Here is a 57,671-nt window from a genome sequence, read left to right as displayed (position 1 = left end):
CCCGGGTCCACGTCCATCTCGGCGCGCAGGCGTCCGAGTCCGGATGCACCGCCGTCCGGCCAGTAGCCCGTCACCCGGTGCGGCATCGCCAGCATCGGTCCGGTGGGCGGCAGTTCCGCCGTCCGCTCGCACGGCTGTGCCAGTCGGGCGCGCTCGGCGTCGGTGGGGGGCAGGCCCGCCTGGCCGGCGAAGGCCTCCGGTGGGAAGAAGCCGAAGACGGTGGCGGCGTGGAAGACCGGGCGGTCGTCAGCGAGGCAGTCCACCTCGAAGGAGACGATGACCATGTCGCCGTTGCGGGAGATCTCCCGCAGTTCGGCGCGGGTTCGCACGGTGGCCGTGTCCGGGCCGACCTGCCCGCTGACGGTCGCCGTTCCGTCGAGGTTGCGGAAGAGGAGGTCCCGGTCGGAGGCCAGTGCGCAGCCCACGTACGAGGCGAGCCAGCCGCACGGCTGGAGGGCGATCTCCATCAGCACGGCCGTCGGCAGTACGGGGCTGTCGTTCTGCTCGAAGTACCAGCTCCCGGCGTCGACGTCGTACTCAGTGACGACCGCCGCACCGGCCTCCATGGCGCCGGGCGGACCGTCGACCGAGACGACTCGGCTGATGAAGTGGTACGGCGGGCCCGGGAGGCGGGGCACACGGCGGGCGTCCTGCGCGGGGCCGTAGAGCCCCGGGAAGGCCTCCGACGGGCGGCCCCAGGCGCTGGCCAGGAGGGTGGGGTAGCCGTATGCCGCCTCGGTCGACTCCGGCGCGGGTTCGGGTTCGGGTTCGAGCTCGGGTTCGACAAGGCCGAGCATCCGCCGTTGCTCCAGCGGCCAGTCGCGCACCAGGCGCAGGGCCAGCCCGCGGGCGAGGAATGCCTTGACGCCGTCGACGGTGCACAGGACATCGGCCACGAGGGTCGGCTCGTCGGCGTCCGAGAACTCGCGGACGAACACCTCGTACGTCAAGAGGCGGCTGGACGGGGTGACTTGGCCCCGGCACAGCATGCGGTACGCGGCGTCGGGGACCGGTTCGAAGCGCCAGCCGTCACGGTCCGCCGTGCAGCCGAGGGCCGCCAGGTGGAAGGCCATCGCCTGGAAGCAGCCCTCCAGCATCAGGGTGCCCGGCATGCAGGGGTCGTCCTTGAAGTGACCGGCGAAGAACCAGTCCTCGGGGCCGATCGGCGTCTCGGCGCGCAGGTATCCGCGGCCGAACGGGCCGCCCGTGGGGTCGAGTTCGGTCACCTCGCCGAGCAGCAGCATGCGGTCGGCGGCGATGCGCGGGGTGCAGACATGGGCGCGGGTCGCGCGCAGCCGCGGGCCGAAGCAGTCGTACGGGCGGCCCTCGGCGAAGGCCCGTACGGCGTCCGGGCCGAACGTTCCCCGGGGCGCGTGGAGTTGGGTCTGCGGCGGGAGCGGGGTGTTCGGGGCCTCGGCTTCCGGGTCCCACAACACACCACCGGTGCCGGCCAGTTCGGCGTCCGTGAAGAAGCCTGCCTGGCCGTCCCGTACGGTCAGGCGCAGTTCGTCGCCGACGTGGCAGTCGTACTCGAAGAAGAACAGGCGGACGCCGTCGTGTTCACCGTGGCCGACGATGCGGATCTCGAAGCTGAGGGTCTCGCCGGGGGTGGGCGGGCTGCCGTGGAAGGTGAGTTCGCAGCCGAGCAGGCGGTACACGCGGTCTCCGGCACCGTCCTGGAGGTCGGCGCCGAGCCTGCTGATGAGCAGCAGGTCCGCCTGGCCGGCCTCGACCATCAGGCCGGCGGGCATCCGGCCCGCGGGGTCCAGGTACCAGCTGTCCGGCCGTACGTCCGTCTCGGTCCAGATGGTGCCGGTGCCCATGGAGGCGGGCACGGCGTCGATGCCGGTGACGCGGTCGGCGAGCAGCATGGGCGGTTGCGGCATGCGGGTCTGGCGCGGGAGGTCGTCCTGGGGTGTGAAGAGGGGGCCGAAGAGGTCGGAGATCCTGCCGGTTGCGAGGTGTTCCAGCTGGGCGCGGGTGAAGCGGGGGCCGGGGCGGCTTGTGGGGATGGTGGGTCGGGGTGCGGGGGTGAGGGGATGGGGTGCGGGTTCGAGGGCCGGCGCTCCTGCGCGTAGGAGGGGCTCGGCCCGGCGGCGCATGGCCAGGAAGTGGTGGTGGACCTTCGACTGCTGGGTCATGAACTCCTGGAAGGAGGCGGTCAGTTGTTGCTGTTGCGTCGTGGTTGCGGCCTGTATGCGTGACAGGCGCGCGTTGCCGTCCGGCTGCGGGCGCGGTTGCCGGGCGAAGGGGGTCTCGGTCGGGGTGATCGGTGGCAGCCAGGGTGCTCGGGGCATCTGCTGGGGGCCGCTTGCGACGGGCTCGGGACGCGGGGCCGGGAGGGTCGTGGACAGGACCGCGGGCAGTCGGGGCGCGCGCGGCATCTGCTGACCACCCTCGATGGCCGGAGGACGTATCCGTACGGCCGGCGGGTGGGCCGGGAAAGTCAGTGCGGCGGTGTCCTGCGCCTGCGGCGGTGCGATGGTCGCGAGGTGGTCGAAGAGGGCGTCCGCGTTCAACTGCACGCCTGCCGCGGCGAGTTCGGCGACGGTTCGGACGAGTCGGCGGATGCCCTGGCCCTCGCTGGCGTCGAGGGGCACGGCGAGGTGGTCGCGGTCACCGAGGATGCGGTCGATCCAGCCCGTGCACAGGCCGCGGGGGCCGTGCTCGATGAAGACCCGGACTCCGTCGGCGTAGGCCTTCTCCACCATGCGGTCGAAGTTGATGGTGCCGACGGCCTGCGCGGTGACGGCGTCGGCCGCCGAGTCGCGCGTCGGCGTGTACCAGTCGCCGCTCGCGCCGGTGTAGAACCGCACGCCCGGCACCGGGTCGGTCGGCCGGTGGTGCAGCCGTCGCCACTGCTCGCGCACTTCCTCGACTTCCGGCGCGTGTACGGCGATGCCGTAGTCCAGACGAATGGCGGGCAGGGCGGCCAGCAGGCGTGCGCACTCGTTCTCCTCGCCGCCGACCACACACACCTCGGGGGCGTTGACGGCCATCAGGTGCACGGCCCTGCTGCCGTCGATCAGTTTGCGTACGGTGTCGACCGGGGCGTTGACGATGTGGCTCGCCCAACTGTCGCCCTGCACACCGGACTTCGCCCAAGCAGCGCGTACGGCATCGAGGCGGCCGACCACGCCGTCGGTGAAGACCGCCGAGTCGCGGATGTCGGTGACCAGCGAGCGCACGTCTCGCCAGGCGCGCAGGGAGACCAGCGCGGCCGACTCGCCCGAGGAGTAGCCGAGCGCGGCGGCCGGTGCGATGCCGAGCAGGTTGCGGCTGATCTCGGTGTGGAACTGGGCGAGCAGGGCAGCGCCCCAGATCTGGTCGAGCACATGGCCGTGCGCGGGGCCGTCGGGGGTGGTGGGGCGGTACGCCCAGCCGACGGTGTCCGCCAACGGGCCGCAGCGGGAGGCCAGTTCGGCGGTGATCTCGGGGAAGGCCAGCATGAGTTCGCGGCCCATGCCCGGGTAGGCGGCCGAGCCGTTGGTGTAGACGAAGGCGACCTCGCCCTCCAACGGGCGGGCCCGGAACGCCACTCCGTCCGGGCGGATGCTCTCGCCGGCCAGCCAGCGGCGGGCGGCACCCGCGCGGGCGGCGAGCTGTTCGGGGTTCGCGGCGACGATCACGAGACGGGCGGGGCCCGTGTCGGACTCGTGTCCGGCCGCGAGCGCGGCAAGTGTGTCGGGCAGGTCCCGGCCCGAGTAGATGTGCAGCCGCGGGGCGGGTTCGGGCAGCCAGGCGGCGGTGTCGGTGTCGTCGGCGGTGCGGAGACGGGCACGGGCGGGTGGTGCGTCGAGGGGGGTGACGGTCACCTCGGCGGTACGGATGCCGAGGGCCGGGACGGCCGGGTCGCCCACGGCGCCGGGGAGCGCCCGGTGGTGCAGGGCGAGCGCGGCGCAGGCCACGGCGAGGAGGCCGGTGGCGGCGTGGGGCGTGCCGAAGAGGGCGGCGGGGTCGAAGCGTGGCGTGTCCATGTCGCCGTGTGCCTTGTTCCCCGGTTTGCTCTCTGCTCCAACGGTCATGTCGGGGGGCTCCGGGCCCGGTTCGTCGAGGAGCGCGAGCACTCGGTCGCCGTCCCGGCGGGCGTCGGTCAGGCGCTTGAGGACCAGGGCGACGGCCGCGTCCCCCGGCAGTCGCTCGATGCCGAGTTCGGCGAGCGCGGCCAGGTGCACCGGTTCGTGCGAGAGGTCCACGGCGCCGACTACGGCCGCGTCCGCCTCGCCCGTGGTCAGCGCCCGGGCGGCGAGTTCCAGGGCCACCAGACCGGAGGCCTCCTCGGCACTGACGGTGAAACTCGGTCCGCGCAGGTCGAGTTGGGCGTTGAGACGGTTGGCGACGACGTTGGGCATCGTGCCGAGGACGGCGGCGGAGTCGAGGGGCGGGGCGAGGGCATCCGCGGTGTCGGCGTCCTGCGCCCAACTGCCCGCGCGGGCACGGGCGTTGTGCCGGGCGACCTCGGGGTCGCAGCCCATTCCGACGAGGACCGTGGTCCGTTCGCCCGGCAGGGCCGTCCCGCGTACCGCTTCCCGCACCGCTTCCATGACCAGCAACTGCTGTGCGTGGGCGCGGTCCAGGTCGCGGGGCGGGAAGCGCAGGTCGGCCAGTTCGACGTCCACGGTGGTGCGGGGGTCCGTGGCCGGGGTGCCGGTCAGGAGGGCGTGGGTGAGGTCGTGCACGTCGCGTCCGTCGCCGACGCGGGCGCCGATCGCGACTACGGCCACGGGATCGGGGGCAGACGACGGCGCGGCGGCGGGCGAGGGTGCGGCGGCAGACGAAGGTGCGGCGGCGGGCGCAGGCAAGGCGACCGCGCCCTGCCGCCCCTCCCACGCATCGACGATCAGATGCGCGTTGTTGCCGCCGAAGCCGAAGGCGCTGACGGACGCCCGGCGCGGCCCGTCCCAGGGCTCGCTGCGCCGCAGCAGTCGTAGCGGAGTCGGAGTGTCGGTCAGGGCGTCGGTCGGTTCGTCCGCTCCGACGGTCGCGGGCCGGATGCCCGTCTCCATGGCGCCGAGGACCTTGAGGAGGCCGGCGAGTCCGGCCGCCGTGACGGGGTGGCCGAGGTTGGACTTCACCGAGCCGACCGGCAGGTCCTCGCTGCCGTCGAACACCCTGCTCATGGCCCGGATCTCGACCGCGTCGCCGATCTGTGTGCCGGTTGCGTGGCACTCCGCCAGGGTCACGGTGCGCGGGTCGATCCCGGCCGACTCGTACGCCTGCCGCATGGCGCGGACCTGGCCGGCCTCGGCAGGGGTGAGGAGGCTGCCGTCCCGGCCGTCGTTGGACAGGCCGATGCCGCGGATCACGCCGAGGATCTGGCGGTCCTCGGCCACCGCGTCCCGGAGCCGCATCAGCGCCACGCAGGCCGCGCCCTCGGCCGGGACCAGCCCGTCTGCGCCGCGGTGGAAGGGCCGGCTGCGGCCGGAGCGGCTCAGTGCGGACAGGGCGCGGAAGCCGAGGTGGATGAAGAGGTCGTCGGCGCGGTTGACGGCGCCGGCCAGCATCAGGTCGGCGGTGCCGTCGTGCAGCCGGTCGCAGGCGAGCTTGACGGCATAGAGGGAGGAGGCGCAGGCGGCGTCCAGCGCGTGTGCGCCGGCGCCGAGGCCCAGCGCTCGGGCGGCGAGGTGCGCGGGCAGGCCGGAGGAGAAGCGGTTGCGGGGGTCGGGACGCCGGCCGGGACCGGGCGCGGCCTCCCACAACTCCCGTACGGCGGGCTCCTGTTCCTCGCGCCATATGTGCTCGGCGTACCGCGCGAGGCCGGTGCTCGGGAAGGACAGGTTGCCGAGGACGAGGCCCGCCCGGGATGCCGGGCGACCGTCCGCATGTCCGCTGTCGCGCAGCGCCTCGCGTGCACTGTGCAGCGTCCACCGGAACACCGGGTCCAGGACGGTGAGTTGCTCGGGGCCGAGGAGATAGGCGTCGGGCTCGAAGACGGAGTCGAAGTCCCGTACGTAGCCGCCGTATCCACCATGTGGGCCGGGTGCGGCGGACAGGCTCACCCGGCCCGCCGCGATGTTCTCCCGGAAGGCGGCGGGGTCGAGCGCGTCGGGGAGTACGCAGCCCTGTCCGACGACGGCGATCGGCTCGAATGATCGCTTGAGTGGCTCGAGTGGCTTGAGTCGCATGATGCGTGCTGTCTCGCTCTCTCGCTCTCCGATTTCGGCCGGTCAGGACGGGCGCAGGACGAGGGACACACCGAGCAGTTCGGCGCGTACGGAACCGTCCTCGTCGAGGAAGCCGATGTCGCACAGGGCGCCTTCGTCCCGGACGTCCCTGGCCCGGACCACGCAGCGCACCGGGCCGGTCGCCGGGCCGGTGCGGTGCACCCGGTACTCGGCCGCGGACATCGGCAGGGCTGCCCCGCCGAGCGTCGACTCCGCCCAGAGCACGGCGAGTTGGAGACCGCCGTCGGTGACGGCCGGGTCGGTCCACCAGGTCGGCCAGGGCCGGTCCGCGTCCCAGCCCAGCTCGCGCAGCCCGGCCAGGGTGCCGCTCGCTCCGGCGGGTGAGATCCCCTCGATGGAGCGCAGGGCCTGGAACCGGGGGCCGTGGAAGAGGACATGACCGTCGTAGATCTCGGCACGGTCCGAGGGGCGCAGGTCGGTCGGTGCACTCCAGGTCCCGGGAGCGGTCAACTCGGCGGAATCCGCGCCGTAGTGAGCCGTGCCGGTCTCGCCGAGCAGGCGGAGCGAGCCGTCCTCGCGGCGCTGGACTGCGAGGCGGTGTCCGGCGCCGTGCAGGTCGTCGAGGGCCACGCGGCGCAGCACGTTCACGTTGCGCAGAGCGCTTCCGGCCCCGGCTGCACCGGTCAGCCACTCCAGGGCCATCGCCAGCGGCAGCACCGGTGTGCCGGCGATGGCGTGGTCGAGGAGGCAGGGGTGGGAGTCGCCGGTCAGCCGTATCGCGGCGTTCGACGCCCGTCGCGTCGGACCGGCGAAGGCGTCGGCGGCGCCCCGGCCCGCGACGACGACCTGGGTGTCGGGACCCGGGTCCGTGAAGAGCCGTACGAAGGCCTCCGCGCCCGCCTCGACGGGGATCGGCTCGACGCCCTGGCTGCGGAAGCGCTCCTCGAGCTCGGGTCCGACCATCCCGCCCTGCCAGGGTCCCCAGGCGATGGCGCTCACCCGGAAGTCCGGGCGGGCCGCGCGCTCGGCGTAAGTCACCTGGTTCAACACCTCGTTGGCCATGGCGTAGTCGCTCTGGCCGGCGTTGCCGTAGCGCGCGGCCACCGACGAGAAGACGCACAGCGTGTCGAGCGGGTCGTCCGCGGTGGCGGCCAGCAGCGCCCGCAGCCCGCGGGCCTTGGTGTCGAAGACCTGGTCGAACTGGGCGTCGGTCTTGTCGCCGAGCCGCTTGTCCGCGAGCACCCCGGCCCCGTGCACGATCCCGGTGACCGGACCCCACTCCTTCCGCACCTCGTCCAGGGCCGCGGCGACGGCCGCCTCGTCCCGCACGTCCACGGTGAGATGGCGGACCTTGGAACCGGCCGCCTCCAGCGCGGCGATCGTGGCACGTACCTCGCGGGCGGCCAGCACCGCGGCGACGGTCGCGGGCACGTCGGCGGGACTGCCGTTCTCCCGGCGGACCCGCTCCATGACGGCACGCTTGAGGGCCAACTCGTCGGTGGCGGCGCGCAGTTCCGCGGGCTCGTCGTCCAGCGGACTGCGGCCGAGCAGCGCGATCCGCGGTTGGTGGGCGCGCGCGAGGGCCAGCAGGGAGGCCGCGGTGACACCGCGGGCGCCGCCGGTGGCGACGATCACCGAGTCGGGTCCGACGGTCGTGGAGGCGGCGTCGGCCGCGGGTACCTCGACCTCGTGCACCGTCAGCCGGGTGCCGTCGGCGCGCAGGCCGACGTCGAGGGTGTCGCCGCCGGTGAGCAGTTCCCGTACGACGGCTTCGGCGACGGCCTCCGGGGTACGGTCCCCGCGCTCGCAGTCGATGGCCTTGACCGAGGCGCGGGGCCACTCCCGGGCGGCGGTCCGGGTGAGTGCGGCGAGCCCGCCGGACCAGGCGCGGACGCCCGCGCGCCCGCCGGTGCCGAAGTCGCCGCCGGTGTCCTGCACGGTGACGAAGACTCCGGGGCCGTTCTCGAAGCGCGGGGCCAGCGAACGTGCGATGCGGAACGCCTCGCGGTGCAGGTCGAGCGCCTCGTCGGGCGTCGCGGGGTCGCACAGGCCGCCCAGGAACACGACCCCGTACGCATCGCTCGGGACCTCGGCGGCGACCGTGGCCCACAGGCCGTGCGCGTTCAGGCGGGCGGCGACATGGGCTGCGATGCCCTGTCCGTCGTCCGTGACGACGAGCAGGCCACCGTCGAGTCCGGGCGTCTCCAGCCCGGAGGCGGGGACCAGGACGGTTCGTACGGCGTGGTGGACGAGAGGGGTGGTGACGGCGGGTCGGGGCGGGGCGTCCTGCACAGTCGCGGGATCGCCGCCCTCCCTCAGCTTGCCGACGATGTCCCCGACCGTGCGCAGGAAGCCCAGCTCCGACGTCTCCACGGCCGGCAGATCCGGCGCCTCGGCCCGCAGCGCCGACAGGATCTGCACCCGCTTGATCGAGTCGACGCCCAGATCCGCCTCCAGGTCCATGTCGGAGGCCAGCATCTCCACGGGGTAGCCCGTCTTGTCCGCGACGATCGAGAGGAGCAGGTCCTCCAGGTCTACGGTCGGCGGGGTGGCCGGCGGTTCGGGGGCCACGGGCTCCGGTACGGGCGGTGGCGCGACGAGAGCCACCGGAGCAGCAGCCGGAGCGACGGGAACGAACGGCGCTGCGGGCATACTCGGCACCGCCGACAGGGTCGGGGCTGCCGTCACGGTCGGCGGGTCCGGATACGGGCCGCCCCCGTACGAGTCCTCGAAGGCCCGCAGAAACGCCAAGTGGCTCTCCGCCATGAGCCGTTGATATGTCGCATGGGCCTCGGCCGCCTGTTCCTGGTACCGGGCGTGCGCCTCGGCCGTCTGCTGCTGCGCCGCCACGACGGGGTGCGCCGCGGGAGCCACGGCCGCCACGGCCGGAGTCGGTGCGGGCGTCGGCGTCGGAACCGGGTTCGGCGGCGGCAGTTCGGCCGCGCCGCCCGCCGGCGGGTAGGGGCGCCCGTGGTTGCTGCCCTGGATGGGGGTGGTCATCTGCGGCCTCCGGCCCGTCTCTGCTCGGGTGTTGTCGTCGATTGCGTACGGCGCCCACAGCGCGGCGAAGTCCACCTCGACGCCCTGGAGCGCGAGGCGGCCGAGGGCGTCGTGCAGGCTGGTCATGCCGTGGCGGCCCTTGGCGTCGAGGCTCACGGCGAGGTGCGGCCGGCCGTCGAGGATCTCGCCGACCAGCCGGGTCAGTACGGCGCCCGCGCCGACCTCGACGAAGGTGCGCACGCCCGCGCGGTACATGGCCTCGATCTGCTCGGCGAAGCGCACCGGCCGGGCGAGGTGGTCGGCGATCCGATGGCGTATCTCGTCCGGGTCGGACGGGTAGGGCTGCGCGTCGGAGTTGCCGTAGACCTCCAACTCGGGCTCTGTCAAAGGAACTTCACTCAGGAAGTCCAGGAAGGGCTCGCTCGCGGGCGCGACAAGCGGGCTGTGGAAGCCGGTGGCGGCGCTGAGCCGTTTGGCCGTGAGCCCGGCGGCGGCCAGCTTCCGGGCCGCCCCCTCGATCGCCTCCTCGTTACCCGAAATGACGGTCTGCCGGGGGCTGTTGTGGTTGGCCGGCCACAGGCCCGCCGAGTCCATGTCGCCCGCGAGCGCCGCCTCGATGTCCTCCCGCGATGCGGCCACCGCGAGCATCGCGCCGGGCACCGCCGCCGCGTCCCGCATCAACTCGCCGCGCCTGCGGGCCATGCGGACCAGGGTGTCCGCGTCGAAGACGCCCGCGGCGTGCAGGGCGGTCAGTTCGCCGAAGCTGTGCCCGGCGAGGCAGTCCGGGCGTACGCCGACCGCGTCCAGTACCGACAGCAGGGCCAGGCTCTGTACGGCGAGGGCGGGTTGGGCCCACTCGGTCTCGGTCAGCAGGGCCTGCTGGGCGGCGCGGTCGGCGTCGTCGAAGGCCGGGGGCGGGAAGACGACCCGGTGCAGCGGACGGTCCCCGACCTCGAGGTCCGCCGCCCGGTCCCAGACCGCCTGCGCCTGCGGGATGTGCACGGTGACGTCGGCGCCCATCCCGACGTACTGGCTGCCCTGTCCGGAGAAGAGGAAGGCGACGCGGCCGGGTTCGGCGGGACCGGTGGCGTAGTGGATGCCGGTGGGAGTGGAGAAGGCGACGCGCGGCTCCTTGGCGAGCAGGGCCGCCGCTTGGCGGAGCCGGGACGCGAGGTCGGCGGTGCTCTCGGCGGTGACGGCGAGCCGGTGGGCCCGAGCCGGGTCGAAGGCGAGCTGCGAACCGAATGCGGTCGTCGCCAAGTCGCTTTCGTCGGTGGCGAGTTGTTCCGCCTCCTCAAGCAACGCCTCCTGCGAGTCGGCGGCGAGCAGCACCAGCTCCGAGGGCACCGTACGCATCAGTGGGGGCCGTCGGGCCCCGGTCCCCTCCCCCGGGACGTACTCCTCCAGCGTGAGGTGGAAGTTGCTGCCGCCGAAGCCGAAGCTGGAGACGGCGGCGCGGCGGGGATGGGCCGAGTCGCGGATCCAGGGGCGGGTCTCGGTGTTGAGGTAGAGCGGACCGCTGCCCAGGTCGAGCTTCGGATTGGGGCGGTCGACCTTGATGGTGGGCGGCAGCACCCGGTGGTGCAGCGCCAGGGCGGCCTTGAGCAGCCCGGCCGCACCGGCTGCCGATTTGGTGTGCCCGATCTGCGACTTGACGGAGCCGAGCGCGCACCAGGGTCCGTCCTGCCGTCCGGTGTCGGCGAGGACGGCGCGCAGGCCCGTGTACTCGGCGAGGTCGCCGGCCTTGGTGCCGGTGCCGTGCGCTTCGACGAGCTCGACGGTGTCGGGGCCGTAGCCGGCGGACTCGTACGCGCGCCGGACGGCTCGGGCCTGGCCCTCCGGGAGCGGGGCGTAGACGGCGGTGGCGCGTCCGTCGGAGGCGCTGCCGATGCCACGCAGCACGGCGTAGATCCGGTCGCCGTCGCGCTCGGCGTCGGCCAGCCGCTTCAGGGCGACCATGACCAGGCCCTCGCCGAGGATGGTGCCGTCGGCCTCGTCGGAGAACGGACGGCAGTCGCCGGTCGGGGACAGCGCCGGCGTCTTCGAGAAGCACATGTACATGACGATGTCGTTGAGCGTGTCGACGCCGCCCGCGATCGCCATGTCGGCCTTGCCGAGGGCGAGTTCGTTGACGGCGGAGGACAGTGCGGCCAGTGAGCTGGCGCAGGCCGCGTCCGCGGTGTGGTTGGTGCCGTGCAGGTCGAACTTGTTGGCGATGCGCCCGGCCACGACATTGCTGAGCAGCCCGGGGAAGGTCGCCTCCTGCCACGGCACGTAGTGGTCGGCGATCCGCTCGCAGATGGCCTGGGCGTCCGGCTCGGGCACCCCGTGTTCGCGCAACGCCTTGAGCCATACGGGGCGTTGGAGCCGGTTGGACATGCTGTACAGCAGTTCCAGCGCGCCGGTGCCGAGCATCACGCCGACCCGGTCGCGATCGAGGCCGGCCAGATCGCCGCCGGTCGCGTCGGTCAGTACCTGGTCGGCGACCATGAGGGCGAGCAGCTGTGAAGTGTCGGTCGCCTCAAGGGTGTTGGGGGGCACGCCGTACGTGAGGGCGGGGAAGTCGACGGGCGAGAGGAAGGCACCGCGGCGGCCGTAGGTGCGGTCCGGGGCGGAGGGGTCCGGGTCGTGGTAGTCCTCCACGAGCCAGTGCGTGGGCGGTACGTCCGTGATCAGGTCCCGGCCGTGCACGACGGTGCGCCAGAAGCCGGCGACGTCGGAGGAGCCGGGCATCAGGGCACCGGCGCCGACGATCGCGATGGGCACCTGTCGGGGGCGATGGGGTTCGGGCATCGTTTCCACCTCGGTGTTTGAGGCATGGCAGAACATGGGATGTCAGGGCATGGCAAGGCAGCGCGAACGGCGCTGAAGAGTCGGGGCTGTGACGAAGATTCAGGAAAGCGGGCGCGGCGCGAAGGTGAACGCCTCGGCAGGCACCGGTACCCCGTAGGTCCGCAGCTGGTGGGCCCGCGTGAGCACAGCGGCACCCTCCAGCAGGTTGCGAGCGATCTGGACGGCCGGTCGTCCGCCTCTCCCCGCCGCGAGGAAGCTGCCCGCGGCCCAGCGGTTGAAGGCGCCCATGGCGGGTCCGCACCAGATCTGGTAGTCGGCCCGGCGGGCGGGATCGCCGTCGATCGCCCAGCGGCTGGAGAGACCGAGGTACCAGCGGAAGACCAGGGCCATACGGTGCTTGGGGTCCCGCTCGGCCCGGGCGATCTCGGCGGGGTCGCGGCGCCGCCAGAAGCGCTGCACCTCGGCCCAGACCTCGTCGACGGAGGCCCCGAGCACCTGGCGTTCCAGCCGCGCTCGCTCCTCCGGCGGCAGGGCCTCGAGCGACGGATACGTACGGTAGATCTCGTACAGTCGGCTGCCGCGGTTGGCGAACATCGTTCCCCGGTGCAGGACCTGGACCTTGGCGCCGAGCTCGAACATGTCGGCGGCCGGGGCCATGGTCACATCGGCGAGGTCGGCACCGGCGAGCAACTCCTTTGCGTCCTCCGATATCCCGGCCTCGTCTGCGATCTGGTTGACCGTGCCGGTGACGACGTAGGCCGCGCCCAGGGCGTAGGCGGCGGCGACGCTCGCCGGGCTGCCGAGGCCGCCGGCCGCGCCGACCCGGACGGTCCGGTCGTAGCCGTGCCGGGCGGTGATCTCGTCGCGCAGACCGAGCAGGGCGGGCAGCAGGGACACCAGCGGCCGGTTGTCGGTGTGACCGCCGCTGTCCCCCTCGGCCGTGATGTCCTCGGCGACCGGCACCCGAGCGGCGAGCCGCGCCTCGTCCTCTGTCAACTGCCCTTTGTCCACGAGCGAGTTGAGGAGCTCGACGGGAGCGGGAGACATGAACTTCGCGGCCACCTCCGGCCGGGACACCTTGGCGAGGACACGCGTACGCCGGTGGACCCGGCCCGTTGCGTCGGCGCACAGCCCGGTGGCCGAGCAGCGGACGACCGCCGGGGTGAGGTCCATGAAGGCCGACGCGGAGACGATGGGCACCCCGCGCTGCAGCAGCAGCTCGGCCACGCGGTCCTCGACGGCCGGCTCGTTCGGTGAATGGATCAGGTTCACACCCCAGTTGGGGCGGTCGCCGAGCGCGGTGGCGAGTTCGTCGACGGCGGCCTCGACCCGCTCGGGGGCGAGTCCCCCGGCGCCGAAGAAGCCGAGCATCTCCGCGCGGGCCATGGCGGTGACCAGCCGGGTGGTGGCGATGCCGTTGGCCATCTCGCCCGCGATGTAGGCGAATCGGGTGCCGTGCGTCTCGCCGAAGGAGCGGTCACCGAGCCACTCCGGGTACAGCGGCGGCAGGGTGCCGATCACCTCGCCGGGGCCGCCGCCGACTGCCAACCGGCCGCTCTCCGGGTCCCGTACGACATCGACGGGCTGCCGGATCGAGCGGACGGTCGTGGGCAGGGTCGCGGACAGGGTTGTGGGCAGGGAGTTCATGTCATGCCTTTCTCGGTGGCCGGGGCCTTCAGACCCGCACCCTCAGTTCGCTCAGGCCGCGCAGTCCCGTCCGCTCCCGCCACCGGGGCTCCGCGGCCAGTTCCGGGTGCGGGTGTCGCCGCAGCAGGGCCGTGAAGGCGATGACCGCCTCCATCCGGGCCAGCGGTGCTCCGACGCAGAAGTGCGCACCGCCGCTCAGCGCCAGGTGCCGATTGTCGGCGCGGGTGATGTCGAGCCGGTCCGGGTCGGGGAACCGGGCGGGGTCGCGGTTGGCCGCCCCCAGGCTCAGCACCAGTCGCGCGCCTCGCGGGATGCGTACGCCGTGCAGTTCGATGTCCTCCAGCGCGCGCCGTCCCACCGCCTGGGCGGGTCCGTCGTACCGCAGCGTCTCCTCGACGGCCGCCGGTACCAGGCCGGGTCCCGAGGACCGCAGCAGCTCCAGCTGGCCGGGGTGGCGCAGCAGCGCCAGCAGTCCGTTGGCGATCATGTTGGCCGTGGTCTCATGGCCCGCGACCACCAACAGGGCCGCGGTGGACAGCAGTTCCTCCGAGCTCAGCCGGTCGCCCTCGGCCTCGGCCCGGATCAGCCCGCTGAGCATGTCCTCGCCCGGGGCGCGCCGCCGCTCGGCGACCAGCGTCCGGAAGTACTCGACGATCTTCCGCCGGCCGCGCAGGCCCCGCCTCACCGTGTCGGGGGTGACGACCGGGTCCACCAGATGGGCCATGTCCTCGGACCAGTCGCGGACGTCGTCCCGGTCCGCGTCGGGCACGCCGAGCATCTCGCAGATGACCTCCAGGGGCAGCGGGTAGGCGAAGGCCTCGACGAAGTCCCGCTCCCCCGTGCCCCACTCGTCCAGCAGGCGTTCGACGATCCGCTCGATCCGCTCGTGCAGGTAGGCGATGGAGCGAGGGGTCAGCGCCTTGTTGACCAGCGCGCGCAGGCGGGTGTGGCCGGGAGGGTCCATCAGGATCATGGACGGTGTGTCACCGCCGGCCATCCGCTCGGTGTGTCCCTCGCCGCCGCCCGCGCTCCCGGTGTTGCCGCCGTTGTCCGCGCCGAGCCGCGGGTCGCGCAGCAGGGTGCGTACGTCCTCGTAACGGGTGAGGAACCAGAAGCCCGGCGGGTTCCAGTGCAGCGGATCGGCCTCGCGCAGGGCGTGGTACAGCGGGTACGGGTCGGTCTGGACGGCCGGATCGGCCGGGTCGTAGTGCGGGACGGTCGACGGCCGCGGGGCGGCCACCGCTTCGGAGCGTGGCACCGGCTGCGGAGCCGTCATCGCGCACCCCGAAGGCTCGTGCGCGTCGCCTCGGCGACGGCCGCCAGATGCGGGCGGGTGAACATGGTGAAGTGGTTGCCGGTCACGGTGACCACGCTCAACTCCCCCAGTTCGACGGTGTCCCAGCCGTTGGGCGACGCGAAGTGCATCGGCACACGGTGGTCGTCCTCGGCCAGCGGTGCGAATCCGGCCTCCGGTTTGACCAGGACCACCGACAGGTCCGAGGGGCCGGGCTCGTAGAGCGCGAAGGCCCGCAGGCCCGCCTGGTAGGTGCCGACCACCTTGACGAGATGGGATTCGTACGCCTCCGGGTCGCTCGCGCCGAGGGCCAGCGCGATCTCCGGGCCCTGCTCGTCGAGGGGCTTGGCACGGTCGACACCGCAGCTGCAGCTGTCCGCGGCGATGCACGGCATGTGGCGGAGCGCGAGGAGCTCCTCGACGGCCCGCAGTTCGTCGTCGGCGGGCGCGCCACGGCCCGGCAGCGGTACGTAGGTGTCGTACAGGACGACCCGGTGGACCGGTTCGCCGCGTTCCCGCAGTTGCCGTGCCGCCTCGTAGGCGATCATCCCTCCGAAGGAGTGGCCGCCGAGGAGGTACGGGCCGTGCGGCTGTATCCGCCGGATCTCGTCGACGAAGAGGGCCGCGAGGTCCTCCGTGTCGTCGAGGGGCTCCTCCTTGCCGTCGAGGCCGGGCACCTCGAAGGCGTAGCAGGACCGCCCGTCGCCGAGCGCCCGGGCCAGCGAGGTCAGATAGAGCGCGGAGCCGCCGATACCGCCGGCGCAGAAGAAGGGGCGGGACGTGTTGAGGGGAACCAGGTGGGTCGGTGCCGGAGTCTCCTCGCACACGCCCTCGGCGGTGTGCTCGGGTTCCACGAGGTATCGGGCCGCCTCGTCGATGGTGGGCACCTCCATGAACAGGGTGTGCGGGATCCGGTAGCCGAGCCAGTCGGACAGCCGGGCCTGCAGCGCCGCCACCGACAGCGACTCCAGCCCGTACTCCTCCAGCGGCCGGGCGGTGTCGATCCCGGCTGTGGGCAGGCGCAGTTCGGCCGCGATGTTCGTGACCAGCCACTCGCGTACGGCGGTCTCGGTGAGCCCGGCGCCGAGTGCGGGGGCCGTCAGCGTCGGGTCGGGGGTGGTGGTGCGCGGCGGTGCGGCGAAGTGCCGGCGGGCCAGCTCCTGGGCCTGGGCGACCACGCACTCGACGAGTTCGAAGCCGGGCAGGCTGCCCGCGTAGTAGGTGCGCTGCCGGCCCTGCATGGCCTCCAGCCGGTCCAGGACGCCGTCGCGCAGATCGTCGGCGCCGAAGTGCGGCATGAACGCCCACTCGCGGTGCAGACGCACCTCGTCGAGGCGTCCACCGAGTGCCGCAACGTCCTCGCCGAGCAAGGACGTCACGTCTTCCGGGCTGCCGTACGAGTAGAACGTGTGGACGTCGCTGCCCTCGTAGCGGTGGTGGTAGGCGACGCAGTGGCCCGTGGCCGTACGGCTGTCGTTGTGCTGCTTCAGGAAGTGGAAGGCCGAGTCGGGCAGGCCGGAGGCCCGGGCGACGGTGGTGTGGTAGGCGTTGTCCCGGATGCGGGCGGCGAGTTCGCGCTCGTCCTCGGTGGCGTCCAGGACCGGCAGCAGCCGGTCCGGGGAGACGGTGAGGACCAGGTCGTCGGCCTCGATCAACTCCGTGTCCGTACGCACCCGCACGCCGTCCGCGTGCCGCTCGACCGATTCGACGCGCACCCCGAGCCGCAGGTCGCCGAGCTCGTCCGCGATCCGGCTCCAGAGTGTGTCGAAGCCGCCGGAGATCGTGAACGCCCCCAGGTGGCCGAGGAGTTGGGGCTTGTTGCTCAACAGGCCCGTCATCTCGGCGTACTTGACGAAGTACAGCGCGGGGACGTCGTCGTCGAGGTAGCCGTATCCGGCGGCCGTGTAGCCGGTGCCGAAGGAGGCGGCCATCGACTCGAGGCCGTGCTCGGCGAGCCACTGGTTCACCGGGGCGGCGAGAGCCTTCGCGGAGTGCGCGAGGCCGGGTTCCGCGATGTGCGGGAACGCGCGGTCGCGGAGCTCCTGATACCGGCGGAACGCCTCCCCGCGGAAGAACGACGTGTCCTGAGGCGTCGCCTCGCGCTGCTCGACATCGAGGATCCGGTACGGCGTGGTGGGCTCGGTCGGCACGCCCAGCTCGGTGGCGAGCTCGGCGACCCGCTCGTACTGGCTGGTGCAGATGTGGCCGCCGAGGTCGTAGGCGCGACCGTCGATCTCCACGCTCTCGCACTTTCCGGCCACCGACTGCCTTGCCTCCAGGACGGTCACCCGGTGTCCGGCGCGCTCGAGTTCACGGGCGACGGTCAGTCCCGCGGGACCGGCGCCGAGGACGACCACGCGGCGGGCCGCAGTCTCGGTGACGGTCGTGGTGGCGATGGTTCTGCTGGGCCTCAACAGCGCGGCCAGCTCCGGTGGTTGACGCTCGCCGAGACGCGCGTACGACGTCGCCTGGTAGATCAGCGCCCGCAGATGGTTCAGGGACGCGGTGGAGTGCGGGGAGCGGGCGAGGGCGATGCCGAGGTCGGGCGGTGCCAGGCCGGGGTCGAAGGCGATCCGGTTGACCGTCTCGTCGTCGGCGGGGGTGTCCAGGCGCAGGTCGGCCAGGTCGAACCAGGGATGACGGTCCTCGGGCCAGGCGCGCGCCGGGTCGAGGGCGGCCTCGGTGGTGCCGGGAGTGCCGTCCAGGGGGTGGAGCTGGGCCTGGAGGACGTTGCGGACGCCGGTGGTGCGGAGGCGGTTGCGCAACTCCTCGCGGAGGAAGGCGGGTTCACGGGTGTCGCCGGGCGGGCGGGGAATCTCGTTCGGGGCGTCCGGCGGCCACCACAGGTTGCCGTGGTCGAAGTCGCCGCGCTCCAGCGGTTCGTCGACCGGGTACACCCGGAAGCGGATCAGCCACTGCCGGCCGTCCTCGGCGACGAAGCCCTGCGGGACCTGGGAGTAGAAGTCGTATGTGACATAGCACCCGGCGGTCCGGATGTTGTTCCAGATGATGGCCCGGACCTCGGGCTTCTCGCCGATGTTGCGGGCGCGTTCCTCGGGCGTGCCGAAGCTGCGGCGGAAGATCTCGGCGGTGGAGGCGAAGAAGGTCGGGCCGGTGTTGAAGGTGAGGTCGAGCAGACCGTTCTCGCCTTCCAGCAGCCTGAGGGTGAGGCCACGGACCGTCGGCTTCACGTCGTCGGTGCCGACGGAGTTGCTGTAGCGGGCGAGCACGGGGAAGCTGCGGCCGGGGCGGAGGAAGCCGTGGGCGGGCAGCTGGGGGCTGTCGAGCACGGTGAGCGTGCCGCGGGCCGCCGTCGACGTCGCGTGGAAGAAGCGGTCGCGCCGGGTCGCGGAGGCCACCGTCAGCGCGGACATGTCGATCAGGACGCGCCGGAAGTCGTCGTCGACGTCGTACATGCGGGGGTCGCGGGGTCCGGTGGCGAGGATCAGGCCGTTGCCGTCGGCGTTGCTGGGGTTCATGAGGCCTCCTCGGTGAACTGGCCGGTGTGCTCTGCTCCGTGCACCGACACCAGGAGCGTGCCGGGCTCGCGGTCGATCTCGCCGCTGCGCAGGGCCGCCTTGCACACCCGGCGCCGCACCTTGCCGCTGGTGGTCTTGCGGACCAGGCCGGGGCGGCCCAACACGACGGTGTGGCAGGAGAGTTGGTGGTCGGCGTAGACGAACTTGCGGACGGTGGCGCAGATCTCGGCGGCGAGGTCGGCGTCGATCTTCTTGCGGGCGGTCTCGGCGAAGACGACCAGCCGTTCGGTGGTGTCGCCGTCGTCCGCGAGGTCGCCGGGGAACGTCTCGTCGGGGCCGAGGGCGAAGGCCACGATGCCGCCGGGGCGGATGTCGGGATGGCACTCGCGGACGCTGTCCTCGATGTCGGAGGGGTAGACGTTGCGTCCCCGGACGATGATCAGGTCCTTGATCCGGCCGGTCATGAACAGCTGGCCCTCGTGCAGGAATCCGAGGTCGCCGGTGCGCAGGTACTCGGTCGGGTCGTCGTCGCCGGTGACGGTCGCGTGGAAGATCTCGCGGGTCGTCTCCGGGCGTCCCCAGTAGCCCGCGGCGGTGGTCGAGGACCGTACCCAGATCTCGCCGACCCGCGCGGGCGGGCACGGGACGCGGGTCTCCGGGTCGACGATGCGGACACGGTCGCCGGGCTTGCTGGAGAAGCCGCAGCCGTAGTACTCGACGTGCCGGCCGAGGTCGTACGACGTCCCTTCGACGGGTACGACCTCGCCCTCCGCCAGCGCCTGCTTGTCCAGCCGCAGGACACCCCGGCCGCGGTTGGTGACGCTCGCGGTGTTCTCCGCGAGACCGTAGGCGCCGTAGAACACGTCGGGCCCGATGCCGGTGACGGCGAACGCGTCGAGGAAGGCGCGGATGGTGCGGGTGCGGATGGGTTCGGCGGCGGTGACGGCCATCTCCAGGGAGGAGAGGTCCCAGCCGGCGCGCATCTCGGGGGTGGTCTTGCGGAGGGCCAGTTCGTACGCGAAGTTCGGCGCCGAGGTGATGGTGGCGCGGACGCGGGACATGACGTCGAGCCAGATCCAGGGCCGCTGGAGGAAGGTGAGCGGCGACAGGATGTGGGTCGTCGAGTTGCCGATGGCGGTGCTGAGGAAGACGTTGATCAGGCCCATGTCGTGGTACTGCGGGAGCCAGAACACGCCTTTGGTCTCGTCATTGAGGCGCAGGTCGACGACGTTGGCGGCGATCTCGTGGACGAGGTTGCCGTGGGTGACCATGACGCCCTTGGGGGTGCCGGTGGATCCCGAGGTGTACTGCAGGAACGCGGTCTCGCCGGGGTCGGCGGGTGCGTTCCAGGCGTCGGGATCGCAGCCGGGCCCGCCCCTTCTGCCGGGGCGGCGGTCGGTCCGATACCAGGGGATGCGGGGCCAGTTGTGCTCGGAGCGGCCGAGGAGGCGGCTGACCGAGGAGGCCTTGCGGGAGCGGTCGAAGAGGGAGTTGGTGAGAGCGGCCGTGGCGCCGGAACTCTCCACGACGGCGTTGAAGCCGGCGAGGTCGCGGCTGAGCCGGAAGGGGTTCGGGGGGTACACGGGCACGGGCAGGACCCCGGCCGCGAGGCAGCCCATGAAGGCCTTCAGGAAGTCGAGGGAGGGCGGGTAGACGAGGACCGCGCGGTCGCCGGGGGCGAGTCCCCAGGACCGCAGGGAGCGGGCGATGTCGTCGACGGCCTCGGCGAGTTCCCCGGCGCGGAGCGTTTCGGCGTCCTCGCCGTGGTCGTCGACAAAGGTGAAGAGAAGCCGGTCGGGCTCCTTTTCATAGAGATCCCTCAGAGCGGATAAAAGGGAATTTCGCTGTGCGATGACGAACGTCATTGGGCCGTCCTGTAAAAGGGAACACCAAAAGACCGATCACGCCGGCGAAAGACCAGCCAGGCGTTGTTGCACGCTCAAGAAGTTACGTGTGGTCCAGTCCAATGTCAACGGCGACCGGAGTGATCGACTCCACTCTTCTCGGCCTTCCGTATGAGTTTCCCTGTGAGTTTCCCAAGCGAATTTTCGGAGCATTTCGGCGCCATTCCCGCGGGACAGGTAAACACCGGATGACAAAACGCAGGGGCGTGTTTATTCGGCGGATCGCCGAGCCGGGCCCCGACGCCGGGCAGCGGGCTTCGGTTCCCGCCGATCGGTGTGGTTCGCCCCACTGCGCAGCGGTCGAACCGCCCCGGCCCGCACCTCGTGTTGCCGTCGCGTTCACCGGTACGGGGGCGCAGACCCAAGCAGGCATGGAAGGTGGCTACGAGATGAAGGCTCTGCGTATCGTCCTGATGACCCATGGCACCCGCGGCGACGTCCAGCCGCTCGTCGCCCTGGGCCGGGAGCTCGCCCGGCGCGGGCACACGCCCGTGCTGGCGGCCCCGGCCGGATCCGCCGACATGGTGCGGGCGGCCGGGCTGCCGCTGGAGCAACTGCCGGTGGACTGGCGGGAGTTCCTGGCCTCGCCCGCGCCGGAGCACGACTGGGTCACCTCCAGCGACAGTGCGGAGTTCCTCGCCGGGCTGCGTACGGTGATGGCGGCCCACACGGCGGACATCGCGCGGACGCTGTTCGGGGTGTGCGAGGGCGCCGACCTCATCGTCTCCGGTTCGCTGACGGAGGACCTGGCGGTGCTGATCGCCGAGGCCCGGAGGATCCCGCTGGCGCTGCTGCACCTCTTCCCGGTGCGGCCCAACCACGTGGCACCGAACCCGTTCGTGACCAGCAAGGCGTCCACGGTGCCCGGCGCCAACTGGCAGACCCACATCGCGTACGAGCGCGCCTCGTGGGAGATGCGCCGTGACGGCATCAACCGGCTGCGCGCCGCCTTCGGGCTGGCCCCGACCGAGCTCTCCACCCCACTGCGCGCCCAGGAGCTCGGGGCGCTGGAGATCCAGGGCTACAGCTCGCTGCTGATGCCTGGCGTCGAGTGGCCGGAACAGCGTCCGTTCGCCGGTTGGCTCGAACTCACCGGTGAGGACCGGGCGTTGGCCGCGGAGCATGGTCTGGACGCCGAGTTGGAGAGCTGGCTGAACGCGGGGGAGGCGCCCGCGTACTTCGGGTTCGGCAGTACGCCGCTCGCCGATCCGGCGGGGATGCTGGCGACGATCGAGCGGGCCACCGGGGAGCTGGGGCTGCGGGCCGTGGTGACCGCCGGGTGGGCCGGACTGCCGGCGGCCGCGGTCCAGGACCCGTCCCGGGTACGGGTGTTGGAGAGCGCGGACCTCACCGCGCTGCTGCCCCGGTGTCGGCTTGCGGTGCATCACGGTGGCTCCGGCACGACGGGCTCCGCCGTACGGGCGGGTGTGCCGGCGCTGGTGGCCTCCGGGATGCTGGACCAGCCGATGTGGGGGGAGTTGGTGCGGCGGCGGGGGGTCGGGGTGCATGTGCCGCTGCATGGGCTTGATGCGGAGGGGCTGCGGTCCGCGCTGTGGCAGTTGCATGATCCTCGGGTTGTCCGGAATGCGCGTGAGCTGGGGCGGGCTGTTCGGGCGGAGGGGGACGGGGTGGTTCGGGCTGCGGATCTTGCGCTCGCGTTGGTCCAGCGGCCGTACGTCAAGGCGTGTGCCTAGGCGCGTTGCTTCCGTGAGCCGTCTTCTCCCACTTGTACGGGGCCTGGATCAGCTGCCAGAGGCCCCGCCAGCCGGCGAACGCGTGCAGCAGCCAGTAGAAGGGCACAAGAGCCGCCGTCCACCAGGACATCCGGCGTCTGCGCGCAGCGATCAGCATCGATACGGCCATGACGGCGGCGCTGATCCACATGGTGGCCGCCTGGACACCACCCAGGCCGGCCGGCGGCAGCACGAACGCGCACGGCCAGAACATGAAGACCACGGGGGTGCCGAAGACAATGCCCAGCAGGGAGACCAGGCCGCTCCAGCCGAAGCGTCGGACCGTGTCGGCCGGGCGCCTCGTGTACACGAGGCCGGTCAGCAGATAGCCCTTGAGCCAGCGGGTGCGTTGCATGATCCAGGCCCAGGAGCGTGCGGGGCACTCCTCCCAGGTCGTGGAGTCCGCGACGTCGACGCGATGGCCCGTCGAGGCCAGCCGGAGGCCGAGGTCGGCGTCCTCGGTGACGTTCCAGGCGTCCCAGCCGCCGACGCGGCGCAGCACGTCGGTGCGCAGGTGGTTGCTCGTGCCGCCCAGTGGGATCGGCAGGCCGAGCCGGGCCAGGCCCGGTAGCATCAGGTCGAACCAGAACGCGTACTCCAGGCTGAAGAGCCGGGTCAGGAGATTGCGACGCTCGTTGTAGTAGTTCAACTTGGCCTGTACGCAGGCAAGTTCGTCTCCGCCGACCGCGAACTGCCCGGCCACCTTGCGCAGCTGGTCGCGCTCCGGGCGGTCCTCCGCGTCGAAGATCACGAGTAGTTCGCCGCGGGCCAGCATCAGGCCGAGGTTGCAGGACCGCGGTTTGGTCTGCGGCGGGCCCGGCGCCAGCGGGACGACACGGACGAAGTCGGGGGGCTCGGCCTCGCGCACGGCACGGGCGGTCGCCTCGTCACGGCGCTCCACCAGGACCAGGATCTCCAGTTTGCCGGCGGGGTAGTCGAGGTCCGCGAGCCAGCGCACCGTGTCCCCGATGACGGCCTCCTCCTGGTACGCCGGCACCAGCACGGTGTAGGTGGGGAGTTCGGCGTCGGGCAGCTCGGGGGACGGGTCCGCCAGCCGCTGCGCGGAGACCGCCGCGAGGAACACCTTGAACAGCAGCCCGAGGCTGAAGAGCACGGAGACTGCGGTCACGACGACGTCCAGGCCGCCGGACGCCAGGGTGACGGCCACCGCGAGGGCGAGGGCGTACGACGCCGCCTTCTGCCAGGGTCTGACGCCGGTCCGGGCCGCGTGCTCCGGGAAGTTCCGGGTGAAGGCGTTGGCCATGTCGTCGGCGACCTCGTCGAGGCGGGTGTCCACGACGAGTTCCTGTATCTCGCGCCGGCCTGCCTCCCGGAACACCAGCTCCTCACCGGGAAACCAGCGGCTGAGCGAGGACCGGTCCGGTAACGGGCCGCCGGTGGCGATCAGGACTCCGGCGGCGGTCCGGCGGAGCGGGATCCAGTCGCCGGCGAGCATGTCGGCGGCGGGGATGTGGGCGGAGCAGGCGGGATCGACGTCTGCTGACAGCGCAGGCGTGGGCCGGCCGGCCGTGACGGGGTGCATCAGGGCATGCCTCTTCATCGCAGAAGACAGGGGGAAGGGGGAAGGGGGAAATGTGCGGGGCCGGGGGGCGACGTGCGGTCAGACAGATCTCTGGTAGGCGCGGAAGCCTCGCAGCGAGACGGCCACCAACAGCGCGGCGAGAGCGGCGAGTCCGCCGCACCGCGTGAGGACGGTCGTCCAGTCGGGGTCGGAGGCCAGGGCCGAACGCCCGGCGTCCAGCGCCCAGTTGACGGGGTTGAAGCCCGCGATGTCGCGCATCCAGCGCGGCATCAGCTGCGCCGACATGAACGCCGACGACAGGAAGGTGAGGGGAAGGAGCAGGAGGGTGTTGAGCGCGATGATGGTCTCGCGCCGCCTGACCATCAGTCCGATCGTGTGGGACAGGGCGCTGAAGACCATGCCGAGCAGCACGGCCGCGGTGATCAGGACGAGCAGGCCGAGGAGGCCGCCCGGGTAGTGCGCGCCGCCCGCCCCGCCGAGCAGGACGATGACCAGCGACTGGACGACCGTACTGAGCCCGTGTTCCACGACGACACAGCTCACCATGGCGCTGCGGCGGACCGGAGTGATCAGGAAGCGGTTGAGGGTGCCGCGCTGGATCTCCTCCAAGGTGCCCATTCCCGCCCAGGAGTTGAAGGACAGGGCGTTCATCACCACGATGCCCGGCACGAGGTAGTCCAGGTACGAGGTGACACCGAAGCCCGGCAGTTCGACGATCCGTCTGAACAGGCTGCCGAACAGGAAGAGCCAGATCACCGGTTGGACCATCGTGATGACCAGGTATCCGGGCTGCCGGACGACCACGCTCAGGCGGCGGTGCGTCAGCCAGAGGGTGTCCACGAGCGTGCCGTTCACACCGGGGCTCCGATCGGTTCGACGGTGACGGGGGAACGGCGGCCGACATGGCGCAGGTACACGTCGTCCATCGAGGGCCGGGCGACGGTGACGGCGGCGACGGGCAGACCCGCCTGATCGAGGGCGGCAAGGGCCATGGGTACGGCGGCCGCACCCGCGTCGGCGCGGGCGCCGAGCCTGCGGCCCTCGACGGTGACCTCCCGGAGGCCGGGCAGGGTGGCGAGCACCTCGCGGGCGAGCCGCTCCCCGCGGGCGTCGGGGGCGGAGCTCAGTTCGATGCGCAGAGCGTCGCCGCGCAGCTCGCCCTTCAGCTCCTCCGGCGTGCCCGCGACGACGATCCGCCCGTGGTCGACGATGGCCAGCCGGTGGGCGAGCCGGTCGACCTCCTCCAGGTGGTGCGTGGTCAGCAGGATGGTCAGGGCGTTGTCGGTGACCATCCGCTCGATCTCGTCCCACATCGCCGTACGGGACTCGGGGTCGAGGCCGGTGGTCGGCTCGTCGAGGAAGAGCACGCGGGGCATGTGCACCATGCCGAGGGCCACGTCCAGCCGGCGCTGCATGCCTCCCGAGTACGTCCGCACCTCGCGTCGGGCGGCGTGGCCGAGGTCGAACCGGTCGAGCAACTCCTCCACCCTGCTCGAGAGTTCGGCGCCGCGCAGGCCGTACAGCCGCCCCTGCAGGACGAGGTTCTCGCGTCCGGACGTCATCGGGTCCGCGCCCGAGCGCTGGGCGACGACGCCGATCGCGCGCCGCACCAGGTCGGGGCGGCGCAGCGCGTCATGTCCGGCGACCCGCACGGAACCGGAGTCCGGGCGGGCCAGGGTGGTGAGGATCTTCATGGTGGTCGACTTGCCGGCCCCGTTCGGGCCGAGGAGCCCGAAGACCTGGCCGGGCTGGACGGCGAAGGAGAGGCCGTCGAGGGCGCGCACGCCTCCGGGGTAGGTCTTGACGACGTCGGCCACCTCGATCGCGTAGGGCGTGGGTGAGGGGACAGTCTGCGGGGGGACTGACATGGACCGCCTCATGTCTGGTCGAACGTGGTGTGCAGGACGGTGTGGGCCGCTCCCTCCGCGGAGGAGACGGCCAGGGTGATCTCCAGAACGTGCAGTGCGTGCCGGGCGGTGAGGCGTGGGCTCCCGCCGCCGCGTATCGCCTCCGCCATGTCGGCGATGCCGCGGGCGAAGTCCATGTCGTGCCCGTGGTGGCGCTCGTAGCGGAAGGGACGGTCCGTCGGGCGGACCGGCGGTATCCGCTGTGGCTCGGCCAGGTAGTGGGGCGTCGACTCCGACATCTCGACGCGCCTGCGGAGGGTGACCGGGGCGCCGTAGTCCCAGCACTCGGCGACGGACAGGACCCCCTCGTCGCCGACGATCCGCAGCGAGTGGTCCTCGGGGGCGACGGTGCTGCAGGTCAGCCGGGCGACGACGCCGGAGTGGAAGCGGACGAGGGCGCAGGTGAAGTCGGGGGCGAGCGCGGTGGGGTCCACGTCCGGGGCCTTGTCGGGCTGGAGGAGGCCGCCGTACGAGGTGACTTCCGACGCCGGGCCGAAGAAGGCCGTGAGCCAGGTGAGGTAGTAGGCGGCGTGCTCGAGGGTGGGGCCGACCCGGAACTCGTCGGCGTAGGGCCAGGGCGCTCCTGAAGGGCCCGCCCAGCTGCGGAAGTTCATCTGGTGCACCGCTCCGTCGTCCAACTCCGCGTAGACCAGGCGGGGTTGTCCGACGAGTCCCTGCGCGAGGGCCTGCTGGAGGGTCCGGGCCGTCTCGCCGAGCAGGGAGCAGGGGGCGGAGGACAGGGTCAGGCCGAGCTGCTCGGCGTACTCGACCAGGTCCGTGGCCTGCCACAGCTCCTCGGCGAAAGGTTTCTCCGAATAGACGTGCTTTCCCGCCTCGAGACAGCGGCGGGAGACCTCGTAATGGCTGTGGGGGTTGGTGAGGTTGACCGCGATGGCGACGGAGTCGTCCGCCAGGAGTTCGTCGAGGGATGCGTAGGGACGTACTTCGTGGTGTTCGGAGAATTTCTTGGCCCGCTCGGCGTCCAGGTCGTATACGCCGCGCAGGGAGAGGTGGGGGTGGTTGGGAAGGGTGGCGATGTAGAAATCGGCGACATAGCCGCAGCCGATGAACGCGATTCCCGTCGCTTTCGAATTGGAGCCGTCCACGTGTGGCCGTACCTGTCCTCGGGGCAGGGCGGACCGGCCGCGCAGGGTTTCTGTGCGGCCGGAACCACTCGGTTTCAGACTTTCAGGGAGACGTATTCCTTGCCCTGTTCGTTCTCCACCAGGACCTTGGCGACGTCGTCGATCGGAATGGCCGCCGAACCGTCGAGGTTGGCGCCCTTGTCCTCGTCCGCGACGACCCAGCTGCCGGCGATCTCGCGTTTCCCGTCCTTGGTCTCCACGATGAGGCGGCAGTGCTCGCCCACCGGGATGCCGGCCACCGAGGCGTTCACCCGGACCCAGGACGCGGCCGGGGTCACCCGTACCGTCATCCGGCTGCCCGTCGAGGCGCTGGTGCCGGAGGCGAGCCGGGTGCCGACGGGCGGGGTGGCGGTCGCCGTGATCGAGGGTGTCGGGGGGTCCGCGACCTGGCTGGTGTCGCCGCCCATCTGCCGGCCGAGCAGCACACCGCCGCCCAGTACGGCAGCCGCAGCGACCGCGGCGACCGCGGCCAGGACCGTCCGTCGTCGGCGCTCCACTCCGTCGCGTTCGTTGCGCACCTGCCGGATCGTGCGCTGCAGCAGCAGATCGCCGCCCTCCGGCGGACCGTCGAGGAACGCCTCCGGCGGCACCTCACCGAGTGCCGCTTCCATCTCCCGCAATCCGTCCAGTTCTTCACGGCACCGGTCGCACGAGGCCACGTGTTCGTCCACGGCCTGCACTTCCCGCTCGTCGAGCGTGCCGAGGACGTAGGCGCCGAGCAGTGCGCTGTCGTGCTCCTTGATGCTCATGCCGCCACCTCCTTCAACGCGACGAGCTTCGCGGTCTTCGGTTTGTCTCTGTACAGGTCCCTCAACTGTTTCAACGCATAGTGTGATCGGGATTTCACGGTCCCGGGAGGTATTCCCAGAGTCTCGGCCGCCTCGGCGACGCTGCGGCCCTGGAAGTAGATCTCGTTGAGCACGTCCCGGTGGTCCGGGGAGAGCCGGTCGAGGGCCTCCATGACGAGCATCGAGTCCACCACGCCCTCCGCGTGGTCCTTCTCCACCGGAGTGGTACTCACGGACTCGGCGACCTCCTGCGGACGCGCCGCCTTGGCCCGGAACCGGTCCGTGATGATGTTGCGGGCCACGGTGAGCAGCCAACCGCGCACCGAGCCCTTGCCGTTGACCAGGGCCTCCTGGTTCTTCCAGGCCCGGATCAGGGTCTCCTGGACCACGTCCTCCGCGGCGGCGTGGTCACCCGTGAGCCGCTGGGCGTAAGCGAGCAGGGCCCTGCCGTGCTCCTCGTACAAGGACCGGATCAGTACCTCGTCGCTTGTTCTCTGCTTGTCCCGAGCGCGGGACCACAGCGCCGCCATCCACTTTCTCCCGTCCTCTCCTGAGCTGACGCGCTGTACACGGGTGGCAGCCGGAGTCGGTTCGATCGAGTTCGGAACTTTTTTCACGCCAGGCTCCGGCGTCACGCCGACCGGCAGTGCCGACCCTCGTTGAGGCAGCCGATCAGCGCCGACATCTGGCGGTCCGTCATGACGTTGATGAACATGCCGTGGTCCGTCTTGGGGTCGCGCTTCTCCTCCGGGAAGGAGTCCACCGCGTACGGGGTGCCCTGCGGCAGGGCGTACGTGAGGGTGATGCGCAGTTGCGGTACGGCGAAGGTGGCGTGCGGGCAGACTCCGTCGGCCGCCGGGAACACCACATGCGTACGGTGGTCGGGGCTGTCCGTGGACAGGCCGTCCCAGCAGCTGGGGAAGTCCAGGGTGCGGGTCGGTCCGCTGCCCCTCGGGCACAGGGTGTACCGGGTCGTGAAGCGGTCCGTGAAGCCCGAACAGCCCCACTGGGCGCGCACGTTGGCGTCGCCCACGATCACCGCGACCGGGTCACCGGTGACCAGCCGCAGGAACCGGGGCATGGCGACCACCTTACTCACCGGGTTGCCGCGGAACTCGATCACGACCGAGGACGGCGTCAGGATCTCACCGGTGTTGCCGTCCGTCCCGCCGCCCATGAGATGGGCGTCCGCCCCCGCCCGGTCCAGCCGCCGCAGCACCGGCCAGTAGTACGTGGAGCGGTCGCCGCCGACGCAGGTGGTGCGGGCGGCGGCCAGGCTCTCGTTGCTCGACAGGGCGGTGGTCGACACATTGCCCACGTAGTCGTGGACATGGTGGGCCGAGCCCGAGACACCGGGTGAGACCACCAGGTTGTCCGAGTTGCGGTGGGCGTTCTCGTTGCGACCGCAGTCCTCGGTGAAGGTTCCGGTGGAAGCGTCCGGCAGGACGACGGGCAGAGGGGTCCGGGCGACCGCGGCGATGCCGACGTAGCGGTCGGCGGCCGGCGCGGCCTGGGCCACGGCCGGACGGCCTGCAACGATGAGACCGGCCCCCAGGACGGCCGACACACCGACGGCCGCGGGCAGAACTATCCGGAGTAGACGGGCTCTTGAACGGAAGAGTCGAATCCACACGCGAGCAGCGTTGCAGTAACGTCTAGACCAATCAAGTCTCACTTTCAAGCATGACTGATTCTTGAAGGTCGCCTGCCCGGAAGCCGTCTGTTACTGAACGGTCGTTCACCTGTTGTTGAACGGACATTCAGCGGAAGAGCTGTCCGCGGACCGCTCCGTCGGGGAACTCCGCGGTGTGCAGGTTGGCGTAGAAGCCGGTCGGGGCCTTCTTGATCTGTGCGAGGACCGAGGGGTCCTGGACGCTCACGGTGCCGGAGATCGCGAAGATGTTCTGCGGGACCGGGGTGACGAACAGCGGGATCTTCACGTCGCCGTTGCGGCCGAGCGTGCCCTGGTGGACGTGACCGGCGAGCGGTTCACCGATGTTCACCCAGGCCACGGAGTAGCCGACCCTGCTGCCTCCGGGGTAGAGGAACGTGACCGCGTGGCCGTCCGGGTCGCCGACCCGCTTCGGGTCGCCGGTCGGCACCTCCTGGCCACCGTCGGCGAGCGCACGCAGCTTGCCGCCGCGGATGATGCTGAGCGGGTTGACGGGCTTGGCCAGCGGCCGCAGCTGGCCGCGCACGGCGCCGCCGGGGAACTCCTTGGTGTGCAGGTTGACGTAGAAGTCGGCCGGGTCGGTGCGCAGTTGGCGGGCGAGCGCGGCATCGGTCACCGAGGTCTGGCCGGCCGCGGACTGCACGGTGGACGGCATCGGCGTGGTGAACAGGCCGACCTTCACATCGCCGTTGGTGCCCGTGGCGCCCTGGTGGATGTGGCCGAGCGTCGGGCGGTCGATGCCGTTCCAGGACAGGGCGAAGGTGATGCGGTTGCCCTTGACCTTGACCAGCGCGACGGCCTTGCCGTCCGGGTCGCCGACGGCGGGGCCGTCCTTGACCGGCACCTCCTGGTCGCCGGAGAGCTGGGCGATGAGGGAGACGGCGGGCTCGTTCGGGGAGACGGCGGGCGGCGGTGAGGCCGTGGCCGACTCCGATGTGCCCGAGGCGGTGTGCGAGCCGTGGCCGTCATGGGCAAGTGCCGGGGAAGTGGCGAGCAGTCCGGTGGCGAACACGGCGGCGGACACCGCGAGAGAGAGCTTGCGCATTGTTTTCTCCGTCGTTTCGGGTTTCGGTCCGGTGCAGTGCCGGAAACACGAGCGGACCCAGCCACCGGTTCAATTCCATTTCCGTGGAAGAAAACTGAACCCGAAACCGGCTCGGCACGTGTGGGTCGCGGGGATGCGACCCCCTCCAATTCACGGCTGAGAGAGGTCACCACAATGCGCGCACGGACGGCTCTGATCGCGATACCGCTGGCTCTGGGGCTGGTCGCCTGCGGCGGGGGCAAGGACGACGACGGTGCCGGCAAGGGGTCCGGCGGCAGGAGCGAGGCCATCGCCGTCAAGGACTCCGGGCTCGGCTCCATCCTGGTCGACGGCGAGGGCCGGACCCTGTACGCCTTCACCAAGGACAAGGGCGGTGCGAGCAACTGCGACGCCAAGTGCATCGCCGTGTGGCCCGCGTTGACCGGCGGCGCGAAGGCCTCCGCCGGCAAGGGCGTCCAGTCGTCGCTGATCCAGGAGGCCAAGAAGTCGGGCGGTGCCGTGCAGACGACGTACGGCGGCTGGCCGCTCTACTACTACGTCGGTGACGCGGCGCCCGGTGACGTCAACGGGCAGGGCCTGGACGGGCAGTGGTTCGCGGTGGGGGCGGACGGCAAGCTCGTGCGGAGCGGCACCTGAGGGCACCCCTCGTTCCCGTACGCGGAGGGCACGCGAGCGCCGGTCGACGGCCCGCGTGCCCTCCGCGTTTTCGTGCCTGCTCATTGAAATGCCCGGGCTTTGAACCGCCCCGCCCCGGGTCCCGTTCCTGGTGCGAGGCAGGACAGGCCCGCCGAACCACGCACCCAGGGAGGAGCCCATGGCCGAGATCAACATGCCCGGAGACGAGGTGGAGCGCCTCGGCACGCTGCTGCGCCAGGTGATGGACCTGATCGAGACCAAGTCGAGCGGCTTCGACGCCGACGCCGTGGGCCGGCCCCTGGTCGACGCGGGCAGCAACTTCGACAAGAAGTGGAACGACGGGCGCACCCAGCTCAAGCGGAACAGCAAGGACCTCAGGGACGCCTGCGAGGCCATCGTGAAGGCGTTCGCGGACGCCGACACCCAGCAGGCGTCGGCGCTCGACGGCAATGACGGAAGCAAGTCCTAAGGAGCACGGTCCCCATGACCAACGGTTCGCAGACCTTCGGGATCGCCATCCCGGACAACTGGACGGAGTACGACCTCAGCGGTGACACGCTGGCCGAGCGTCGGGCCGAACTGCTGCGGCAGACCCCGGACAAGCCGACGCGGGACGTCGTCAACCAGGCCTTCCGCAATGCTCGGCGGATCATGGACGGCGCACGCCGGCGCGGCGCCGTCTACGCCGCGGGCACCACGACCATGTACGAGGACGGCCTGCTGATGGCCGGTCTGCTGGTGTTCAGCATCACCCCGCCGCCCGGAGAGGACTTCTCCGCGCACGGTCTCGCCAAGCAGTTCTCCGCCACCGGGGACCGCCGGGGCGAGGGCACGACACGGACGTTCACGACGGAGACGCTCCCGGGTCCCGGGCAGGTCGGCCGACTCGTCGGCATCGAGGAGAGCGAGGTGGCCGCCGGCGTCTCGTACAAGCTGGTGGTGATGCACACGGTGGTGCCGGTGCCCGACAGCCGTCGGGTGCTGATCATCACCTGCTTCAGCCCGAACATCCCGCTGGCCGACCAGCTGTACGACCTCTTCGACGCCATCACGTCGACGTTCGCGTTCGGGGAGGAGGCGCCGGTCGGCGCCGCGCGCTAGGCACGGAACACGAGAAGGGCCCTGCCGTCCGACGGACGGCAGGGCCCTTTCGTATGGGCCGAGTGGTCAGTCCACCGTCGTCTCCGGCACCCGCACCGTCAGGAACCGGCCGTCGCCGAGCTGGAGATGGGCGCGGCCCGGTTCGCTGTCCTCGCCGAGGATGCCGCGCGGGACGCGGGCGCCGACGAGTTCGCCGTCGCTGGCCGAGCGGGGTGCGAGCAGGGCGCCGCAGCGGTTGCGGCGGACGATGGCCTGCCAGCCGGACAGACCGCCGAGCAGGACCTCGTTGTTGCCGGCCACGACCAGGCCCCAGCCGTCACCCGCGCTGCCGCGGGCGAGGGCGGCCAGGTCGTTGTCCAGCTCCGAGTTGATCATCAGCTCCGCGTCGTCGACCAGGATCGCGCCGGCCGGTGAGTCCACCCTGCCGAGCGCCGCGCGGAAGGCGGCCACCTCGACGTCGGAGTCCGTGAAGACCTCGACCACGCCAGGGTGTCCGGAGAGCCCCCGCAGCGGCGAGGTGCGGGGCGTGATCACCACGAGCTTCGTGCCCAGGTCGAGCAGCGAGCGCGCCATGGTGAGCAGCACAGTGCTGCGGCCCGAACGCGGCGGGCCGCCGATCACGAAGGACGGGACCTGGGACATGTCGGTGCCCTGCGCGGAGAGTTCGTCGCCGCCGACGCCGACCATCGCCCACAGCGGGGAGACGTTGCGGGGCCTGCGCTCCAGGGCCTCCTCGAAGCCGAGCCGGTCGGGCAGCACGTCGACCCTGAACGGCCGTCGCTCGTCCGCGACTTGGGCGTCCCGCTCCGTCGTCCGCTCGGCGAGTGCGACCAGGGCGCGGGCCTGGGCGGCGCCGCTCGGGTCGGTGCCGTCGACGAGGGCGATCTGGGCGTTGGTGGTGTCCTTGGGCTGGATGGCGCGGCCCGCGGGGAGGTCCTCCGGGACGGAGCGGGCGGTCAGGCCCACCATCGAGTAGTCGTTGCGGTCGTTGAGCCGCAGCACCAGCTTGTCCTCGGTGGTGGAGGAGAACCGGCTCTGGCTCAGCACCCGGTCACCGGCGAGCACCAGGTGCACGCCGACGCTCGCGCCCTCGCGCATCAGCAGCGTCATCGCGTCCATCACACTGCCCTGGTCGTACGCGGAGAAGTCCCGCTCGAACGCCTCGAACCGGTCGACCAACAGCAGTACGTGCGGCGGCCGTTGCTCCTCGGGCAGGATCCGGCGCAGCTCGGTGAGGTCCGCGACGCCCTGCCGGCCGAGCAGCGCGCGGCGCCGGCCGACCTCGCCGGTGAGCCGGGACAGCAGCCGCACGACCCGCTCGGTCTCGCCCCGGTCCACCACCGCGCCGCAGTGCGGCAGCCCGGTCAGGGCCTGCAGGGCGCCGTTGCCGCAGTCGAGGCCGTAGAGATGGACGTCGGCGGTGCCGTGCGCCCCGGCCAGGGCGGCGGCCACGGTGCGCAGCGTCTGGGAACGGCCGCTGCGGGGCGAGCCGATGATGTGCAGATGGCCCATCCGGTCCAGGTCGAAGGCGAGTTCGCGCTGCGCCTGCTCGGCGGGGACGTCGACCATGCCGTACGCGACGGGGGCGAGCTGTCCGGGTTCGGCGGCAGAACCGGAGGCCAGGTCGGCCAGCGCCAGCGTGTCCGGCAGCGGCGGCAGCCACGGGCGGCGCGCGGGCGGTACGGCGAGCTGCTCCGCCGCCCCACGCACCGCCTCCACCAGCACCGACAGGTCGGTGACCGGCTGCACGGCGAGCTCGGCGACGGCCGCGCGCGGCAGCGGGTCGCCCAGTTCCTCCCAGTGGAGTTCGGTGAGGACCGGGGCCGCGTGCTCCTCGTCGAGGGCCGTCGGGTCGAGGCGCCGGCCGCCGATCCGCCCGGTCTGGAAGGGCAGCAGTGCCGCGTGTCCGAGCCGGGCGTAGGCGCGGCCGGGGGTACGCGGCGAGAGCTGGCCGGAGTCGGGGGCGTCGATGATGTCGCGGCTCTCGCCCGTGTCGGTGGTGCGCAGGGCTATACGGAGGTTGGTGTTGGCGCGGATGTCGGCGGTGACCGCGCCGGAGGGGCGCTGCGTGGCCAGCATCAGGTGGATGCCGAGGGAACGTCCCCGCTGGGCTATGTTGACCAACCCCGAGACGAAGTCGGGCAGTTCGCGGATCATCGAGGCGAACTCGTCGATGACCAGCACCAGTCGGGGCAGCGGCGCGAGTTCGGGGCGCCGGGTGCGCTTGTCGGTGTAGTCGTCGATGTCCTTGGCGGCCGCCTCGGCCAGGATGTGCTCGCGGCGCTTGAGCTCGGCGCCGAGCGAGACCAACGCCCGTTCCACCAGGTGGGTGTCTAGGTCGGTGACCATGCCGACGGTGTGCGGCAGGTCCTCGCACTCGGCGAACGCGCTGCCGCCCTTGTAGTCGACGAGGACGAAGTTCAGCTCGTCGGGCCGGTTGGCGACGGCGAGGCTCGCCACCAGGGTCTGCAGCAGCTCGGACTTGCCGGAGCCGGTGGTGCCGGCGATCAGTCCGTGCGGTCCGTCCGCGGCGAGGTCGACGGAGAACGGCCCGTCGACTCCCTCGCCCAGAATCGCCCTGGTGCTACGGCCGTTGAGCACCCAGCCGGCGGCGACCCCGTCCGGCACCGGCGGCTCCAGACCGAGCACGTCGAGCAGTCGTACGGAACCGGGCAGCAGGTTCTCCTCGGCGTCGTCGCCGACGTCCCGCAGCGGGGCGAGGGCGCGGGCGACGCCGACGGACCAGGCACGGCCCGGCGCATCCATCAGCACTCCGACCACCGGATCGGCCCCGGTCTGCTCCACGCGCAGCCGCCCGTCGGACGCGGCCACCGCCACGGCCTGGCACTCCTCGGGCAGCAGCCGTGCCTCGTCGTCCACGCACACCGCGTACACGCCGACCGACGGTCCCTCCCGCAGGATCTGGATGACGCCGGGCAGCGCGCGCAGTCTGCGGGCTCCGTCGAGGACGACCAGGACGTCGGGCTCGCCGGCCGCTCCCCCGCGCGGTCCGCGGTTCCCGGCGGACTGCCGGGCGGCGATCAGCGCGCAGATCTCGGCGATACGGCGGCCCACCGACTCGGTGGTCGCGCCGACCAGGCTGCGGGTGTCCTCGCCGAGCGGGGCGGTGTGCGGCAACCAGTGCACCCAGGACCAGCGGTCCTCGCCCCTGCTGCCCGCGAGCACGCAGATCCGCAGGTCGGAGGGGCTGTGCAGGGTCGCGGCCTGGGCGGCGAGCCAGCGTACGAGCGGCTCGGCGGCCTCACCGCCCGCGACGCCCAGCACACCAGCGTCGCGCAGCGGAACGGTGACGGGCACGGCCCGGGTGATACGGGTGATCCGGCGGCGGTGCTCCGCCTCGGCCGGGTCGTCGAGTTCGACATAGGCCGGCCGGTCGGCGACACCGAGGCGCAGCAGCAGGAAGTCGTCGTCGCGCCAGCGCCGCTCCCACAGCCGCAGCCGCGGACCGGCGGCGATGAGCAGGGTGCTCGCCGGGTCGGGGCTCGCGGCCCGCCGGGCCCGCTGCTCGGCGAGCACCGCCGCGTCCACCTCCCCCTCCAGCTCGGCCTTCTTCTTCTCGTACTCGGCGACCTGCTCCTGGTGGTTCTCCTTGCCGCGCTTCTTGTTGGAGAGCTGGCTGACCAGGGCGATGACCGGGGAGAGCAGACCGAAGATGAGGAAGCGGAGGTTGCCGAGCAGCAGCACGGAGACCCCGGCCATCACCAACGGGGCGAAGATCAGGGGCAGTTGGAGCTTGTTGCGGGCCGGCTTGCCGGGCGGCACCGGCAGCTTGAACCGGTTCTGCACGGGCGGCGGCAGCAGCCGCGGCGGACGGTTGTAGTCGAGGCCGACGCCGTCCTCGGAGGGGACGAGGGCGGCGTCGGGGAACGAGGGGGCGGCCAGCTCCAGCAGGGCCGGGCCCACTTCGAGGACACCGCCGGACGGCCACTCCGTCCAGTCGGGTACGGCGGTGTCGTCCAGCAGCACCTGCTCCCCCGGCGCGGAGCGCACGGTCGCGGTGCCGTCGGCCAGGACCTTCAGATGGGCGGCCGTCTTGGCGAGGCCGTCCGCGGTCAGTCGGATCCGGCAGGCGTCGGCGGCGCCGATCTCGTAGTCGCCCGGCGGCAGCCGGAACACGGCCCCGGCGTCGGCACCGCCGACCGCCCGCACCTCGGCGACCCCGTCCGGCTCCCGGCCGGGCACGGCCACCGGCACGTCCAGCGACAGCAGGCTGCCGGCCCTGAGGCCGGTGGCGCCCACGGGTTGGTCGTGCGGCAGCGGGGTGCCGCTGTGGAAGAGGACCGGCTGCGCGTCGGGGTCACCGCCGCGCAGCCGCCGGCGGAGCTCCTCGGCGAGCTCGCCGACCGGAACCGATGGATCGGCCTCGATCACGATGTCCGCGGTCTGGCCCTGCTGCGGGTCGACGGCGGTGACGGTCAGACGCATGGTCGGTGCTCCTCGGTGCACGCGGAGGTATGCGGGGGGGGTGCGGAGGTACGCGGTGGACGGCGACGGCCGGCCGGGCCGGACCGCGGTGGCCCGGCCCGGCCGGCGAGGGTGAACGGGCCTACTTGGAGAGGCTGTTGCCCATGTCGGAGTCGAGCTGGTTGAAGCCCTTGCCCACGCCGTCGACGTACTTGGAGATGCCCGTCAGGCCTTCGACGACCGAGCGGTAGCCCTTGGAGAAGTCCTCGACGAAGGGCTTGAACTTGGTCTTGGCGGCGGGGGTGTTGTAACCGTCCTCGGTCAGCGCGTCCAGGTCCCGCTTGATCTTCTCCAGCTGGGCCACGGCCGTGTCGTACTCGTTCATCGTGCTGGAGGCGGTCGCGGAGGTCTTCTCGTCGTTGACGATGTAGTCGGCCATTGGAATTCTCCCGTTTCTGTATCGGTAATTCGCCGCTGTGCGGGCTTCTTCGGTGGCTTTTCTCTGGGCTTCTTGGTCCGGCGCCATACACACGTGGGGCGCGCGGAAGTGGTTCAGAGAGTCACGGGCTTTTCGTCGTTCGAATGCGCGAAGTCGACGTCGGCGTTGTTGTTCAGGCCGCCGAGCACCTTTGTGGGCAGGCTGGAGACGGCCGTCTCGGGGCCCTTGGTCTTGAAGATGTAGGAGTTCTCCAGCTTCGTGCCGGCGAGCGAGTTGCCCACGCCGTTGCCGAGCCGGATGCCCGCGTTCTCCAGGGTGGTCATCGGGTCGGCTCCGTTGGCGCCGATCTGGTAGGCGGCGCTGATGCCCGAGTTGAAGACGCCCTTGAGGACGCCGGTGACGGCCTCGTAGCCGTAGTCGCGCAGCTCGGTCACCGCGGTGGGGCCGCTGGTGTACGAGTAGTACTCGTGGACCGGCGAGTGCTGCTCGTTGACGGAGCCCGCCGCGTCCACGTCGGTGACGGTGTTGCCGGTGCCGTCCTTGACCTTGGCGGCGCCGCTGTTGCCCACGTCGACGCCGAAGTTGGTCTGGTTGCCGCCCTGGTCGGTCTTGGTTACGGTGCCGTCGACTCCGTTGCCGCTGACGTTGAGGGTGGTGTTCTCGCCGCCGGCGTTGCTGTTGAACGTGGCCTTGCCGTCCGGGTGTTGGGTGATGGTCACGCCGTTGCCGGGGTCGGTCGTGGTCGCCGTACCGTTGTTGAAGGTGCTGGTCGGGCCGCCGTCCGGGGTGGTGACGGTGGTCCCGCCGGGCCCTTCGCTGATCGTGGTGCCGTTGCCGAGCGGCGCGTGCGAGGGTCCGACCGGGCCGAACTGGCCGTCGGGGAGCGTCGGATGGACCACTCCGGGACCGGACAGGCTGCCGTCCTTGCCGACGGTGACGGTGGCGCCGCCACCGCCGGGCGCGGACACCTCGAAGGTGCCCTTTCCGGTCGACTTCACGTCGAATCCGCCGCCGTGCACGGTGGACTTGCCGCCGCCGACCGGGACGTCCACGCTCGGGCCGCCGTTGTTGCCGCCGACCTTGAAGGTCTCGGGGCCCGGGGCATCCTGGGGGTTGACGGGGTTGTGCGGGCCGTCGACCACACCGGACTTCTGGCCGGCGGTGCCCGCGTTCTCCTGGCCGCCGGGGGTCTTGGTGACGGTGACGTTCCCGGTGTCGACGGTGGTCTTGCCGCCGAAGAAGCCCTCGTGGTGCACGGTCGGGCCGTTGCCCGGCGTGGTCACGGTGATGCCGCTCGCGCCGTCGCCGTGGATCGTGCTGATCGGGGTCTGCCCGGGTCCGTTGCCGATCGGGTTGCCCGCGGTGTCGATGGGCTGGTTGGTGGTCGGGTCCACATGGGTTCCGGAGGGGCCGAGTTCGTGGACGCCGCCGGGGCCGAAGGTGCCCTGCGCCGGTCCGTAAGTGGTGGTGAACTCGCCCTCGTGGCCCACATTGGGGTTGTGGGTGACCGTGCTGCCGGGCTCGTGGATCGGGTCGGCGCCGTGAGTGGTGATGGTGGGACCGTTCGGGCCGTTGCTCAACGTGTTCTGACCACCCGTCATCTCGGGGTGTCCGAACAGGCCCCAGCCCTCCTGCTGCGGGGTGGTGACGTTGACCTGTGTGTTGGTACCGCTGATGTCGGCGCCGCTCGGCGAGTTGTGGACGGTGGCCCGGCCGTTGCCGTCGACGCTGTGCCCGATGCCGGACTTGTCGTGGACCGTGCTGGTCGTCGGGCCGTTCGGGCCGTCGGTGATGGTGGTGGTGAAGCCGCCCTCGTTGTGGGTACTGGTCTGCCCGTTCGAGGTGATGGTGTTGCCGTGCGTGTTGATGACCGTCGTGTCGGCCCCGTCGCCCGGCACGTTGGCGATGGAGCCGTCCGGTCCCTGGGAGGTGAGCGAGCCGTCGGGGCCCACGGTGGCGGTGGTGGGTCGTGCGCCGCCGTCCGGCTGGTGGGTGAAGACGACGTCTCCGTTGCCGTTCACCGTGGTGGACACGCCCTGGCTGTCGATGCCGTTCGGGCCGAGCGTCGCCTGGGCGCCGCCGTCCCCGGTGTTGGCGATGGTGGCGACGGGGGTGGTGCCGTCGGTGCCCGGGTGGACGGTGATCGGGCCGTCGGTGACGGTGCCGTTGTTGTCGACGGCGAAGGTTCCGCCGTTGTCCGTGGCGACCGTGCCGTTCGGGCCGTGGTTGACGGTGGTGTTGGGGCCGGCCGGGGCGTTCGTGGTGACGGAGCCGTCGTTGTGGACGGTGCCGTTGGCGACATTGCTGCCGCCCACGTCGGTCTGGGCGCCGTTGTTCGTCAGGGTGGAGGTGCTGCCGTCGGTGGTGACCTGGGTCGGAGTGCCGCCCTTCGACGGGGTGACGGTGACCGCGGGCGGCTGGCCGGTGCCGTGGTTGCCGACGGTGGTCGGGGCATTGGCTCCGGTGCTCACGGTGGTGCCGCCGTGCGAGACCGTGGAGACGCCGTCGGTGCCGTGACTGACCTGGATCGGGTTGGCGCCGGTGGTGCCCCCGTTGATGCCGTTCGGGCCGTGACTGACCTGGAACGGCCCGTGGTTGACAGTCGTGGTGCCGTTCGTCACGGAGGCCGTTGTGCCGTTGTTGCCGGTGACCGTGACGGTGTGGTGCCCTGCGCCGTCGACACTGATGGTGGTGTTGCCGAGGGTGACCGGGTTGCCGGGGGTGGGCTGCGGGGCGCCCTGGACGCCGGTGTTGCCGGGGCCCGGGGTGACGGTGATCTGCCCGTCCGGGCTGACGTGGAACTCCTGGCCGTTGTGCGCGAGGGCCGCGGAGCCGTCCTTGTGCAGCGTGGTCGAGCCGGACGTGATGACCCCGTCCGGCGACTGGTGGATACCGCCCACGTCGAAGCGACCGTTGGGGTTGACGGTGAACCCCTGACCGTCTGGTCCCTTGAACGTGACGTGGTTCGGTGAGAAGTCCACCGAGTGGGTGCCGTCCGTGACCGAACCGCCGCCCTTGTGGTCCGTGTTGAGCCCGCCGACGGACACGTCGCCGTTCGGGGTCACCGTCACCGGCTGGTGTCCGCCGTTCGGGGTCACGTCGAGCGTGCCGTTGTTCCCGTGGAACTGCACGGTGTCCGGGTTCGGGCCGCCGGTGTTCACGGTGAACCCGTTGTCGCCGAGGGTCGTGGTGTGCCCGCCCGGCGTGTTGATGGTCGCGCCGCCGTTGCCGGGAAGGGTCGTGGTGGTGCCGCCGTCGGTGACGGTGACCGGGTTGTTGGTGTGCGTGGGTGGCACCGTGACGCCCTGCCCGCCCGGGCCGCCGTTGTCGACGTGGATGGTGCCGCCGTTGTCGATCGAGGCCTGGGTGCCGCCGGGCAGTGTCACACCGTGGTCGAGGTGGCCCGCGTCCGCGTTGATCGTCGTGTTGTTGCCGAGGTCGACGCCGATGTTGCCGTTGCCCGGGTTGTGGGTGACGACCGGTGCGGCTCCGTCGCCGGGGTGCGCGGTGTTGAACACCGAGTGGACGCCGTTCTGGTTGTCGACGGAGAGGCCGGGACCGTGCACCCCGGAGAATCCCGGGCCGTTGGTCGCGCCCACACCGCCGGGCGTGGAGATCTCGTGGCCGTTCACATGGAACTGCGGCCTCAGACCGGCGCCGTCCACGGCGGGCGTGCTGATGGTGGTGACACCACCCTGGTGGTTGACGTTGCCGAAGGAACCGGACGTCTTGAAGTCCCCGTTCGGCGTCAACTCGGTGCTGATCGTTGGCTTGTCGGCGCCGATCCCGAAGTGCTCGTTGATGCCCGGGCCGAACTCGCCGCCGACCGTGTTGATGCCGTTCTCGAGCTTGCCGGGGCCGCTCAGCGGCGTCTCGATCTTGGTCGTCGTACCGTTCGAGGAGATCTTGTCCCCGGCCGGTGACTTGATGGTGTTCGCGCCGTCCTTGGTCTCCGAGGTGAAGCCGTCCGGGGTGGTGGTCTTGGCGGCGGGCGGATTGTCGTTGGCGAACGGCAGATCGGTGCCGGCCACCGGGTCCGCCTTGGGCCCGCCCGGGTCGATCTTCCCCTCGGTCTTGGTCCCGTCCGGCGTGGTCACCTTGGTCTTGAGCACACCGTCGGCCGGGTCCGAGCTGGTCGAGCTGTTGATGCCGTGGAAGCCCGTCTTCTGCGGCTGCCCCTTGCCGTCCACGTGCAGGATGCCGCTCGGCTTGAACTTGCCGTCGACGATGCCGAGGCTCCCCTTGGAGAACGCCTTGTCGATGTTGCTCTTGAACTTGCCCTTGGTGGTGAAGGCGTCCTTGATGCTGTTGGCGAACTTCGTACCGCCGAACGCCGAGAGCACACCGCCCGACGCGGCACCGATCAGCGAGCCGATCGCGGCGGGCCCGAGGTCGAACTTCTTGCCGTCGGCCGCCGCCGTGATACCGGCCGCCGCGAAACCGAGCGTGAACTCGGTGCCCACGTCCAGCGCGACCTTGCCGGCCAGGGCGAGCCCCGGGTTCGCGCTGAGCTCCACCAGGCCCTTGCCCAGCGGGTTGATGACCTTGCGGACCAGCGTCGAGCCCTTGACGATCTTCGTCAGGGCGGCCGAGATGGTCCCGGCGCCCTTGCCCAACTTGGCCAGCGCCGGGGCGAGTTTGGCCAGTTTGGCCACCGAGGCACCGACCTTGCCCAGCGCGCCGAGCAGCACTCCGCCGGGCACCAGCGTCAGGATGCCGATGACCAGATCGCCTACGTCGATCTTGCCCTGTGAGACCATCCGGATCACCGACAGGGCGAGCAGGGCCGCGCCCAGCAGCACGCCCACGATCGGCAGGAACACCGCGACGATGCCGACGATGATGCCCGCGATGATCTCGATGATGGGGTTGTCCGCGAGGAAGTCGCCGACCTTCTTGAAGAAGCCCCGCTCCGGGATCGCCTCCTTCGCCGCGTCGTCCAGGATCACCGACGCCCGGCGTGAGCCGTCCTCCCGCAGCCGCTCGGCGTCCCGGCCGAGCGCCTCGGCGGCCGACAGCCGGTTCTTGGCGTCGTCCACCTGGTTCTGCCGGCTGTTGTGCGCGTCGACCTGGTCCGGGGTGGCGTCGGCGGCCAGTGCCGGTACGTCGGTCTTCGCGGTGTCCGCGACCTCCTGGCCCTCGTCGATCGCCCGGTCCAGCATCTCCTGGGCGTTCGTCAGGGTGTCGGCGTACGTGGTGTAGGCCTCGGCGGCGTCCCGGAAGGAGTCCCGGGTCTTCACCAGCATCCCCGGCAGGTCCTTGTTGATCCGCTCCCGGAGGGCGTCCATCGCCTTGCCCTCGCCCTGCCGGATCGCCCCGCCGTCGCTGAGCAGGTCGACGGCCTCGCCCGCCCCGTCACCGAGTTCCTGGTAGGTCTTCGCCAGCGTCCGGATCGCCTCCGGATCGCCGGGGGTGGGGTCGCTCGTGAACCCCAGGACCTCCCAGCCCGTGGTGTGCCGTCGTGCCATCTCAACGCCTCCCCGCTTCTCGTTCGTTGGGCGCCCTGTGCACGCGTGCCGCCGCGGAACGGTTCAGAGCGTTTGAACCAGCCGCCCGCTCCGCCCGTGTGACGGCCGACGCGCTCCCAGCCGACGCGTCGACGGCCCTGACGGAGGAGGACGAGAAAGATGCGAGACGCACCAGCGACGGGCGCACGGACGGCCACGGCCCGGGTACGGCGCACGGATGTGCAGCGCAGGACGGCACAGGTCATGGCGGTGTGCGGGCTCGCGCTCGTCACCTGGATGGCGCTGCCCGCGCCCGCCCACGCGGCGGTCCCGCAGCGGCCGGGGCAGGTGCTGCTGGCCGAGGAAGTGACGAAGTTCTACGTCGTCAAGGAGCCGAAGGACAACGGCGGCAAGCCCGACACGCTCTTCGACATCGCGCAGCGCACCCTCGGCGACGGCAACCGGTTCGAGGAGATCCTGGTGCTGAACAGCGGCCGGGTGCTGCCGGACGGCTCGGTGTTCGTCAGCCCCGACCAGCTGGAGCCCGGCTTCCCGCTGATCCTGCCCGAGGACGCCTCCGGCTCCGGCGTCCAGGTGGGCGTGCTCCCCCAGTCCAAGTCCACGTCCTCCGGGCAGAGTTCGCCCGCGGTCTCACCCGGTGCGTCCGCTACGACGCCTGCGACCGCCGCCAAGTCGAGCGGACCGTTCGCCGCGGTCGGCGACCGCGTCCCGCTGCCCGCGCTGGTCGGCGGCATCGCCGGCGTCACCGCGCTGACCGTGGTGATCGTCGCCCGCCGCCCGCTCGGCCGGGCCGCCCGGGCCACCGGTTCCGGGGCCGCCCGGGCGGGCCGCGTCCTGCGCCCCCGGCTGCCGCGCGGTCTGGCGCTGGCCCTGCGCCGCCGTCGCCGGGGCGCCCTGGCCAGGCGGCTCGCGGCGGACACCCGTACGCCGGTGGTGGTCCGCCAGGCGCTGCGCGAGATCGTCCCCGAGCACGACACGGAGAACTCGGAGACAACCCGCCCGGTCCGCGTCTACAGCGTGCTGGCCGAACCGACCAAGCTACTCGCCTCGGTCTCGGGCGCGGGCCAGGCCCCGGCGCCATGGACCGCGGTCGCCCCAACTCGCTGGGAGCGCAAGGGACTTCCCTCGGTCATCGAGGGCGTCCCCTCGGCCGACCTCGGTCTCGCCCTGCCGCACCTCGCCCGGGTCGGCGTGGGCGAGCGCGACGCACAGGTCATGGTCGACCTCGGCCAGATCAACGGCGCGCTGAGCGTCACCGGTGATCTCACGGTCGCCCAGGACACCGTGGCCGCGCTCGTCCGCGGTCTGCTCGAACTCCCCAGGCAGCGCACCGTGGTTGTCTCGGTCGACCCGACCGCGAACGCCCTGCCCGGGCTCAACGGCCTGGTCCGGCTGCGCTCCGTGTCCGACGTGAAGGGCCGGGCCCCGGAGGAAGTCCTCAACTCCGCCGAGGAGTTGGGCGTCGGCCTGGTGCGCGGCGCGGCCCGGACGGGCGAGGTCACCGGATTCGTCGTACTCCTGGATCCGCCGACCGCCGACGAGGCCCGGACACTGGCGGACCTCGCAGCACCCGACGGAGGCGGCTGGATCGTCCTCACCGTCGGCGACGTCCCCGGAGCGCACTGGCGGTGGTATGCCGAGTCCGACGGCACCGTCGACCTGGGCGTGCTGGGCCTGCAGGTGATCGTGCCCACCCAGACCCTCGCGGGTGCGGGCACCGGGCGCGTCTGACCTGCCGCAACGGCCGAAACACCCCTGACTCCGCCCCGGCAGCCGGTCGACCTCCTCCCCGGCGGCCGGGGCGGTCCCTCACCCGGACCAACCCTTTTCGAGCAGAGACGAGGTACAGCCATGCGCGCAATCACCTGCATCCCGGTCGCGCTGACGGTCGCGGCGGTCATGTCCACGGCCGCGTGCGGGAGTGCACAGACACCCGCCGCTCCGGCGAACGCCGCGGTCGCGACACCGGCGGCCTCGGCCGCGACCACCGTCCAGGACGCCGGCGCCCAGCCGACGGAGGCAGGCAGGCTCAGCGTCTGGCAGAGCGCCGAGCTGGGCCCGGTCGTGACCGACGGTGCCGGATTCACCCTGTACCGGTTCGACGACGACACGGCCTCACCGCCCGCCTCCACCTGTACGGGCGACTGCGCCGCCGTCTGGCCACCGGTCCCCGCGGCCGGCGCCTCGGCGGGCCAGGGCATCGACCCCGCGCTGCTCGGCTCGGTCACCCGCCCCGACGGCACCAGGCAGCTCACCGTGGCCGGCCGGCCGATGTACCGCTACACCCGGGACACCGAGCCCCGCCAGGCGAACGGGCACAGGGTCGGCGGAACCTGGTTCGCCACCGCGCCCGACGGAAAGCGGGCCGACCGCACCGAGAAGCTGCCCGCGCTGTCGACCGTGTCCGACCCGAAGCTCGGCGAGATCGTCCGGGACGGCCGGGGTCGCACCCTCTACCGCTTCACCAAGGACTCCGCCTGGCCCATGAAGTCCAACTGCCTCGGCGACTGTCTGAAGCTCTGGAAGCCCGCCACGCCCGTGGACGTCAAGAACATCAAGGGCGTCGAACCCAAGCTGATCAGCACCTACACCCGCCCGGACGGCACCAAGCAGCTCTCCCTGAACTGCTGGCCGCTCTACTGGTACACCGGCGACCGGAACCCCGGCGACACCCTCGGCCAGGGCGTCGGCGGCACCTGGTTCGCGGTGCGGGCCAACGGCGGACTGGTCAAGTGACACCCGGCGCTTTTTATTCTACAGAACCTTGACGTTCTGACGCCACACTGTAGAGGATTCTCGTAACGGTACTCGCACCGGCACGAGGAGGCGCTCGGCATGGTGGTGGTGTCCTTCGACCGGAGTCCGGACACGTACCGGCACTGGAAGCTGCGTACCGACGGCCCGGTCGCCTGGCTGGAGCTGGACGTCGACGAGCAGGGCGGGCTGGTTCCCGGGTACGAGCTGAAGCTGAACTCCTACGACCTGGGCGTCGACATCGAGCTGTACGACGCTCTGCAGCGGCTGCGCTTCGAGCACCCGGAAGTGCGGTCCGTGGTGGTGACCAGCGCCAAGGAGAAGGTCTTCTGCGCCGGGGCGAACATCCGGATGCTCGCGGCCTCCGCGCACGAGTGGAAGGTCAACTTCTGCAAGTTCACCAACGAGACCCGCAACAGCATGGAGGACGCCTCCGAGCACTCGGGCCTCACCTTCATCGCGGCCGTCAACGGATCCTGCGCGGGCGGCGGCTACGAGCTCGCGCTCGCCTGCGACCGCATCCTGCTGATCGACGACAACTCCTCGTCGGTCGCGCTGCCCGAGGTGCCGCTGCTGGGCGTGCTGCCCGGCACCGGCGGCCTGACCCGGCTGACGGACAAGCGCCGGGTGCGCAAGGACCTGGCAGACGTCTTCGCCACCCGCCCCGACGGCGTACGGGGCAAGACGGCCGTGGACTGGCGGCTGGTGGACGAGGTGGTGCCGCGGCGGGACTTCCGTGCGGTCGTCGAGCAGCGGGCGAGGGAGGCGGCGGCGCTCGATCCACGTCCGGCGGACGTCCAAGGCATCCGACTCGCCCCGCTGGAGCGGGAGATCAACGAGCGGGGGCTCTCCTACCGGTATGTGCGCGCCGAGTTCGACCGTCCTGGCGGGCTGGTCCGCATCACCGTACGAGGACCCGAGGACGACGGCGGGGACGGCTGGCTGCTCGCCCTCACCCGCGAACTCGACGACCTGATCCTGCTCCTGAGGACGAACGAACCCGAGCTCGGGACCTGGGTGCTGCGCACCGAGGGCGACCCCGCGCTCGTACTCGCCCATGAACAGCGGCTGTTGAGCACGAAGGACGACTGGCTGGCGAACGAGATCCTGCACTACTACAAGCGCACCCTGAAACGTCTCGACGTCACCAGTCGCAGCCTGGTCGCACTGATCGAACCGGGCAGCTGCTTCGCCGGACTGCTCCTGGAGCTGGCCCTGGCCTGCGATCTTCAGTACATGCTGGACGGACCCCCGATCGAGGACCCGGACAGCGAGGAGCGTGCCCGAGTCAGCCTGACCGAGGCGAACTTCGGCGTCTTTCCCATGGGCAACGGCCTCTCCCGTCTCCAGTCCCGCTTCTTCCGGCAGGACGACCACCTCGACTGGCTGCACCGGGAGGCCGGACGGCCCCTGAGCGCCGCCCAGGCCCGCGAACTCGGCCTCGTCACCGACGCGCCCGACGACATCGACTGGGAGGACGAGATCCGTCTCGTCCTGGAGAACCGGGCCGCGCTGAGCCCGGACGCACTGACCGGGATGGAGGCCAACCACCGGTTCGTCGGCCCGGAGACCATGGAGACCAAGATCTTCGGCCGCCTCAGCGCCTGGCAGAACTGGATCTTCGTACGGCCCAACGCATCAGGTCCGGAAGGCGCGTTGAGCCGCTACGGCACCGGGCAGCGGGCCGTCTACGACCGGAAGCGAGTGTGAACCGATGCCCACGGCCATCGACTACGACGCCAAGATCCCCAACAACGTCGGCCTCGCCGACGACCGCCGGCTGCAGCGCGCGCTGGAGGGCTGGCAGCCCAAGTTCCTCGGCTGGTGGGGCGAGATGGGCCCCTCGCTGGAGAACCACGGCGTGTATCTGCGCACCGCCGTGTCCGTCGGACGGGACGGCTGGGCCCATTTCGACCACGTCAACGTGCCCGACTACCGCTGGGGCATCTTCCTCGCCGAGCCCACCCCCGACCGGCGTGTCGCCTTCGGTGAGCACAAGGGCGAGCCGGTCTGGCAGCAGGTCCCCGGCGAGTACCGTGCCGACCTGCAGCGCCTGATCGTGATCCAGGGCGACACCGAACCGGCCTCCGTCGAGCAGCAGCGGCTGCTGGGGCTGAGCGCGCCGAGCCTCTACGACCTGCGCAACCTCTTCCAGGTCAACGTCGAGGAGGGGCGGCACCTCTGGGCGATGGTGTACCTGCTGCACGCCTACTTCGGCCGGGAGGGCCGCGAGGAGGCCGAGGCGCTGCTGTACCGCAACTCCGGCAGCCCCGACTCGCCGCGCATCCTGGGCGCGTTCAACGAGGAGACCGCCGACTGGCTGGCCTTCTACATGTTCACGTACTTCACCGACCGGGACGGCAAGTACCAGCTCGGCTCGCTGAAGGAGAGCGCCTTCGACCCGCTGTCGCGGACCTGCACCTTCATGCTGAAGGAGGAGGCGCACCACATGATGGTCGGTACGACGGGTGTCGACCGCGTGGTGACGCGCAGTGCCCAACTGATCAGGGACCACGACACGTTGGACATCGCCGCGTGCGGCGGCATCCCGCTCGACATCATCCAGAAGTACATCAACTTCCACTACACGGTCTCCCTGGACCTCTTCGGCAGCGAGACCTCCACCAACGCGGCCAACTACTACACGGCCGGCCTCAAGGGCCGCTGGCAGGAGGAACGCCGCGGCGACGACCACCAACTCACCGAGGACGGCGTCCTGTTGGACAAGCCGGCCGACGACGGCACTTGGGCCGTCGACGAGGTGCCCGCGCTGCTCGCCCTCAACCTGGACCTGCGCGACGAGTACATCGCCGACTGCCGGACCGGCGTCAAGCGCTGGAACCGCATCCTCGACGAGCACGGCATCGACTTCCGCCTCGAGCTCCCCCACCCCGGCTTCAACCGCCAGGTCGGCCTCGCCTCCGGCCACCACGTCACCCCCGACGGCACGATCGTCGACGAGGAGACCTGGCGGGTCTGCCACCACCACTGGCTGCCGACCGCCGAAGACCTGGCGTTCGTACGGTCGTTGATGCAGCCGGTGTACGAGCGCGGGAAGATCGCGAGCTGGGTGGCGCCGCCGGTCAGCGGCATCAACGGCAAACCGTTCGACTACGAGTACGTCCGACTGGTGTGAGGCGGTCCGGATGCCCGAGGTGTTCAACGCTGCGGACTGGCTGGTCGACCGGCATGTGAGAGACGGGAACGGCGGCCGCACGGCCGTCGTCACCCCCGCCCGGACCCTCACCTACCAAGAGCTGTCCGGCGAGGTCCGCCGGGTGGCCGCCGGGCTGCGCGCCCTCGGCGTGCGGCCCCAGGAGCGCGTCCTGTTCTGCATGGCGGACGACGTCGAGCTGTTCACCGGCATCCTCGCCGCCTTCCGCATCGGCGCGGTGGCCGTACCGGCGTCGACCATGCTCACGGGCGGCGAACTGGGCAGGCTGGTGGCGGACTGCCGTACCCGAGTGGTGCTGGGATCCGAGGAGTTCGCGCCCGTGGTGCGGGCGGCCGTGCAGGAGGCTGCGGAGGTCGAGCACCTGCTGCTGGGCGACGACTGGCAGCGCCTGCTCGACGCGGGCCCCGACGAGGAGCCGTATCCCACCTGGCCGGACTCCCCCGCCCTCTGGCTGTACACCTCCGGCACCACGGGCACGCCCAAGGCGGCGATGCACCGGCACACCGACATCAGGTTCGTGGCGGAGACGTACGGGCGGCAGGTGCTCGGCATCGGCCCGGACGACCGCTGTCTTTCGGTCGCCAAGCTCTTCTTCGCGTACGGCCTCGGCAACTCGATGTTCTTCCCGCTGGCCGTCGGCGGGACGGCCCTCCTCGAGCCCGCCCGGCCCTCCCCCGCCCTGTTCGCCAAGCGCGCCGCCGCCGACCGGGCCACCGTGCTGTTCGGGGTGCCCGGGTTCCTCGGTGCGCTGCTCGCGAGCCTCGACATACCCGACGACGCCTTCGCGACCGTACGGGTGGGCGTCTCGGCCGGTGAGGCGCTTCCGGCGCGGATCTACCGGGGGATGCTCGAGCGGTTCGGCGTGGAGGTGCTCGACGGCATCGGGTCGACCGAGCTGCTGCACATCTTCATGTCCAACCGGCAGGGGCGCGTGCATCCGGGCTCCTCCGGCGAGCCTGTTCCGGGGTACGACGTGGAGCTGCGGGACGCCGAGGGCCGCGTGGTGGAGGACGAAGGCACACCCGGCGAGCTCTACGTCCGCGGGGAGTCGGCCGCCACCGGCTACTGGTGCCGGGCCGAGACCAGCCGGCAGGTCTTCCTCGGCGACTGGGTGCGCACCGGCGACACCTACGTCCGCAACGCCGACGGCACCCACACCTGCATGGGCCGCACCAACGACCTGCTCAAGGCGGGCGGCATCTGGGTCTCGCCCGCCGAGGTCGAGGAACGGCTGCTGGCGCATCCGGACGTCGCCGAGGTCGCCGTGGTCGGCGCACGGGACGCGGACGGCCTGGACAAGCCGGTCGCCTGCGTGGTGCCGAGACCCGGGCACAAGGTCGACCCGGAGGCCCTGGTCGCCTGGTGCCGCGAGGGCCTGGCCGCCTTCAAACGGCCGCGCGCGGTCATCGGGCTGCCCGAACTGCCCCGCACGCCCACCGGCAAGATCCGCCGCAATGTGCTGCGCGGCATGGTCCGCGACGACTCCGAGGGGGAGCCGTGATCGGCGGCGAGACCGTGGTGGACGCGCACGTCCACGTACCGAGGCTGTCCACGCTCAAGCCGTCCTGGTTCGAGTGGGCGCAGGCCTTCGGCCGGGGACATCCCTGGCGCGATGCCTACGACGGACACGGCGACCCCGTGCCGGAGCGGCTGGACGCCCTGCTGGAGTCGGAGGGCGTGGACCGCGCCCTGCTGTTCTGCGAGTACAGCCCGCGCGCCACGGGCATCCAGCCGATCGAGGACCTGCTCCCGATCGTGGCGTACAACCCGGTCCGCTTCCGGCTCGTGGCGAACGTCAACCCGCACCTGCACCACCCGGTGGCAACGGAGGCCGAACGCCAGCTGGACCTGGGGGCCGTGGCCGTCAAACTCCACCCGGTGCACGGCGGATTCGACCCGGCCGACAAGGAGTTGTACCCGCTGTACGCCCTGTGCGCCGAGCGCGGGGTCCCGGTCGTCGTGCACTCCGGTACGTCCAGCTTCCCCGGCGCCCGCGCGCGGTACGGCGATCCGCAGCTGATGCTCGACGCCGTGGAGGACTTCCCGGACGTGCAGTTCGTCTTCGCGCACGGCGGGCGGGGCTGGTGGTACGACACCGCGGCCTTCCTCGCCCTCGCCAGACCGAACGTCTGGCTGGACCTCGCCGGGCTGCCACCGCGCAAACTCCCCGAGTACTACGCCCGGTTCGACCTGCCGAGGCTGGCCGGCCGCTGGATCTTCGGAACGGACTGGCCGGGCGTGCCCGGGACGTCCAACAACGTTGCTGCGCTACGGGAGTTGGGCCTGCCCGAGGAGACCTTGCGGGGCGTGCTGTCGGGCAACGCGGCCAAGGTGTTTCCCGGACTGGGAGTGTGAGCGGGCAGGGCAAGAGGGGGGTGGGGCGTCAGTCGGCCGCCAGCTCGTCCCATCGCCGCTGCGCCGCCATCGTCCACTCGGCGTGCCTGCCGTGGAAGAGCTCGGTGGCCCTGGCCCCGCTCCAGCCCGCCGGCAGCAGCTTCGGCGGCAGCCGCGGGTCGAGGAACGGGAAGCGGCGCCACTCGTGCACCAGCAGGGTCAAGGCGTGCAGCACCGGGTCGCCGTCCGCCGGGTGCAGGCCGGTGAACTCGTCGATGAAGGCCTCGTAGCGGTCCTCCACCTCGCTCAGGTCCCAGGCGCGGGCCACCATGGCTGCCTCGCTGCCGACGGCGCCGTAGGTCGCGGTGAAGGACATCGCGTCGTCGGCCAGCCCGAGTTCCTTCAGGACGCCGAGCGCCTCGGTCTCGCGGTCGGCCCGCGGTGTGATCCACACGCCGGGCTCCGGGGAGCCGAAGCCGGCCCAGCTGAGCCGTGTGCGCACCCGGTGCCGCAGGTCCCGCTTGGCCTCCGGCACGGAGACGAGGACCACCAGCCAGTTGCCGTCCCAGACGCGCTGCCCGCTGCCGAAGTCGTAGATGCGCTGTGCGCCCTCGGTCAGCAGCCGCCGCCCGGGCGGGGTGAGGGCCCAGCGCGTCCGGCGGCCCACCCGCTCCGAGGCGAGCCAGCCCTCCGCGGCGGTCCGGGCGAGCGACTGGCGGGCCGACTTCTCCTCGACGCCGAACAGCGCGAGCGCCTCGACCAGGGCCGACGTCCACACCGGGCGGCCGCGGGGCAGGACGTACTCGCCGAGGACGGTCATCAGCAGCGACCGCGCACTGGCGTCACCGACCTCCCGGCGCCGGCTGACCACCGGCCGTGCGGCCGCGTCCTTCGCCATGCCCCGTCACCCCCTCGCCGCCTAACTTACGTACACAATATCTTGTCGCAGCGCGAACTATCAGTAGAGTGTCGCCCCCCTCGGCGACCGGGACCGGGCGGCCGGGACCACGTGTCCAGCACGGCGTCCCGGCCTCCCGACCGCCCGTCAGGCCTTGGTCAGGGTGACGTCGTACACGTCGTAGGCGTGGAAGGCGGGCAGCGGGATCAGGCCCACGCCGCGGAGTTCCGTGACCGAGGCCTCGACGGTGGCCTCGCCCGGCTTGAGGCGCGGGAACGGCTTGGCCGTGTTCTCCCAGCGGTGCTCCGCGCCGTCGCACACGGCGAGGGTGCCGCCGACGCCCTGGTGGAGGTTCGGGTTGTCCTTCATGCTCAGCGAGGAGCTGACGAAGGCCAGGCCCTCGCTGCCGGTGCAGCGGTAGGTGCCGGTCAGGGTGACGGTGCCGTCGTCGGTGACGCGGCCCGTCGGGTCGACGGTCACGGTCTGCTCCAGGGCGCGGGGGTGCGTGGCCGCGGCCGCCGGGACGGCGGGAGCGGCCACCAGGAACAGCGCGGCACCGGCCGCGAGGGCCAGCGCGGGGCGTCTGGACATCGGAAACCTCCTCGAGGGTGGGGCTTCCAGGGGTACCCGCCGCACCCGCCGGCGGCCGTCATCGTCACCCCATCGGTGGCGAGTCCGCACCGACGGTCGTGCTGCATTGTCCCGGGGCCGTGACATCAGCGGCTTCGCCGCGGGCCCCCGGACCCCCGGCAGAAAAGCAGGCCGGCCGGCGTGACCGGCGCGGACATCGCGAGGCAAACTTTCGTGGAACCGTCCGGGTGTTGTCCGCGTGTTGTCACGCTTCACGGCAGGGCGTTCCGATGAGTTCGCGTCGGGAGCATGGTCTATCTATCGGGACCGGACGGACGGTCCCGACCGACGTGGAGGTGCGACATGTGTTCCCACCAGTCTTCGTGCCCTTCCCTGGACGGCAGCGCCGTGCACGTCGTCGCCGCCCACCCCGAGCAGGGCTGGAGCCTGCTGTGCGACGGGGCGATCGTCTTCGACGACACCGGCGAGCTGACGCCCGACGGCCGCGCCGTCGCGCCGCACCGGATGCCGGCCGAGCGCCTCGCCATCGCAGCCTGACCGGCTCTGCGCGGTGGTGCTACGGCAGCACCGCGAAACCGTCGAGTTCCACCATCGCCTGTGTGTCCCACAGGCGTACGACCTCGACGACCGCCATCGCCGGATAGTCCCGCCCGGCCGACTCCCGCCAGATACGGCCGAGTTCGGGGGCATGGACTCGATAGGCGGCGATGTCCGTCGCGTAGACGGTGACCCGGGCCAGGTCCCCGGGAGCACCCCCGGCGGCCCGCAGCGCCGAGAGCAGATTGCCGAGGGCCCTCTCGAACTGCTCGGGGAGGGTGTCGCCGACCACCTTGCCGTCGGCGTCGAGAGCGGTCTGACCGGCCAGGAAGACGACGCGGGTACCGGTGGCCACGACCGCGTGGGAGAAGCCGGTGGCCGGGGAGAGCTCGGGCGGGTTGACGCGCTCGGTACTCACTCGGCGGCCCCCAGGGTCTCGGAAGTCTCCGCGTCACTCTCCATGTCGGCGTACAACTCCTTTGCGATGATGCCCCGTTGGACCTCGCTCGCACCCTCGTAGATGCGCGGGGCGCGCACCTCGCGATACAGATGCTCCAGCAGGTGGCCGCGCTGCAGCGCCCGTGCGCCGTGCAGTTGGACGGCCTTGTCGACGACGTACTGCGCGGTCTCGGTGGCCAGCAGTTTCGCCATCGCCGCGCGCTTCGGGACGTCCGGGGCACCTTCGTCGTACGCCGTCGCCGCCGCGTACACCATGAGGCGGGCCGCGTCGGTACGCAGGGCCAGCTCTGCGACCTGGTGGGCGACGGCCTGCAGATCCTTCAACTTGCCGCCGAACGCGTCGCGTCGGGCGGTGTGCGCGAGGGTCGCGTCCAGCGCTGCCTGCGCCATCCCGACCGCGAAGGCGCCGACGCTCGGGCGGAACAGGTTGAGGGTGCCCATCGCGACCCGGAACCCGCGGTCGACCTCGCCGAGCACGTCGTCGGCCGTGACCGGCACGGCGTCGAAGCCGAGGGTGCCGATGGGGTGCGGCGAGAGCATGTCGAGGGCCCTGCCGCTCAGGCCCGGGCGGTCGGCTGGCACGAGGAAGGCGGTCACGCCCCGGGCACCGGCGCCCGGGGTGGTGCGCGCGAAGACGGTGTAGAAGTCGGCCTCGGGGGCGTTGGAGATCCAGCACTTCTCACCCGTGAGCCGCCAGCGGGAGGGGCCGTCGGCGTGTGCCGTCAGGGAGAGCGCCGCCGCGTCCGACCCCGCCCCGGGCTCGCTCAGCGCGAAGGCGGCGACCGTCGTCCCGTCCGTCACGCCGGGCAGCCGGCGCTCCCGCTGGGCCGGGGTGCCGTACGCGTACACGGGGTGGGCGCCCAGGCCCTGCAGGGCGAGGGCCGTTTCCGCCTCCGTGCACGCGTAGGCCAGCGACTCCCGCATCAGACACAGGTCGAGGGCGCCCGAGGTGAACAGCCGCTCCAGCAGGCCGAGTTGCCCCAGCTCGGCGACGAGCGGGCGGTTGACGTGCCCCGGCTCGCCCTTCTCCGCGAGCGGGCGCAGCCGATCCGCCGCCAGGGTGCGCAACTGGGCACACCAGGCGATCTGTGACGGTTCGAGCGAGAATGCGGGCATTGCCGGTCGCCTCTCTGCCGTGTCTCTCCCGACGATATCGCGCACCGTTGACTGTCGTCACCAACACGATACGCTCGAATCGCGAGCCCACCACGACGCCCACACGGCAAGGGGGCGCACCGCCATGAACGTCTCGGCCCACGTCGACACCTTCGCGCGCGACCACCTCCCGCCGCCCGAAGAACGGCCCGAACTCCGGTTCGACCTGCCGGAGCTCCAGTACCCCGATCGGCTGAACTGCGCCGCCGAGCTCCTCGCCGGCGCCGACCCGGCCCGCCCGGTGTTCCGCACCCCCGCGGGCCCCTCCTGGACGTACGGCGAGCTCCGCGCCCGCGTCGACCGTCTCGCGCACGTCCTCACCCGCGACCTCGGCGTGGTCCCCGGCAACCGCGTCCTGCTGCGCGGCCCGACCACACCCTGGCTCGCGGCCTGCTGGCTGGCGGTGCTGAAGGCGGGCGGGGTCGCGGTCACCGTGCTGGCCCAGCAGCGCCCGCACGAGCTGGCAGTGATATGTGACATGGCACAGGTCCGGCACGCCCTGTGCGACGTGCGGTCCATCGACGACCTCGTCAAAGCCGAGATACCGGGCCTGCGGATCAGCACATACGGCGGCGACGCCCCCGACGACCTCCTGCACCGCCCGGCGCCCGACACCCCGTATCCGGCCGTCGCGACCGCGGCCGACGACGTCGCGCTGATCGCGTTCACCTCGGGCACGACCGGTCGACCGAAAGGGTGCATGCACTTCCACCGGGATGTGCTCGCGATAGCCGACACCTTCTCGAAGCATGTGCTGCAACCAGATGTGGACGATGTCTTCGCGGGCAGTCCACCCCTCGGTTTCACCTTCGGCCTCGGCGGCCTTGTGGTCTTCCCGATGCGGGCCGGTGCCAGTGCGCTCCTGCTCGAACAGGCCCATCCCGAGCAGCTGTTGGCGGCCGTGGCCGAGCACCGGGTCTCGGTGCTGTTCACCGCGCCGACCGCCTACCGCGTGATGCTCGAGGAGATCGACGCGTACGACGTCTCGTCCCTGCGCCGCTGTGTCTCCGCCGGCGAGAACCTGCCCGCCGCCACCTGGCAGGCCTGGCACGAGCGCACCGGTCTGCGCATCATCAACGGCATCGGCGCCACCGAGTTGCTGCACATCTTCATCTCCGCCGCCGACGAGCGCATCAGGCCCGGGGCGACGGGGGTGCCCGTACCGGGGTGGCACGCGCGCGTGCAGGACGAGCACGGGCAGCCCGTGCCCGACGGCGAGCCCGGCCTGCTCGCCGTGCAGGGACCCGTCGGCTGCCGCTACCTCACCGACCCGCGGCAGCGCGTCTATGTGCGCGACGGGTGGAACGTCACCGGCGACACCTACGTCCGCGAGCCCGACGGCTACTTCCGCTACGTCGCCCGCGCCGACGACATGATCATCTCGGCCGGGTACAACATCGCGGGACCGGAGGTCGAGGACGCGTTGCTGCGCCACCCGGACGTGGTCGAGGCGGCCGTGGTGGGGCGGCCCGACGAGGCCCGCGGTCAGGTCGTCGTGGCCTTCGCCGTGCTCAAGGAGGGCGCCGAGCGGGACGCCGAATCCCTGCGCGCCTTCGTCAAGTCCGAGCTGGCGCCGTACAAATGCCCCCGGGAGATCGTCTTCCTGGACGCACTGCCGCGCACCGCGACCGGCAAGCTGCAGCGCTTCCGACTGCGCACCGAACGCAGCGCCGAAGCCACCGTCGAACGTGGCAGCGAAGGTGATACCGATGGTGACCAGCACTGATGCCGAAGACCTAAGATGATCAACGTGTCCGACCAGCATGCACCACGGTCTCTCATCGTCACGCTCTACGGCGCCTACGACCGCTTCGCACCGGGCCCCGTGCCCGTCGCCGAGCTGATCCGGCTGCTGGCCGCGGTCGGCGTGGACGCGCCCTCCGTGCGGTCCTCGGTGTCCCGTCTCAAACGCCGCGGGCTGCTGCTCCCCGCCCGTACGGCACAGGGCGCGGCTGGGTACGAACTCTCGCCGGACGCCCGGCAGTTGCTCGACGACGGCGACCGGCGGATCTACGCCACCACGCCACCCGAGGACGAGGGCTGGGTGCTCGCCGTGTTCTCCGTGCCGGAGTCGGAGCGACAGAAGCGGCACGTGCTGCGCTCGCGCCTGGCCGGACTCGGCTTCGGCACGGCGACCCCGGGGGTGTGGATCGCCCCGGCCCGGCTGTACGAGGAGACCCGGCACACCCTGCGGCGGCTGCACCTCGACCCGTACGTCGACCTGTTCCGCGGCGAGCACCTCGGCTTCGCGGCGACCGAGGAGGCGGTCGCCCGCTGGTGGGACCTGGCCGCGATCGCCAAGGAGCACGAGGAGTTCCTCGACCGCCACGGGCCCGTGCTGCACGAGTGGGAGCAGCGCAGCGACACCCCGCCGGAGGAGGCCTACCGCGACTACCTGCTCGCCCTGGACTCCTGGCGCCACCTCCCCTACACCGACCCCGGCCTGCCCGCCCGCCTGCTGCCCGAGGACTGGCCCGGGGTCCGCTCGGCGGCGGTCTTCCACGGGCTGCACGCGCGGCTCAGGGACACGGGCGCCGAGTTCGTCGGCGTGTGACCTCAGGCACAACACAGGTCACTAACGGAACCCTCAGGTTGTTCTTTCCCTCTTCTCAAGCTTCTTACCTAGCGTTCAACGGGCCGACCGCCGGGTAGAGAAGAGGACTGTTTCGCATGACCACCACGGCCAAGGTTCAGGGAGCCACCGTCTGGCTCACGGGACTGCCGAGCGCGGGCAAGACGACCATCGCCCGACTGCTGGGCGACCGGCTCAAGGCCGAGGGGCACCGTGTGGAGGTTCTCGACGGCGACGAGATACGCCGCTTCCTCTCCGCCGGTCTGGGCTTCTCCAGAGCGGACCGCAACACGAACGTGCAGCGCATCGGCCTCGTCTCCGAGGTCCTCGCGCGCAACGGCGTCCTGTCCGTCGTGCCCGTCATCGCGCCGTACGCCGACAGCCGCGAGGCCGTGCGCAAGCGGCACGAGGCCAGCTCGACGCCGTACATCGAGGTGCATGTGGCCACTCCGGTCGAGGTGTGCAGCGAGCGGGACGTGAAGGGGCTCTACGCTCGGCAGGCCGCGGGACAGTTGACGGGGCTGACCGGCGTCGACGATCCGTACGAGCCGCCGGTCGACCCCTCGCTCGTACTGCCGACGCAGCACCAGACGCCCCAGGAGTCGGCGGACGCGGTGTACGCGGTGCTGGCGGAGCGGGGGCTGGTGTGAGCACGCATGGCTTCGCGCTCTCGCATCTGGACGCTCTGGAGTCCGAGGCGGTGCACATCTTCCGCGAGGTGGCGGGCGAGTTCGAGCGGCCGGTGATCCTCTTCTCCGGCGGCAAGGACTCCATCGTCATGCTGCACCTGGCGTTGAAGGCCTTCGCCCCGGCGGCGGTTCCCTTCTCGCTGCTGCACGTCGACACCGGGCACAACTTCCCCGAGGTCATCGAGTACCGCGACCGCACCGTGGCGCAGCACGGTCTGCGGCTCCATGTGGCCTCCGTGCAGGACTACATCGACCGGGGTGTGCTGCGGGAGCGTCCGGACGGGACGCGCAACCCGCTGCAGACGCTGCCGCTGACGGAGAAGATCCAGGCGGAGAAGTTCGACGCGGTCTTCGGCGGCGGGC

At 71.6% G+C, this 57,671-nt stretch carries 36 protein-coding genes (1 of these 36 running past the window's edge); 15 read left to right on the top strand and 21 right to left on the bottom strand.

Annotated elements, in window-relative coordinates; translation table 11 throughout:
- The 6 genes from ABZ880_RS12580 to ABZ880_RS12555 all read right to left on the bottom strand — a co-directional run.
- Positions 1-6,125 carry the 5' portion of a beta-ketoacyl synthase N-terminal-like domain-containing protein gene (locus ABZ880_RS12580; RefSeq protein WP_361260643.1) on the bottom strand. Its footprint begins 1,519 nt before the window's first position, so only the first 6,125 of its 7,644 coding nucleotides appear in the window; its start codon is at positions 6,123-6,125; the stop codon falls past the left edge of the window.
- A 42-nt stretch (positions 6,126-6,167) separates the two neighbouring features.
- Positions 6,168-11,918 (bottom strand): SDR family oxidoreductase, encoded by a 5,751-nt coding sequence (locus tag ABZ880_RS12575; RefSeq protein ID WP_361260641.1) that lies wholly within the window; start codon positions 11,916-11,918, stop codon positions 6,168-6,170.
- Positions 11,919-12,017: 99 nt separating this feature from the next.
- Entirely contained in the window at positions 12,018-13,565 is a 1,548-nt protein-coding gene (locus ABZ880_RS12570; protein ID WP_361260639.1) for a PfaD family polyunsaturated fatty acid/polyketide biosynthesis protein, read from the bottom strand.
- Positions 13,566-13,593: 28 nt separating this feature from the next.
- Positions 13,594-14,841, bottom strand: a complete 1,248-nt coding sequence (locus ABZ880_RS12565; RefSeq protein WP_361260637.1) for a cytochrome P450 — start codon at positions 14,839-14,841, stop codon at positions 13,594-13,596.
- The gene (locus tag ABZ880_RS12560; RefSeq protein ID WP_361260635.1) at positions 14,838-18,338 is read right to left on the bottom strand and encodes an alpha/beta fold hydrolase; all 3,501 of its coding nucleotides are present in this window, start codon (positions 18,336-18,338) and stop codon (positions 14,838-14,840) included. Before ABZ880_RS12560 ends, ABZ880_RS12565 begins: the two co-directional genes overlap by 4 nt.
- Positions 18,335-20,203, bottom strand: coding sequence for a fatty acyl-AMP ligase (locus ABZ880_RS12555; protein WP_361260633.1), 1,869 nt, complete (start codon positions 20,201-20,203; stop codon positions 18,335-18,337). Before ABZ880_RS12555 ends, ABZ880_RS12560 begins: the two co-directional genes overlap by 4 nt.
- Before the next feature lie 428 nt (positions 20,204-20,631).
- Here ABZ880_RS12555 and ABZ880_RS12550 point away from each other — a divergent pair, with 428 nt between their 5' ends.
- Complete coding sequence (locus ABZ880_RS12550) at positions 20,632-21,936, top strand: nucleotide disphospho-sugar-binding domain-containing protein (protein WP_361260631.1); 1,305 nt, start codon at positions 20,632-20,634, stop codon at positions 21,934-21,936.
- Here the strand turns inward: ABZ880_RS12550 and ABZ880_RS12545 are convergent.
- The 8 genes from ABZ880_RS12545 to ABZ880_RS12510 form a co-directional block, all read right to left on the bottom strand.
- A complete protein-coding gene (locus ABZ880_RS12545; protein ID WP_361260629.1) occupies positions 21,920-23,536 on the bottom strand; it encodes a glycosyltransferase in 1,617 nt (538 codons plus the stop codon). The two genes, ABZ880_RS12550 and ABZ880_RS12545, sit on opposite strands and share 17 nt — an antisense overlap.
- 60 nt (positions 23,537-23,596) lie before the next feature.
- Positions 23,597-24,373 (bottom strand): ABC transporter permease, encoded by a 777-nt coding sequence (locus tag ABZ880_RS12540; protein WP_361260627.1) that lies wholly within the window; start codon positions 24,371-24,373, stop codon positions 23,597-23,599.
- Entirely contained in the window at positions 24,370-25,386 is a 1,017-nt protein-coding gene (locus tag ABZ880_RS12535; protein WP_361260625.1) for an ATP-binding cassette domain-containing protein, read from the bottom strand. Before ABZ880_RS12535 ends, ABZ880_RS12540 begins: the two co-directional genes overlap by 4 nt.
- Positions 25,387-25,394: 8 nt before the next feature.
- Positions 25,395-26,531 carry a Gfo/Idh/MocA family oxidoreductase gene (locus ABZ880_RS12530; RefSeq protein ID WP_361260623.1) on the bottom strand — a complete coding sequence of 379 codons (1,137 nt, stop codon included), beginning with the start codon at positions 26,529-26,531 and terminating at the stop codon, positions 25,395-25,397.
- Positions 26,532-26,605: 74 nt separating this feature from the next.
- Complete coding sequence (locus ABZ880_RS12525; protein WP_361260621.1) at positions 26,606-27,319, bottom strand: zf-HC2 domain-containing protein; 714 nt, start codon at positions 27,317-27,319, stop codon at positions 26,606-26,608.
- Complete coding sequence (locus ABZ880_RS12520) at positions 27,316-27,888, bottom strand: sigma-70 family RNA polymerase sigma factor (protein ID WP_361260619.1); 573 nt, start codon at positions 27,886-27,888, stop codon at positions 27,316-27,318. Before ABZ880_RS12520 ends, ABZ880_RS12525 begins: the two co-directional genes overlap by 4 nt.
- 101 nt (positions 27,889-27,989) lie before the next feature.
- Positions 27,990-28,877: a DUF1996 domain-containing protein gene (locus ABZ880_RS12515; protein ID WP_361260617.1), complete on the bottom strand. Its 888-nt coding sequence runs from the start codon at positions 28,875-28,877 to the stop codon at positions 27,990-27,992.
- 241 nt (positions 28,878-29,118) lie between these two features.
- Positions 29,119-30,075, bottom strand: coding sequence for a CHRD domain-containing protein (locus ABZ880_RS12510; RefSeq protein ID WP_361260615.1), 957 nt, complete (start codon positions 30,073-30,075; stop codon positions 29,119-29,121).
- A gap of 174 nt (positions 30,076-30,249) precedes the next feature.
- Here ABZ880_RS12510 and ABZ880_RS12505 point away from each other — a divergent pair, with 174 nt between their 5' ends.
- From ABZ880_RS12505 to ABZ880_RS12495, 3 genes are all read left to right on the top strand, one after another.
- Entirely contained in the window at positions 30,250-30,711 is a 462-nt protein-coding gene (locus ABZ880_RS12505; RefSeq protein WP_361260613.1) for a hypothetical protein, read from the top strand.
- 178 nt (positions 30,712-30,889) lie between these two features.
- Entirely contained in the window at positions 30,890-31,180 is a 291-nt protein-coding gene (locus tag ABZ880_RS12500) for a hypothetical protein (RefSeq protein WP_361260611.1), read from the top strand.
- Between the two features lie 14 nt (positions 31,181-31,194).
- On the top strand, positions 31,195-31,812 hold the full coding sequence (locus ABZ880_RS12495; protein ID WP_361260609.1) for a hypothetical protein: 618 nt from the start codon (positions 31,195-31,197) through the stop codon (positions 31,810-31,812).
- A 66-nt stretch (positions 31,813-31,878) separates the two neighbouring features.
- Here ABZ880_RS12495 and ABZ880_RS12490 read toward each other — a convergent pair whose 3' ends face one another.
- The 3 genes from ABZ880_RS12490 to ABZ880_RS12480 form a co-directional block, all read right to left on the bottom strand.
- A complete protein-coding gene (locus ABZ880_RS12490; protein ID WP_361260607.1) occupies positions 31,879-36,258 on the bottom strand; it encodes an FtsK/SpoIIIE domain-containing protein in 4,380 nt (1,459 codons plus the stop codon).
- A gap of 121 nt (positions 36,259-36,379) precedes the next feature.
- Positions 36,380-36,676, bottom strand: a complete 297-nt coding sequence (locus tag ABZ880_RS12485) for a WXG100 family type VII secretion target (protein WP_361260604.1) — start codon at positions 36,674-36,676, stop codon at positions 36,380-36,382.
- A gap of 113 nt (positions 36,677-36,789) precedes the next feature.
- Positions 36,790-42,144 carry a putative T7SS-secreted protein gene (locus tag ABZ880_RS12480; protein ID WP_361260602.1) on the bottom strand — a complete coding sequence of 1,785 codons (5,355 nt, stop codon included), beginning with the start codon at positions 42,142-42,144 and terminating at the stop codon, positions 36,790-36,792.
- Positions 42,145-42,303: 159 nt separating this feature from the next.
- Between ABZ880_RS12480 and ABZ880_RS12475 the strand changes: the two genes are divergently transcribed.
- The 6 genes from ABZ880_RS12475 to ABZ880_RS12450 all read left to right on the top strand — a co-directional run bounded on the left by ABZ880_RS12475 (position 42,304) and on the right by ABZ880_RS12450 (position 50,428).
- A complete protein-coding gene (locus ABZ880_RS12475; RefSeq protein WP_361260600.1) occupies positions 42,304-43,875 on the top strand; it encodes a hypothetical protein in 1,572 nt (523 codons plus the stop codon).
- Positions 43,876-43,995: 120 nt separating this feature from the next.
- Positions 43,996-44,880 (top strand): SCO0930 family lipoprotein, encoded by an 885-nt coding sequence (locus ABZ880_RS12470; RefSeq protein ID WP_361260598.1) that lies wholly within the window; start codon positions 43,996-43,998, stop codon positions 44,878-44,880.
- Between the two features lie 99 nt (positions 44,881-44,979).
- The gene (boxC, locus tag ABZ880_RS12465) at positions 44,980-46,608 is read left to right on the top strand and encodes a 2,3-epoxybenzoyl-CoA dihydrolase (RefSeq protein WP_361260597.1); all 1,629 of its coding nucleotides are present in this window, start codon (positions 44,980-44,982) and stop codon (positions 46,606-46,608) included.
- A 4-nt stretch (positions 46,609-46,612) separates the two neighbouring features.
- Positions 46,613-48,034, top strand: coding sequence for a benzoyl-CoA 2,3-epoxidase subunit BoxB (gene boxB / locus ABZ880_RS12460; protein WP_361260595.1), 1,422 nt, complete (start codon positions 46,613-46,615; stop codon positions 48,032-48,034).
- 10 nt (positions 48,035-48,044) lie between these two features.
- Positions 48,045-49,574, top strand: coding sequence for a benzoate-CoA ligase family protein (locus ABZ880_RS12455; RefSeq protein ID WP_361260593.1), 1,530 nt, complete (start codon positions 48,045-48,047; stop codon positions 49,572-49,574).
- On the top strand, positions 49,571-50,428 hold the full coding sequence (locus tag ABZ880_RS12450; protein ID WP_361260591.1) for an amidohydrolase family protein: 858 nt from the start codon (positions 49,571-49,573) through the stop codon (positions 50,426-50,428). Before ABZ880_RS12455 ends, ABZ880_RS12450 begins: the two co-directional genes overlap by 4 nt.
- 28 nt (positions 50,429-50,456) lie before the next feature.
- Here the strand turns inward: ABZ880_RS12450 and ABZ880_RS12445 are convergent, their stop codons facing one another.
- Both ABZ880_RS12445 and ABZ880_RS12440 read right to left on the bottom strand, forming a co-directional pair.
- Positions 50,457-51,305, bottom strand: coding sequence for a PaaX family transcriptional regulator C-terminal domain-containing protein (locus tag ABZ880_RS12445; RefSeq protein WP_361260589.1), 849 nt, complete (start codon positions 51,303-51,305; stop codon positions 50,457-50,459).
- A 147-nt stretch (positions 51,306-51,452) separates the two neighbouring features.
- Positions 51,453-51,896 (bottom strand): DUF6299 family protein, encoded by a 444-nt coding sequence (locus tag ABZ880_RS12440; protein ID WP_361260587.1) that lies wholly within the window; start codon positions 51,894-51,896, stop codon positions 51,453-51,455.
- A gap of 342 nt (positions 51,897-52,238) precedes the next feature.
- Between ABZ880_RS12440 and ABZ880_RS12435 the strand changes: the two genes are divergently transcribed.
- Complete coding sequence (locus ABZ880_RS12435) at positions 52,239-52,433, top strand: DUF5999 family protein (protein WP_361260585.1); 195 nt, start codon at positions 52,239-52,241, stop codon at positions 52,431-52,433.
- Positions 52,434-52,452: 19 nt separating this feature from the next.
- Here the strand turns inward: ABZ880_RS12435 and ABZ880_RS12430 are convergent, their stop codons facing one another.
- Positions 52,453-52,851 carry a RidA family protein gene (locus ABZ880_RS12430; protein WP_361260583.1) on the bottom strand — a complete coding sequence of 133 codons (399 nt, stop codon included), beginning with the start codon at positions 52,849-52,851 and terminating at the stop codon, positions 52,453-52,455.
- Positions 52,848-54,008 carry an acyl-CoA dehydrogenase family protein gene (locus ABZ880_RS12425; RefSeq protein ID WP_361260581.1) on the bottom strand — a complete coding sequence of 387 codons (1,161 nt, stop codon included), beginning with the start codon at positions 54,006-54,008 and terminating at the stop codon, positions 52,848-52,850. The genes ABZ880_RS12430 and ABZ880_RS12425 overlap by 4 nt, the downstream gene beginning before the upstream one ends.
- 124 nt (positions 54,009-54,132) lie before the next feature.
- Between ABZ880_RS12425 and ABZ880_RS12420 the strand changes: the two genes are divergently transcribed.
- The 4 genes from ABZ880_RS12420 to ABZ880_RS12405 form a co-directional block, all read left to right on the top strand.
- Positions 54,133-55,773 carry an AMP-binding protein gene (locus ABZ880_RS12420; protein WP_361260579.1) on the top strand — a complete coding sequence of 547 codons (1,641 nt, stop codon included), beginning with the start codon at positions 54,133-54,135 and terminating at the stop codon, positions 55,771-55,773.
- Positions 55,774-55,788: 15 nt separating this feature from the next.
- Positions 55,789-56,601: a PaaX family transcriptional regulator C-terminal domain-containing protein gene (locus ABZ880_RS12415; RefSeq protein ID WP_361260578.1), complete on the top strand. Its 813-nt coding sequence runs from the start codon at positions 55,789-55,791 to the stop codon at positions 56,599-56,601.
- A 116-nt stretch (positions 56,602-56,717) separates the two neighbouring features.
- A complete protein-coding gene (gene cysC, locus ABZ880_RS12410) occupies positions 56,718-57,269 on the top strand; it encodes an adenylyl-sulfate kinase (RefSeq protein WP_361260576.1) in 552 nt (183 codons plus the stop codon).
- The coding region (locus ABZ880_RS12405; RefSeq protein WP_361260573.1) for a phosphoadenosine phosphosulfate reductase family protein at positions 57,266-57,671 on the top strand (406 nt) is incomplete at its 3' end. The genes cysC and ABZ880_RS12405, both read left to right, overlap by 4 nt.

The sequence above is a fragment of the Streptomyces sp. NPDC047043 genome, assembly GCF_040644055.1.
In the GTDB taxonomy this organism is placed as follows: Bacteria; Actinomycetota; Actinomycetes; order Streptomycetales; family Streptomycetaceae; genus Streptomyces.
The sequence above is the reverse complement of the archived record's forward strand: the minus strand, read 5'-3'. Positions and strand labels throughout refer to the sequence as shown.

Bases quoted from the DNA above. Each gene is read 5' to 3' on its own strand.
- ABZ880_RS12575 (WP_361260641.1), bottom strand. From the start codon at position 11,918: ATGCCCGAACCCCATCGCCCCCGACAGGTGCCCATCGCGATCGTCGGC.
- ABZ880_RS12570 (WP_361260639.1), bottom strand. From the start codon at position 13,565: ATGAACTCCCTGCCCACAACCCTGTCCGCGACCCTGCCCACGACCGTC.
- ABZ880_RS12565 (WP_361260637.1), bottom strand. From the start codon at position 14,841: ATGACGGCTCCGCAGCCGGTGCCACGCTCCGAAGCGGTGGCCGCCCCG.
- ABZ880_RS12560 (WP_361260635.1), bottom strand. From the start codon at position 18,338: ATGAACCCCAGCAACGCCGACGGCAACGGCCTGATCCTCGCCACCGGA.
- ABZ880_RS12555 (WP_361260633.1), bottom strand. From the start codon at position 20,203: ATGACGTTCGTCATCGCACAGCGAAATTCCCTTTTATCCGCTCTGAGG.
- ABZ880_RS12550 (WP_361260631.1), top strand. From the start codon at position 20,632: ATGAAGGCTCTGCGTATCGTCCTGATGACCCATGGCACCCGCGGCGAC.
- ABZ880_RS12545 (WP_361260629.1), bottom strand. From the start codon at position 23,536: ATGAAGAGGCATGCCCTGATGCACCCCGTCACGGCCGGCCGGCCCACG.
- ABZ880_RS12535 (WP_361260625.1), bottom strand. From the start codon at position 25,386: ATGTCAGTCCCCCCGCAGACTGTCCCCTCACCCACGCCCTACGCGATC.
- ABZ880_RS12525 (WP_361260621.1), bottom strand. From the start codon at position 27,319: ATGAGCATCAAGGAGCACGACAGCGCACTGCTCGGCGCCTACGTCCTC.
- ABZ880_RS12520 (WP_361260619.1), bottom strand. From the start codon at position 27,888: ATGGCGGCGCTGTGGTCCCGCGCTCGGGACAAGCAGAGAACAAGCGAC.
- ABZ880_RS12510 (WP_361260615.1), bottom strand. From the start codon at position 30,075: ATGCGCAAGCTCTCTCTCGCGGTGTCCGCCGCCGTGTTCGCCACCGGA.
- ABZ880_RS12505 (WP_361260613.1), top strand. From the start codon at position 30,250: ATGCGCGCACGGACGGCTCTGATCGCGATACCGCTGGCTCTGGGGCTG.
- ABZ880_RS12500 (WP_361260611.1), top strand. From the start codon at position 30,890: ATGGCCGAGATCAACATGCCCGGAGACGAGGTGGAGCGCCTCGGCACG.
- ABZ880_RS12495 (WP_361260609.1), top strand. From the start codon at position 31,195: ATGACCAACGGTTCGCAGACCTTCGGGATCGCCATCCCGGACAACTGG.
- ABZ880_RS12490 (WP_361260607.1), bottom strand. From the start codon at position 36,258: ATGCGTCTGACCGTCACCGCCGTCGACCCGCAGCAGGGCCAGACCGCG.
- ABZ880_RS12485 (WP_361260604.1), bottom strand. From the start codon at position 36,676: ATGGCCGACTACATCGTCAACGACGAGAAGACCTCCGCGACCGCCTCC.
- ABZ880_RS12480 (WP_361260602.1), bottom strand. From the start codon at position 42,144: ATGGCACGACGGCACACCACGGGCTGGGAGGTCCTGGGGTTCACGAGC.
- ABZ880_RS12475 (WP_361260600.1), top strand. From the start codon at position 42,304: ATGCGAGACGCACCAGCGACGGGCGCACGGACGGCCACGGCCCGGGTA.
- ABZ880_RS12470 (WP_361260598.1), top strand. From the start codon at position 43,996: ATGCGCGCAATCACCTGCATCCCGGTCGCGCTGACGGTCGCGGCGGTC.
- boxC (WP_361260597.1), top strand. From the start codon at position 44,980: ATGGTGGTGGTGTCCTTCGACCGGAGTCCGGACACGTACCGGCACTGG.
- boxB (WP_361260595.1), top strand. From the start codon at position 46,613: ATGCCCACGGCCATCGACTACGACGCCAAGATCCCCAACAACGTCGGC.
- ABZ880_RS12455 (WP_361260593.1), top strand. From the start codon at position 48,045: ATGCCCGAGGTGTTCAACGCTGCGGACTGGCTGGTCGACCGGCATGTG.
- ABZ880_RS12445 (WP_361260589.1), bottom strand. From the start codon at position 51,305: ATGGCGAAGGACGCGGCCGCACGGCCGGTGGTCAGCCGGCGCCGGGAG.
- ABZ880_RS12440 (WP_361260587.1), bottom strand. From the start codon at position 51,896: ATGTCCAGACGCCCCGCGCTGGCCCTCGCGGCCGGTGCCGCGCTGTTC.
- ABZ880_RS12435 (WP_361260585.1), top strand. From the start codon at position 52,239: ATGTGTTCCCACCAGTCTTCGTGCCCTTCCCTGGACGGCAGCGCCGTG.
- ABZ880_RS12425 (WP_361260581.1), bottom strand. From the start codon at position 54,008: ATGCCCGCATTCTCGCTCGAACCGTCACAGATCGCCTGGTGTGCCCAG.
- ABZ880_RS12420 (WP_361260579.1), top strand. From the start codon at position 54,133: ATGAACGTCTCGGCCCACGTCGACACCTTCGCGCGCGACCACCTCCCG.
- ABZ880_RS12415 (WP_361260578.1), top strand. From the start codon at position 55,789: ATGATCAACGTGTCCGACCAGCATGCACCACGGTCTCTCATCGTCACG.
- cysC (WP_361260576.1), top strand. From the start codon at position 56,718: ATGACCACCACGGCCAAGGTTCAGGGAGCCACCGTCTGGCTCACGGGA.